General features: G+C 38.4%; 52 protein-coding genes, 1 pseudogene and 3 riboswitches (2 of these 56 cut by a window edge). Of the genes and pseudogenes, 45 read left to right on the forward strand and 8 right to left on the reverse strand.

Annotated features, from left to right (window positions below; all coding sequences use genetic code 11):
• On the reverse strand, nucleotides 1-634 hold the 5' end (the start) of the coding sequence (locus tag V179_RS0123510; protein ID WP_028393638.1) for a PQQ-dependent sugar dehydrogenase. It extends 797 nt beyond the left edge of the window; only the first 634 of its 1,431 coding nucleotides appear in the window; it begins with the start codon at nucleotides 632-634; the stop codon falls past the left edge of the window.
• Between the two features lie 365 nt (nucleotides 635-999).
• Here V179_RS0123510 and V179_RS30305 point away from each other — a divergent pair, with 365 nt between their 5' ends.
• The 4 genes from V179_RS30305 (at nucleotide 1,000) to V179_RS0123535 (ending at nucleotide 4,841) form a co-directional block, all read left to right on the forward strand.
• The gene (locus tag V179_RS30305; RefSeq protein ID WP_084552472.1) at nucleotides 1,000-1,155 is read left to right on the forward strand and encodes a DUF1540 domain-containing protein; all 156 of its coding nucleotides are present in this window, start codon (nucleotides 1,000-1,002) and stop codon (nucleotides 1,153-1,155) included.
• A gap of 1,108 nt (nucleotides 1,156-2,263) precedes the next feature.
• Nucleotides 2,264-3,007, forward strand: coding sequence for a metal ABC transporter ATP-binding protein (locus V179_RS0123525; RefSeq protein WP_028393639.1), 744 nt, complete (start codon nucleotides 2,264-2,266; stop codon nucleotides 3,005-3,007).
• Nucleotides 3,007-3,879, forward strand: coding sequence for a metal ABC transporter permease (locus tag V179_RS0123530; RefSeq protein WP_028393640.1), 873 nt, complete (start codon nucleotides 3,007-3,009; stop codon nucleotides 3,877-3,879). Before V179_RS0123525 ends, V179_RS0123530 begins: the two co-directional genes overlap by 1 nt.
• Before the next feature lie 35 nt (nucleotides 3,880-3,914).
• Entirely contained in the window at nucleotides 3,915-4,841 is a 927-nt protein-coding gene (locus tag V179_RS0123535) for a metal ABC transporter substrate-binding protein (RefSeq protein ID WP_028393641.1), read from the forward strand.
• Between the two features lie 83 nt (nucleotides 4,842-4,924).
• On the opposite strand, the gene V179_RS0123540 is transcribed toward V179_RS0123535, so the two are convergent.
• Nucleotides 4,925-5,935, reverse strand: a complete 1,011-nt coding sequence (locus V179_RS0123540) for a YpdA family putative bacillithiol disulfide reductase (protein WP_051405110.1) — start codon at nucleotides 5,933-5,935, stop codon at nucleotides 4,925-4,927.
• Nucleotides 5,936-6,506: 571 nt separating this feature from the next.
• Between V179_RS0123540 and V179_RS0123545 the strand changes: the two genes are divergently transcribed.
• The 21 genes and pseudogenes from V179_RS0123545 to trpB all read left to right on the forward strand — a co-directional run bounded on the left by V179_RS0123545 (nucleotide 6,507) and on the right by trpB (nucleotide 28,676).
• Nucleotides 6,507-7,475 (forward strand): ABC transporter permease, encoded by a 969-nt coding sequence (locus tag V179_RS0123545; RefSeq protein WP_028393643.1) that lies wholly within the window; start codon nucleotides 6,507-6,509, stop codon nucleotides 7,473-7,475.
• Nucleotides 7,472-8,305, forward strand: coding sequence for an ABC transporter permease (locus V179_RS0123550; protein WP_028393644.1), 834 nt, complete (start codon nucleotides 7,472-7,474; stop codon nucleotides 8,303-8,305). Before V179_RS0123545 ends, V179_RS0123550 begins: the two co-directional genes overlap by 4 nt.
• Nucleotides 8,302-9,024 (forward strand): annotated as a pseudogene (locus V179_RS32575) (ATP-binding cassette domain-containing protein); the annotation flags it as partial. The gene V179_RS0123550 and the pseudogene V179_RS32575, both read left to right, overlap by 4 nt.
• Entirely contained in the window at nucleotides 9,019-9,927 is a 909-nt protein-coding gene (locus V179_RS32580; RefSeq protein WP_407637274.1) for an ABC transporter ATP-binding protein, read from the forward strand. The pseudogene V179_RS32575 and the gene V179_RS32580, both read left to right, overlap by 6 nt.
• Complete coding sequence (locus tag V179_RS0123560) at nucleotides 9,908-11,497, forward strand: ABC transporter substrate-binding protein (RefSeq protein ID WP_028393645.1); 1,590 nt, start codon at nucleotides 9,908-9,910, stop codon at nucleotides 11,495-11,497. The genes V179_RS32580 and V179_RS0123560 overlap by 20 nt, the downstream gene beginning before the upstream one ends.
• Before the next feature lie 12 nt (nucleotides 11,498-11,509).
• Nucleotides 11,510-11,929, forward strand: coding sequence for a nickel-responsive transcriptional regulator NikR (gene nikR / locus V179_RS0123565; protein WP_028393646.1), 420 nt, complete (start codon nucleotides 11,510-11,512; stop codon nucleotides 11,927-11,929).
• Nucleotides 11,930-12,384: 455 nt separating this feature from the next.
• On the forward strand, nucleotides 12,385-13,404 hold the full coding sequence (locus V179_RS0123570) for a HoxN/HupN/NixA family nickel/cobalt transporter (protein WP_034302365.1): 1,020 nt from the start codon (nucleotides 12,385-12,387) through the stop codon (nucleotides 13,402-13,404).
• Nucleotides 13,405-14,291: 887 nt separating this feature from the next.
• Nucleotides 14,292-14,855, forward strand: coding sequence for a DeoR family transcriptional regulator (locus V179_RS0123575; protein ID WP_028393648.1), 564 nt, complete (start codon nucleotides 14,292-14,294; stop codon nucleotides 14,853-14,855).
• Between the two features lies 1 nt (nucleotide 14,856).
• Nucleotides 14,857-16,440, forward strand: a complete 1,584-nt coding sequence (locus V179_RS0123580) for a copper resistance CopC/CopD family protein (protein ID WP_028393649.1) — start codon at nucleotides 14,857-14,859, stop codon at nucleotides 16,438-16,440.
• A gap of 30 nt (nucleotides 16,441-16,470) precedes the next feature.
• Nucleotides 16,471-17,127: a YcnI family copper-binding membrane protein gene (locus tag V179_RS0123585; protein ID WP_028393650.1), complete on the forward strand. Its 657-nt coding sequence runs from the start codon at nucleotides 16,471-16,473 to the stop codon at nucleotides 17,125-17,127.
• A gap of 323 nt (nucleotides 17,128-17,450) precedes the next feature.
• Nucleotides 17,451-17,786 (forward strand): metal-sensitive transcriptional regulator, encoded by a 336-nt coding sequence (locus tag V179_RS0123590; protein ID WP_051405122.1) that lies wholly within the window; start codon nucleotides 17,451-17,453, stop codon nucleotides 17,784-17,786.
• 15 nt (nucleotides 17,787-17,801) lie between these two features.
• Nucleotides 17,802-18,008, forward strand: coding sequence for a copper chaperone CopZ (gene copZ, locus V179_RS0123595; RefSeq protein ID WP_028393652.1), 207 nt, complete (start codon nucleotides 17,802-17,804; stop codon nucleotides 18,006-18,008).
• A gap of 80 nt (nucleotides 18,009-18,088) precedes the next feature.
• Complete coding sequence (locus V179_RS0123600) at nucleotides 18,089-20,500, forward strand: heavy metal translocating P-type ATPase (RefSeq protein WP_028393653.1); 2,412 nt, start codon at nucleotides 18,089-18,091, stop codon at nucleotides 20,498-20,500.
• Nucleotides 20,501-20,842: 342 nt separating this feature from the next.
• Nucleotides 20,843-21,457, forward strand: coding sequence for a PH domain-containing protein (locus tag V179_RS0123605; protein WP_028393654.1), 615 nt, complete (start codon nucleotides 20,843-20,845; stop codon nucleotides 21,455-21,457).
• Nucleotides 21,458-21,968: 511 nt separating this feature from the next.
• Complete coding sequence (locus tag V179_RS0123610; protein ID WP_028393655.1) at nucleotides 21,969-23,003, forward strand: fatty acid desaturase; 1,035 nt, start codon at nucleotides 21,969-21,971, stop codon at nucleotides 23,001-23,003.
• A gap of 170 nt (nucleotides 23,004-23,173) precedes the next feature.
• Nucleotides 23,174-24,307, forward strand: coding sequence for a sensor histidine kinase (locus tag V179_RS0123615; protein WP_028393656.1), 1,134 nt, complete (start codon nucleotides 23,174-23,176; stop codon nucleotides 24,305-24,307).
• The gene (locus tag V179_RS0123620; RefSeq protein ID WP_028393657.1) at nucleotides 24,304-24,903 is read left to right on the forward strand and encodes a response regulator transcription factor; all 600 of its coding nucleotides are present in this window, start codon (nucleotides 24,304-24,306) and stop codon (nucleotides 24,901-24,903) included. The genes V179_RS0123615 and V179_RS0123620 overlap by 4 nt, the downstream gene beginning before the upstream one ends.
• Before the next feature lie 225 nt (nucleotides 24,904-25,128).
• Nucleotides 25,129-25,422 (forward strand): antibiotic biosynthesis monooxygenase family protein, encoded by a 294-nt coding sequence (locus V179_RS0123625; RefSeq protein ID WP_028393658.1) that lies wholly within the window; start codon nucleotides 25,129-25,131, stop codon nucleotides 25,420-25,422.
• 95 nt (nucleotides 25,423-25,517) lie between these two features.
• Nucleotides 25,518-26,039: a peptide-methionine (S)-S-oxide reductase MsrA gene (gene msrA, locus V179_RS0123630; RefSeq protein WP_028393659.1), complete on the forward strand. Its 522-nt coding sequence runs from the start codon at nucleotides 25,518-25,520 to the stop codon at nucleotides 26,037-26,039.
• Between the two features lie 299 nt (nucleotides 26,040-26,338).
• Entirely contained in the window at nucleotides 26,339-27,292 is a 954-nt protein-coding gene (locus V179_RS0123635; RefSeq protein ID WP_028393660.1) for an LCP family protein, read from the forward strand.
• Between the two features lie 205 nt (nucleotides 27,293-27,497).
• Nucleotides 27,498-28,676, forward strand: coding sequence for a tryptophan synthase subunit beta (gene trpB / locus V179_RS0123640; protein ID WP_034302367.1), 1,179 nt, complete (start codon nucleotides 27,498-27,500; stop codon nucleotides 28,674-28,676).
• Nucleotides 28,677-28,825: 149 nt separating this feature from the next.
• Here trpB and shc read toward each other — a convergent pair whose 3' ends face one another.
• Nucleotides 28,826-30,709, reverse strand: coding sequence for a squalene--hopene cyclase (gene shc / locus V179_RS0123645; RefSeq protein WP_028393662.1), 1,884 nt, complete (start codon nucleotides 30,707-30,709; stop codon nucleotides 28,826-28,828).
• A 382-nt stretch (nucleotides 30,710-31,091) separates the two neighbouring features.
• Nucleotides 31,092-31,361: a DUF1450 domain-containing protein gene (locus tag V179_RS0123650; protein ID WP_028393663.1), complete on the reverse strand. Its 270-nt coding sequence runs from the start codon at nucleotides 31,359-31,361 to the stop codon at nucleotides 31,092-31,094.
• A gap of 259 nt (nucleotides 31,362-31,620) precedes the next feature.
• Here V179_RS0123650 and V179_RS0123655 point away from each other — a divergent pair, with 259 nt between their 5' ends.
• From V179_RS0123655 to V179_RS0123685, 7 genes are all read left to right on the forward strand, one after another.
• Nucleotides 31,621-32,154, forward strand: coding sequence for an NADPH-dependent FMN reductase (locus V179_RS0123655; protein ID WP_028393664.1), 534 nt, complete (start codon nucleotides 31,621-31,623; stop codon nucleotides 32,152-32,154).
• A gap of 342 nt (nucleotides 32,155-32,496) precedes the next feature.
• A complete protein-coding gene (locus V179_RS0123660) occupies nucleotides 32,497-33,447 on the forward strand; it encodes an ABC transporter permease (RefSeq protein ID WP_028393665.1) in 951 nt (316 codons plus the stop codon).
• On the forward strand, nucleotides 33,440-34,393 hold the full coding sequence (locus V179_RS0123665; protein WP_028393666.1) for an iron chelate uptake ABC transporter family permease subunit: 954 nt from the start codon (nucleotides 33,440-33,442) through the stop codon (nucleotides 34,391-34,393). The genes V179_RS0123660 and V179_RS0123665 overlap by 8 nt, the downstream gene beginning before the upstream one ends.
• Nucleotides 34,387-35,145 carry an iron ABC transporter ATP-binding protein gene (locus V179_RS0123670; protein ID WP_028393667.1) on the forward strand — a complete coding sequence of 253 codons (759 nt, stop codon included), beginning with the start codon at nucleotides 34,387-34,389 and terminating at the stop codon, nucleotides 35,143-35,145. Before V179_RS0123665 ends, V179_RS0123670 begins: the two co-directional genes overlap by 7 nt.
• Before the next feature lie 220 nt (nucleotides 35,146-35,365).
• Nucleotides 35,366-36,334 (forward strand): siderophore ABC transporter substrate-binding protein, encoded by a 969-nt coding sequence (locus V179_RS0123675; protein ID WP_028393668.1) that lies wholly within the window; start codon nucleotides 35,366-35,368, stop codon nucleotides 36,332-36,334.
• 878 nt (nucleotides 36,335-37,212) lie between these two features.
• A complete protein-coding gene (locus tag V179_RS0123680) occupies nucleotides 37,213-39,204 on the forward strand; it encodes an LTA synthase family protein (RefSeq protein WP_028393669.1) in 1,992 nt (663 codons plus the stop codon).
• 237 nt (nucleotides 39,205-39,441) lie between these two features.
• Nucleotides 39,442-40,023 carry a YhcN/YlaJ family sporulation lipoprotein gene (locus tag V179_RS0123685; protein ID WP_051405112.1) on the forward strand — a complete coding sequence of 194 codons (582 nt, stop codon included), beginning with the start codon at nucleotides 39,442-39,444 and terminating at the stop codon, nucleotides 40,021-40,023.
• A gap of 322 nt (nucleotides 40,024-40,345) precedes the next feature.
• On the opposite strand, the gene V179_RS0123695 is transcribed toward V179_RS0123685, so the two are convergent.
• Entirely contained in the window at nucleotides 40,346-41,788 is a 1,443-nt protein-coding gene (locus V179_RS0123695) for an amino acid permease (protein ID WP_407637268.1), read from the reverse strand.
• A gap of 304 nt (nucleotides 41,789-42,092) precedes the next feature.
• A riboswitch (Lysine riboswitch) is annotated at nucleotides 42,093-42,271 on the reverse strand.
• 260 nt (nucleotides 42,272-42,531) lie between these two features.
• Between V179_RS0123695 and V179_RS0123700 the strand changes: the two genes are divergently transcribed.
• Complete coding sequence (locus tag V179_RS0123700; protein ID WP_028393672.1) at nucleotides 42,532-43,716, forward strand: FtsW/RodA/SpoVE family cell cycle protein; 1,185 nt, start codon at nucleotides 42,532-42,534, stop codon at nucleotides 43,714-43,716.
• A 60-nt stretch (nucleotides 43,717-43,776) separates the two neighbouring features.
• The gene (locus tag V179_RS0123705) at nucleotides 43,777-44,031 is read left to right on the forward strand and encodes a YusU family protein (RefSeq protein WP_028393673.1); all 255 of its coding nucleotides are present in this window, start codon (nucleotides 43,777-43,779) and stop codon (nucleotides 44,029-44,031) included.
• 313 nt (nucleotides 44,032-44,344) lie between these two features.
• Here V179_RS0123705 and V179_RS0123710 read toward each other — a convergent pair whose 3' ends face one another.
• The 3 genes from V179_RS0123710 to V179_RS30310 all read right to left on the reverse strand — a co-directional run bounded on the left by V179_RS0123710 (nucleotide 44,345) and on the right by V179_RS30310 (nucleotide 45,192).
• Entirely contained in the window at nucleotides 44,345-44,623 is a 279-nt protein-coding gene (locus V179_RS0123710; protein ID WP_051405123.1) for a spore coat protein, read from the reverse strand.
• Nucleotides 44,624-44,704: 81 nt separating this feature from the next.
• On the reverse strand, nucleotides 44,705-44,986 hold the full coding sequence (locus tag V179_RS0123715; protein WP_034302374.1) for a hypothetical protein: 282 nt from the start codon (nucleotides 44,984-44,986) through the stop codon (nucleotides 44,705-44,707).
• A gap of 74 nt (nucleotides 44,987-45,060) precedes the next feature.
• A complete protein-coding gene (locus tag V179_RS30310) occupies nucleotides 45,061-45,192 on the reverse strand; it encodes a YuzL family protein (protein ID WP_082191192.1) in 132 nt (43 codons plus the stop codon).
• A gap of 203 nt (nucleotides 45,193-45,395) precedes the next feature.
• On the opposite strand from V179_RS30310, the gene V179_RS0123725 reads away from it, so the two are divergent.
• From V179_RS0123725 to V179_RS0123775, 11 genes are all read left to right on the forward strand, one after another.
• A complete protein-coding gene (locus V179_RS0123725) occupies nucleotides 45,396-47,789 on the forward strand; it encodes a 3-hydroxyacyl-CoA dehydrogenase/enoyl-CoA hydratase family protein (protein ID WP_407637269.1) in 2,394 nt (797 codons plus the stop codon).
• A gap of 53 nt (nucleotides 47,790-47,842) precedes the next feature.
• Nucleotides 47,843-49,021: an acetyl-CoA C-acetyltransferase gene (locus tag V179_RS0123730; protein ID WP_028393677.1), complete on the forward strand. Its 1,179-nt coding sequence runs from the start codon at nucleotides 47,843-47,845 to the stop codon at nucleotides 49,019-49,021.
• Nucleotides 49,022-49,081: 60 nt separating this feature from the next.
• Nucleotides 49,082-50,866, forward strand: coding sequence for an acyl-CoA dehydrogenase family protein (locus tag V179_RS0123735; protein WP_028393678.1), 1,785 nt, complete (start codon nucleotides 49,082-49,084; stop codon nucleotides 50,864-50,866).
• Nucleotides 50,867-51,122: 256 nt separating this feature from the next.
• Nucleotides 51,123-51,479, forward strand: a complete 357-nt coding sequence (locus V179_RS0123740) for an arsenate reductase family protein (protein WP_028393679.1) — start codon at nucleotides 51,123-51,125, stop codon at nucleotides 51,477-51,479.
• Between the two features lie 71 nt (nucleotides 51,480-51,550).
• The gene (gene gcvH, locus V179_RS0123745; protein ID WP_028393680.1) at nucleotides 51,551-51,934 is read left to right on the forward strand and encodes a glycine cleavage system protein GcvH; all 384 of its coding nucleotides are present in this window, start codon (nucleotides 51,551-51,553) and stop codon (nucleotides 51,932-51,934) included.
• Between the two features lie 278 nt (nucleotides 51,935-52,212).
• On the forward strand, nucleotides 52,213-52,569 hold the full coding sequence (locus tag V179_RS0123750; RefSeq protein ID WP_028393681.1) for a toprim domain-containing protein: 357 nt from the start codon (nucleotides 52,213-52,215) through the stop codon (nucleotides 52,567-52,569).
• A 15-nt stretch (nucleotides 52,570-52,584) separates the two neighbouring features.
• On the forward strand, nucleotides 52,585-52,896 hold the full coding sequence (locus tag V179_RS0123755) for a thioredoxin family protein (protein ID WP_028393682.1): 312 nt from the start codon (nucleotides 52,585-52,587) through the stop codon (nucleotides 52,894-52,896).
• Between the two features lie 187 nt (nucleotides 52,897-53,083).
• A riboswitch (SAM riboswitch) is annotated at nucleotides 53,084-53,191 on the forward strand.
• 105 nt (nucleotides 53,192-53,296) lie between these two features.
• Complete coding sequence (locus V179_RS0123760) at nucleotides 53,297-54,610, forward strand: O-acetylhomoserine aminocarboxypropyltransferase/cysteine synthase family protein (RefSeq protein WP_028393683.1); 1,314 nt, start codon at nucleotides 53,297-53,299, stop codon at nucleotides 54,608-54,610.
• Nucleotides 54,611-55,085: 475 nt separating this feature from the next.
• A riboswitch (SAM riboswitch) is annotated at nucleotides 55,086-55,197 on the forward strand.
• 175 nt (nucleotides 55,198-55,372) lie between these two features.
• Nucleotides 55,373-56,410: a methionine ABC transporter ATP-binding protein gene (locus V179_RS0123765; protein WP_028393684.1), complete on the forward strand. Its 1,038-nt coding sequence runs from the start codon at nucleotides 55,373-55,375 to the stop codon at nucleotides 56,408-56,410.
• Nucleotides 56,400-57,068, forward strand: coding sequence for a methionine ABC transporter permease (locus V179_RS0123770; protein WP_028393685.1), 669 nt, complete (start codon nucleotides 56,400-56,402; stop codon nucleotides 57,066-57,068). Before V179_RS0123765 ends, V179_RS0123770 begins: the two co-directional genes overlap by 11 nt.
• Nucleotides 57,069-57,084: 16 nt before the next feature.
• A protein-coding gene (locus tag V179_RS0123775) for a MetQ/NlpA family ABC transporter substrate-binding protein (RefSeq protein ID WP_034302379.1) crosses the window boundary here: on the forward strand, nucleotides 57,085-57,671 show its 5' portion. It continues 271 nt past the right edge of the window; 587 of the gene's 858 nt are visible here — the first part of the coding sequence; its start codon is at nucleotides 57,085-57,087; the stop codon falls past the right edge of the window.

Below are 57,671 nucleotides of genomic sequence, written 5' to 3' on the forward strand. Positions count from 1 at the left end.
TTATTTTACCGGCGATTTCCATATCATTCTGGCTTAAATTGAATGGATCATAGCCTGATCCACCATCCCCGGTGGTTAAAACAAGTTTTCCCGTTTCAGGTGAAAAGTTTAGGCTATTAACACCATTATGATTAAAAAATGGTCTTCTTAAGTTTAGTAATGTCCGTCGTTTTTCAGGTTGACCATTCGATGGTAAAATCCATTCTTCAACTGTATCAATATGATCATATTGAGTTTCTCTATTTATCCATCTTAGATTTAAAGTTCTGGGATCACACGGGTTAGGCCTAAAAGGTTCAGAAAGAGCACCGGGACCTTGTGTTCCAGCTACTGAATAATGAAGATAAAACAGACCGTTATAATAAAATTCTGGATGAAACGCTAGCCCTAGCAATCCTCGTTCATCATATCCACCAGGAGAAACACCTGGTTCAGAATTACCAAGTTTTACAATTCGAGGGCGAATATCTAAAAAAGTCCGTATAACTCCTTCTCTTATGTAAAAAATCTCTCCTACCTGGGTTGCAATAAATAATGCTTCTTTTGAATCACCCGGAAGTATCGCTGTTTTCAAAACAGTTGGTAAATTTAGCTTACTTACAATGGGCCGTAAACTAACCTTCACTTTTATCAACAAGTTTACACTCCTTCTAAGTTTTCTTTTATAACAATATGATTAGAACTGTTTTATTAATACCAAATAGGTCCAGGGCGGTCATAAAAAAATACTATGAGTTCATAATCAGTTATCTATAGTTAAGTTGGATAACGGTGAATAGCATAAGGTTAGAATATTTGTTGGAGGTGGGGCTCATGAAGTTGTGGGTAGTCCAATTAACATTATTCTTGAATGATTTAGATGAATATGATGGAAATTCTGAGAATATGCAGGAGATATCTAACAGTATTAAAAAAAATGTAGAGTAACTTAATACGTAATAAATGTAGTATTAACCCATTCAAATTTGTTAATGATAATAAAGGAGGGGGTGTGATATCATGGCTCAAGATGTTTTATGTGAGGTAAATAACTGCAAGTATTGGGATTCTGGTAATCAATGTAAAGCCGAGTCCATTTATGTAGTAAGTCATAAGGGCAAAGAAGCATCCAATAGCGAAGAAACGGATTGCAAAACATTTGTTCCTGAAGTTTAAGTAAAATTTGCGAGGATGTCCGAATGGGTCTAGCCTAGCACACAACAAACAGTTTATCCACTTTAGTGTAAATTGTTTGTCGTAGCTGCGGGGGTGATCTATATAGGACATCCTTTTCCTATTTATCTCGCATTAACGGGCATTTAGACCCCCACCTCAAAGCTGAGAGGAATCGAAGGAGCGTAGGTGAAGGAACTCCCTGTAAAAGCCCGATTGGTGAGATACAGTAAAACTTACCTTAGTGGTTTTCAAAGGTATAGTTGAGACCCATAGGCTGTGGGTCTCACAGACGTTGCCGCAGGACGCGGCGCAATTAGTCTGTGATTCATTGAATCCGGGTTTGTACTGTCTCTTTATCGAAGGTTTAGCGACAGGAACGGGACTAACAATTAGTAATGAAGAAAATCCTTACTAATTGAAGTTTCTCTTTATAGTATTGATAATAACAATCATTTTCATTCAATCTTATGGAAATTAATTTTAAATGGACTTTATCGACTTTTCAAAAGGGAATAAGTATGGATACGTATGAAACGAAGGCCATAAAAAATTAATTTTTATCCCGCATTAACCGAAAGTAGCCCCCGCATTCTTCCACATTATGAATTCTTTTAGACCTTGAGTGGCTATCTCTTATCAATTTAGTGAATAAAGAACTCCCTTTTTTTGGAAGTATCCGTTTTTATAATGTGAACTAAACAATCCCTATTAATTTATCTAAAAAATAATCTAATCCCCTTCAAGCTGAACGAGGTTAGAACAATATGGTGATTAATTAAAATTATCAAAATTATTGTTTACAAAATGACTAGAGCATAATAAGATATTAAATATAAAAGTTTACTCGGTGCAACAAATTTGTCGGTGTGTTAAATATTTAAGCTCGGTCTAAAAACATAACTCTAACTATAATCTATGACATTAGGAAAGACCTTGTATCCTGCATTAACAGGTAGTAAGCCCCCTACTTTAAGACTTAGAAGAATCGAAGAAGCGTAGGTGAGGCTAACTGCCCGTAAAAGCCCGATTGGGTCAGCTAAAGAAGAAAGCCTTCACTGATTGAAGTTTCATTTAATAGAACATTATGAAGTAAGGAGTTGTCTAAAAAATGACGTATGCAATGTCTGTTCAAAATTTATTTGTTTCTTATCATGGCAATGAAGCTTTACGTAATATAAATTTCAACATTGAAAAAGGGAATTTGGTAGGTATTATTGGACCAAATGGAGCAGGGAAGTCTACACTCCTTAAATCTTTACTTGAACTGATTCCAAAAGATCAAGGTACAGTTGAAGTGTTTGGTAAATCAATCAATGAAATGCGTAAAAAAATTGCTTACGTTCCACAACGGAGTGATATGGATTGGACCTTCCCCATATCAGTGATTGATACAGTTCTTCTCGGAACTTATCCAAGTTTAGGCGTATTTCGCCGACCGAAAAAGAAACATAGAGAATGGTCCTACCACTGTTTAGAAAAGGTCGGAATGGAGAAATTTAGTCAGCGGCAAATTGGAGAGCTCTCCGGTGGACAGCAGCAGCGTGTTTTCCTTGCGAGAGCGCTAGCGCAGAAAGCAGATTTATTTTGCTTAGATGAGCCATTCGTTGGGATTGATATTACAAGTGAGGAAACGATCGTGAGAATTCTAAAAGAGTTACGTGACGAGGGAAAGTCCGTGTTTGTTGTTCATCATGATTTGAGTAAAGCAAATACTTATTTTGATGAACTTATATTATTAAATAAGGAGCTTATTGATGTAGGCCCTGTTAGTGAGGTATTTCGTCCTGAAATTATGATGAAAGCTTACGAATCACAACTTACATTTATGAAACAAAATGAGGTGACCGTCTAATGGAGTTTATCCATGCATTATTGGAATATACGTTTTTACAAAAGGCCTTATTAACCTCGGTAATGGTCGGGATTATATGTGGTGTGATTGGCTGCTTTATCATTCTAAGGGGAATGGCATTGATGGGAGATGCTATATCACATGCAGTGTTACCAGGGGTAGCCATATCCTACATGCTGGGTATAAACTTTTTCTTCGGAGCAGTGTTAACCGGGGTCCTAACTGCCGTTGGAATAGGATATGTTAGTCAAAATAGCCGGATCAAAAATGATGCTGCCATTGGGATTATTTTCACGGCATTTTTTGCCATTGGGATTATTCTTATTTCATTAGTCAAAAGCTCAACTGATCTATACCATATATTATTTGGCAATGTGCTGGCCGTCCGTACTTCAGATATGTGGATCACATTAGTTATTGGGATTATTATTCTCGCAGCAGTCTATTTCTTCTATAAAGAATTGCTTGTCAGTTCTTTCGATCCAACCATGTCAGCGGCATATGGATTACCTAATCGTTTAATTCACTACTTCTTAATGACATTATTAACGATGGTAACGGTCGCTTCGTTACAAACTGTTGGTGTCATTCTCGTTGTTGCAATGTTAATTACACCTGCTGCAACAGCCTATCTACTGACCAATCGTTTATCGGTCATGATTTTCATGTCTGCAGCATTTGGCGCAATATCAGCAATTTTCGGTTTGTTTTTAAGTCTTATTTACAATGTAGCCTCTGGAGCGGCAATCGTCTTGGTAAGCGCGTTTCTCTTTACTTTGGCATTTTTATTCTCACCTAAACAAGGTGTGCTTTTTAGAACAATTAGAGCAAGAAAGGTGAAATCTGCACTACGAGATAAGTCATACTCTTAAAGGATCATAAAAAGTTAAAAAAGGAGGGGAACGCAATGAAAAAAATCGGGTTATTATTTTTAGTTGCACTATTTGTAATCAGTGGATGCTCACCTAAAGCGAACACATCCACAAAAGAGAAGGATGATAAATTAAAAGTAGTCACCACTTACTCCATTCTTTACGATATTGTAAAAAATGTCGGTGGTGATAAAATTGACATTTACAGCATTGTACCTGTTGGAACGGATCCGCATGAGTATGATCCATTGCCAAGAGATCTTCAAAAAACAGCGGACGCTGACATCGTATTTCAGAATGGATTGAACTTAGAAACCGGAAACGGATGGTTTGATCGAATGCTTGAAACAACAGGAAAAAGCGGTAAAGATGCACCTGTATATGTATTAAGCAAGGGAGTTGAACCTAAATATTTAACTTCTAAAGGAAAAGAAACAGAACAAGATCCACATGCTTGGTTAAATATAGAAAATGGCATTAAATACGCAAAAAACGCGCGTGATGTGTTAATCGAGAAAGATCCTACGAATAAAGAAACTTATCAAAAAAATGCTGAAAAGTACATGAATGAGTTACAAAAGCTACATGACGATGCAGTTAATCGATTTGCCGATATTCCAGAACAGCGCCGCGTATTAGTCACCAGTGAAGGGGCGTTCAAGTATTTTTCAGCTGCTTATGGACTTGACGCTCAATATATTTGGGAAATTAATACGGAAAACCAAGGAACGCCAGATCAAATGAAACGGATCGTTGATATTGTGAAGGAGAAGAAAGTTCCTGCATTATTCGTAGAAACAAGTGTGGATCCGAGAAGCATGGAAAGTCTTTCAGGTGAAACCGGAGTTAAGATTAAAGGCAAAGTATTTACAGATTCAACAGGAAAACCAGGTCATGATGGCGATAGTTATCTTAAAATGATGAAATGGAATTTAGAGATGATTCATAGTGGATTACAATAAGAAAATCGCATTCACGAAAAAACTCCTCCTATGTGGCAGAATTTAGCACCTGGGGGAGTTTTCTTCGCTAAGTAGATAATAAATCAGCTGCTTTTCAATGCTTGTCTGTTACGACGTTGTTCAATTTCAGCTGCAATTTTCAATCCATGGAATCGTCCATCTTCAATATAAACACGATTGGTAATGCCACCTGTTACAACACCCGCAAGAAAAACATTTGTAACGTTTGTTTCATAAGTGTCTGGATTAAAGGTAGGTACTAATGTCTGAGAATCAATTGTAATCCCCATGTTTTGAAGCATTGTTGTATCTGGTTGATAGCCAATCAGTGAAAATACATAGTCATTTGGAATTGTGACTGGACCATCTGGAGTTTGTATGCAAGCGGTTGTTTCATTGATCTCCTCAACACTGGAATTAGGATAAAATTTTATTTTTTCCTTTTCGACAAAATTTCGGATATCCAACAGTAAAGATGGTTTAATTCCTTTATAAACAGTGTCCCCACGATGGACAAGTGTGACACGCGCCCCGTTTCGATACAGGTCAATCGCTGCTTCAACAGCGGAGTTCTTCCCGCCAACTACGGTTACGTCTTGGCCGTGGAAGGAATGTCCTTCTTTGTAATAGTGCATAACTTTATCGAGGTTTTCCCCTTCAACACCGATTCTTTTCGGATGATCAAAGATTCCGGTGGCGATGACGATCATTCGTGTCTGATAGGAACTATTTGTACCCTTTCGATCAACGGTATATACAGTATAAGAATCTTCATCTTTTGTAACATGTTCAACTTTTTGATGGCATTTAATATTGATAGCTTGTCGTTCTGTAACGAGTCGATAATATTTTAACAACTCTGTTCGTGTCGGTCGTACTTCTTGAGATAAGAATGGGATGTTTCCTATTTCCAAACGATTTGAAGTACTGTAGAAGCGCATATCCAATGGACAATTAACAATGGAATTCACAATCGCTTCTTTTTCAATAATGACATAACTGATCCTTTTTTCTTGTAAAGCAAGGCCAGTAGCTAAGCCGCATGGCCCGCCGCCGATAATGACAACATCATACATGTTCTGATAATCCTCCATTTATAATTTCTCCTAATTACTCCATTTTTACCCATGTAGAGGCTAAAGATACTTTCCCTGGGTCTTTTTTCGCAATAATCAATTGTGTTCATACGAAGATACTTGAAAAGTACTACTATTATTTGAGAATAAATAATATGTTGTACTGTCATAATTAAAGAATCCAATTTCCGCGTTCTGTTGCTTGATTTAATAATTTGAAAAATTTGTAACACTAGAATTAGCAATGATTTGATTTTTTAAGTTATATCCACTCCGATCAGATGATATTGTGAATTTTTTATAAAATGGACTGTCATAAAACTTGCATAATCGGTGTAAGGATAATAATATAAGCATTGATGTTTGTAAAATCCCATTCAATATGAATATCCGTGTTACAGATTGGGATAATCGTGTCACATGTATGATTACATAGGGGAATTTCTGAGAGAATAATTTGCCACTTAGGTACATTCGTGTTACGTATTTCAAAAAGTGTGTCACTTTTATGAGAATTTGGCAATGAATTTTATAAATGCAATACAAAGCAGTTCGTTCTTTGATTTGCATAAAGAAAAAAGGAGGGCATATGCTTAGATTTATTGTTTCAAGATTAAGTGAAGCGATTGTAGTACTTCTTATTGGAAGTATTCTCTGTTTTGCGTTTATTCGAATGCTGCCGGGTAGTCCTGCAGCAGCCATGTATGGTGATCAGCTTCAAAAAATGAGCAAGGCTGACCAGATCCGTATTGCTGAAAATCTAGGTTTGGATGAACCTATTTATACTCAGTATGCTAAGTGGTTCATGGGTGTGCTACAAGGAGATTGGGGACGGTCATACAACACGGGTGAAGAAGTAAAAATGATGATCGCTCATGCGGTTGAACCGACCATTATCCTTATGTTAGCGGCTGGAGTTATCACGATCGTCTTGTCTCTTTTTTTAGGAGTTATCACCGGTCTCCGGCGTTATTCGTTTTTTGACCATGCTGTCACCGTTGCTTCTTTTATCTTCATGTCGCTTCCATCATTTTGGTTTGCTTTAATGCTCATGCTATTCTTCTCCGTATATTTAGGAGTATTGCCAACATCTGGGATGGGACAAGGAGGAATAGGAGATTGGTTGAAACATCTTATTATGCCTGCTTTTATTCTGGGCTTGTCCCATATTGGTTATTATATCCGTATATTGCGCAACCACATCGCTGTCACACAGGAAAAAGAGTTTGTTTGGGCTCTTCAGGCACGCGGTATTTCTAAGAGAACGATTCTTTGGAAACATATCTTTCCAAATGCTTCAATTCCCTATCTTTCCTTTATGGGGATGTCGCTTTCACTTTCATTAGCTGGTTCAGTTGTGGTAGAAACATTGTTTTCATGGCCAGGTCTTGGGAGACTTTCATTAAAAGCAGCGCTTGCACATGATTATCCGGTTTTATTGGCAGCCATTTTACTGAGTATGAGTATCGTCATTATTGGTAGTTTCATGGTGGATCTCATTTGTGCCTGGATTGATCCGAGACTGCGGCGGCATCTGTTGAAGGAGGAAGGCAGATGAGTGAAAAAAGAAAATGGCTTGTAAATGGTCTTCTGTGTTATCTCTTGTTCTTGCTTTTGGCGACAATATTGGCGCCTGTATTAACATCTTATGATCCACTTTCGATAGGATTAGCGAAAACTTTGCAACCGCCAAGTGCTGCTCATTTATTTGGAACGGATGAACTGGGCCGTGATGTATTGACACGATTGTTGTACGGGGGGCGGATATCACTTACTGTTGGAGCGGCGGCTATGATCATTGCAATTGTGATTGGCGCAGGATTCGGGGTTATCAGTGGATTTTTAGGCGGAGTGGCCGACCGAATCATGATGAGAATACTTGATGCCCTCCTAAGCATTCCGAGCATCCTGCTAATGATCGGTATTCAAGTATTTATCCCATCCAGTTTGCTTTCAGTTGTTGTTATTATCGGCATGACAAGTTGGATGCCGATCGCCCGTTTAATCCGAACAGAAATAATGTCGTTGAAAGGAGAAACTTTCATTCAAGCTTCAGTTGTGGTTGGAGCTTCATCAACTCAACTACTCACTCGACATTTACTGCCACAGTGCTTACCTACAATTATCGTGATGTCCATTAGCGGAGTGAGCCATGCCATTTTATCAGAGGCCACTTTAAGCTTTTTAGGGATTGGCATACCTCCCCACGAACCGTCATGGGGAAATATGTTAATGGGGGCGCAAAGTTATTTATTATCTGGGGCATGGTGGATTGCATTGTTTCCAGGCCTATTAATTACCTGTACGGTTCTAGCGGTTACTTTTTTAGGTGATGTACTGCAAGACCGATTTGCACTACCACAAATAAAGAAAGGAGGGAGAAAATGAAGGAATATCTATTAATAGTTGAGGACCTTTCTATACAGCTTCAGAATGATCATGAGGAACAGCAGCTTTTGGATCATGTTTCATTTGTTGTACCGGCAGGAGAAATTGTTGCCATTATTGGTGAAAGTGGTTCTGGAAAAAGTATCACTGCAAAAGCCATGCTTAATTTACTGCCAAAAGGAATGGCCATCTCTTCCGGTAAGATTGAATTTAATCATAAAAACGTGCTTACTATGAACAAAAAGCAAAGGCAATTATATCGCGGAACGCAAGTGGGATTTGTGTTTCAAGATACATCTGCTACCTTTGATGCCTTGCGAACCATTGGGCAGCATTTTTTGGAGCTATTCTCCACTCATACGGAACTTTCCAAGAAAGAAGTAAAAGAGCGGGCGATTCGATTATTGGAGGATATGCAGTTGCAAAACGCAGAAAATGTGTATGAATCGTATCCGTTTGAACTTTCAGGGGGGATGCGGCAGCGTGTTCAGCTTGCACTTGCTTTGGCACTTAATCCTCTGTTGCTGATTGCAGATGAACCGACAACAGCACTAGACTCACGTATTCAGGCGGAAGTCCTTCATCTAATCAAGGATTGGAGCACTCGCACAGGAGGCAGCGTTCTTTTTATCACACATGACCTCGGAGTGGTCGCGGAGATGGCAGATTACGTTGTTGTTTTGAAAAATGGAACGGTTGTCGAGACTGCCCCCGTGGTTACATTATTTGATCACCCCGTTCACGAGCACACGAAGCAATTGCTACACTATCACCGGGAACTTACAAATATACGTGAGCAGCTAAATCAAGCCGTTGGTGAGCCACTCGTCACAGTAGAAAATGTAGGTAAAGCTTATTTTAAAAAGAAATGGTTTCGCAAGCAATCTATACAAGCAGTGAGAGATGTCAGCTTTCACATTCAAAAAGGGGAGATTGTTGGGTTGATTGGTGAGAGTGGTAGTGGAAAAAGCACCCTTTCCCGCTTACTATTGCAATTAGAGCCTTATGAGCAGGGGAAGATCACCTGGCATGGCGACCCTCCATTTCGAAAAGGTGTGCAATGGGTACATCAGGATCCACTAGCATCATTTGATCCTCGCTGGAATGTAGAGAAAATTGTTGGAGAAGGCCTGGATTATTGGAAAGAGAAAAGTGACAACAAACAGAAGAAAGTTAAGGAAGTATTACAGAAGGTCGGTCTGCATGAAAAAATCTGTTCCGTGTATCCTTATGAGCTTTCAGGAGGAATGAAGCAGCGAGTTGCGATTGCAAGGGCACTTCTATTGGAGCCGGAGCTTCTCATTTTAGATGAGCCGTTTGCCAGTTTAGATATGAGTTCTCAAGCAAGAATGTTGTCACTTTTGCAGGAGATTAACAAAAAGGGAAAAACAGCCATTCTCTTTATTTCTCATGATATTCGCGCAGCAATGGCACTCTGCCATCGTATTCTCGTTATGGATGATGGAAGAATTGTTGAAGAGGCAAATGCAAATGAGCTAAGTTCTTCAATAAATTTCTATACAAATTGTTTATTATCGTCGATGCTCACTTTGCATCCTAGTGATCGAATACATGAAAAAAACAAATTGGGGGGAAAAGAATATGCAATTCAAAAAAACTAAAACGGTACTTATATCAACATTTGTCTCAAGTATGTTGTTACTTTCAGGATGTGTTGGGGACAAAGCTGGAGAGGAACCTGGAGATAAATCCCAAACAGCCAAACAGCTTGTCTATGGAATAGAGGCGGAAATCGAACAGGTAAATCCAGTACTAGATGAAGAAGAGCATAGCGAGCTTGATAGCTTAATCTTCCGGGGCCTTACTAAACCGACAGCAAATAATGAAATTGTTGCGGACTTGGCTACAGATTGGGAAATTTCACCTGACCAGTTGACTTACACATTTACGCTGCGTGATGATGCAAAATGGCAGGATGGAGAGCCTGTCACAGCCGAGGATGTGAAATTCACATTAGATAAAATCACCGATCCAAAGACAAATTCACCGATTTCAGGTGACTTCAATGAAATAAAGGCAGTTAATGTCCTTAAAGAAAATCAAGTACAAATTATCTTAAGTAATCCATTTCCGGCTTTGCTTGACAAGCTGAAGGTCGGCATTGTTCCAAAACATATTTTACAAGATGAAGATATTAACACAACGGATTTTAACCAGAATCCAGTTGGAAATGGACCGTTTAAATTGAAAGAGTGGAGCAATGATCATACAATTACAGTCGAGCGCAGCGACACCTATTATGGCGTGAAACCAAAGCTTGATGAAGTCGTTTTTAAACCGGTGCCGGACGCTAATACACGTGCATTACAATTAAAGACAGGAGAGATTGATCTTGCTCTTATGGAACCTAATCAACTTGCAAGTGTAAAAGCAGCAGATGACTTTACTGTTAAGACGATTTCAACAGCAGATTACCGGGCCGTCATGTACAATTTCCGCAATCCTTTATTCAAGGATGCAAGAATTCGTCAAGCGATGAATTTAGGAATTGACCGCGAAGCAATTGTAAATGGCATGTTAGCGGGAAAAGGAGAGCCAGCCTACGGTCCGCTACAAAAATCATGGGCTAATGCACCGCAAAAAGACATGTATTCTTATCAGCCCGAAAAAGCAAATACATTACTAGAAGATGCAGGTTGGAAAAAAGGGAGCGATGGTGTACGTGTTAAAGATGGCAAACGCTTGGAGTTTGAACTAGTTTCACCAATAAGTGATCCTGTCAGAGTGGCGCTTGCCAATGTTGTAGCAGAACAATTGAAGCCGCTCGGGGTTTCAGTCATCTTAAAGCCATTGGATTGGTCGGCGATTAAAATTGAAGAAGCGGATGCCTTTATGATTGGTTGGGGCAGTCCATTTGATCCCGATGATCACACATACCGCATTTTCCACAGCAGCCAAATTGGTGACGGTCTTTATAATTTGAATGCATACCAAAATGCAAAAGTAGATCAGCTATTAACAGATGCGCGGATTAATACGGATAAAGAGAAGCGAACAAAAATTTATGAGCAGTTCCAAAAGGAGTTAGCATTAGATCCCGCTTTTAACTTTCTTGTATATATAGATGCTTTATATGGTGTAAATAAACAAGTGAGTGGCATTACTACTCGTACATTAGGGCATCATGGATCTGGAGTTTTATGGAATATTGAAGAATGGGATAAACAATAGGGGGACGATGCAATGGAAGATTCAGCATTAAAAAGATTTGGAGTTTCCATGGAGGGGCATTTACTTCGAAAATTTGATCACTTAGTCCAACAGAAAGGGTACGAAAATCGTTCTGAAGCCGTCCGTGATCTTGTACGTGACGCCCTTATTCAACAGACATGGGAAGAGGAAGAACAAATTGTGGCGGGAAGCATCCTATTATTTTACAACCATCACCAAAGAAATCTGCTAGATGAACTTACAAAAGTCCAACATGATATGCACGATTTTATCTTGGCCACTACACACTTCCATTTGGATCACGCCAGTTGTCTTGAACTTATCGTAGTAAAGGGAAAAGCGAAAGACATTCAGCAGCTCAGTAATAAATTGACAAGTTTAAAAGGTGTCGGTTATGGAAAATTTACAGTGGCACCAGTTGAGCAAGTATAATGAATGAATTTTTTCCATGCTTAACAGGTATAATTGCTTCACCTTAATTTGAGAGACAGCGAACCTTGCCGATGTATAAGCAGAAGATTATCGACAATAGAAGATAACTATCCATCCGTGGGAAATGATTAAATCACGGATGGAGGTTGCATTTGATTGTAATAATGAATATGAAAATTGGGATCACCCGGTTATAGAAAGTAAATTTTTAAAAATGGGATATAGGAAGAATTATACAATTGATTTTTAGAAGAAGTATGATGAGAAACGGACAAAATATTCTAAAGGAGACAAGTGAGAGAGACTGTATATTGCGGTATGTTAATCGATTGTTTATGTACTCATGATAACTATACGAAAACGGTATTTCGTTTATTATGTAGTTTGCTATTGATCCTTATTTCTGTAATTGGAATTCGAAAGTACATTATGCAAGGAAGGGAGTCGTTGATGAATTGAAGGGGAGAGACTGGAAAGACTTTATATGGAATCGGTATATTTTAGGTGTTTTAGTAATCCATGTCTTAGGAATCATAGCATTATTTACAGCCGTACCTACTCATCCTACGTTTATTGGCTTGGGGATCGCAGCGTATGTGTTTGGTATTCGTCATGCATTTGATATAGATCATATTGCTGCAGTTGACAACACCATTCGTAAATTAGTTGCACAAAAGAAAGATTCAAGAGGAGTCGGATTCTTCTTCTCATTAGGACATTCAACAGTCGTCTTTTTATTAGCTGTAATAACAGCTGTATCTGTTAAGTTTGTTGCTAAATACATGTCTAGCATGCAAGAAATAGGTGGCATTATCGGTGTTACAGTATCTGGCGTTTTTTTAGTATTTTTAGCGATATTAAATTTAATGTTATTTATTCAACTATGGAAAATTTTCCGCCGGTTGAAAGAAGAAAAAGTATCTGAATCAGAACTAGAGAAAATGTTTGAGGCGAAAGGTTTTTTTACACGTTATTTAAAGCCATTATTTAAAGTGGTGACAAAAAGCTGGCATATATATCCGATTGGGTTCTTATTTGGTTTAGGATTCGATACAGCAACAGAAATTTCATTATTGACGATGTCAGCTGGTGCAGCAAAAAGTAACTTACCTGTGCTCGGGATTATTTCACTTCCATTATTATTTGCAGCTGGTATGAGTTTATTTGATACGTTAGATGGCATAATGATGACGAAAAGTTATGCCTGGGCACATAATAAACCAGTTCGAAAAGTTTACTACAATTTAACAGTAACGGCGATTTCAGTTGTTGCGGCACTAGTGGTAGGGATTGTTGAACTTGCACAAATTACAACAGAAAAACTGCATTTATCAGGTGGATTGTGGAATGATATTTCAGCAATCGATTTTGGGAATTTAGGCTATTTTTTAGTGGCCGCCTTTTTAATTATTTGGGGTGTATCCGTATTTATCTGGAAATATTACAAGATCGAAGAGCGTTATACACTTAAATAATTCTTTATTGTAACTGAATGCCTGATTTTTCGCTCTGGGTGGCACGAGTCTAAACAGGAAAAAAGACGATTTTCCCTTAGGTAAAGGTAAAATGGTCTTTTTGTAGTGTTTATCCCGCATTAACGAGCAGTAAGCCCCCCACCTCAAGGTTTAGAAGAATCGGAGAAGTGTAGGTGGGAGTCAACTGGCCAATCTAGTTGCGGCTCCTAGCTTACTTAAGATCATAAGCTGTAATACTCTGTGGCAAACTACGCCACGCCGTATTCCATCTTATGCTTGTGGACTATCAGAGGATGTGTTGGCGTCTCTGTTGCTCACAGGACGTGAGCGATCTTAGGAGACGTTCCTACATTAGTCGCCTCGCTTTTTGAAGTAAATGCCCGATTGGTGAGATACAGTGAAACTTACCTTTGTAGTCTTCAAAGGTAAAGTTTGCGTCCATAGGATGTGGGTCACACAGACGAAAGACTAAAGGACGTGGCGTACTTAGTCTGTGATTCATTGAACCTTAGTTCGTACTGTCGATTGATTGAAGGGAAAGCGAAGATCTTAGCGACAGTCGAACGGGACTAACAATCAGTGGAACACTGATTGAAGTTTTACTTTATTTTATGTTGTGGGCACTTGAAAAAATGAACCGAGTCTGACCCATAAGGATTGAATTAGACCCTTTTTAAGACAACTTCATCTGATGAACCCAGCAGTGATGGTTCTTTAATGCGAGTAAGACATATAATTGTCATAAAAATAAGGTTTTCCTGATTGTTGAGTGTAATTCATATATGTATACTGGAAATATAAATGTTAGAGTTTGTTAATAATTGTTATGGTTTGTTTTAATTTGTATGTCAGAAGTAATAAGATAAAGGGAAGGGGGAAGTAATAGATTGTTAGCGAGTGAGAGGCAGAAACAGATTAAAGAACTTGTCGTAAGTCGCAAAACTCTAAAGATATCTGAGTTAAGCAAAAAGTTTAAGGTTTCAGATATGACCATCCATAGAGATATAAAAGCAATGGTTGAGTCAGGATTTGTTGTAAAAACATTCGGTGGCATCAGTTTGGCTAATCAAGCTACAAACGTATCGAATCGAAATGAATGTGTGGTTTGTTATAAAAGTATTAGTTTTCGACTCTCTTGTCGATTAATTTTAACAGAAAATAGAGTAGAAACCACGTGTTGTATGCATTGTAGCTTCATACGTAACCAAATGCTTGATCATGAGGTTCTTGAGATATTGTGTGACGATTTTTTTACAAGTACAACGATAAGTGCTAGGAACGCTTACTTTGTAATGGATACAATTCTTGATTTAGGTTGTTGCCAACCGCAACTTCTTCCCTTTAACCAAAAAGAACATGCAAAAAGATTTGTAAGAGGATTTGGCGGTACCGTTGTAACATTTTCGGAAGTGATGGAAATACAATGGGAAAAAAGTAAAGGTTGCTGTTAGTATGAATAAGACTTTGCTAAGAAATATTTTAATAGTAAGTTTGCTATTTTTTATCTTTGCGGTTCCACAAGGAGTTTTTGCTCATGCATTGCTAGAAAAAGCTACTCCCGCTGCAGATAGTCATTTAAAGTCTTCGCCCAAAGAAATTGTTCTTATGTTTAATGAAAGACTTGAAAAAGAACTTTATTCGATAAAGGTGTTTAATGAGGATGGCGATCTAGTTAGCAAAAGTAGAACAGAGATTGGTAAAGATCAAAAATACATAAAACAAAATTTGCCGCCTCTGCCTAACGGGAACTACGCCATATCATATAGTGTATTATCAGCAGATGGTCATCCAGTAAAAGGTTCCTATGTCATTTCAATAGGTGAGGGAACGGTTCTAAAAAGCAATATGAACCAACTTGATTTAGATAAAGCCGGTAACGAATCTGCTCTGTATAGCATCTATAATTCTATAGTAAGGGTTCTTTATTATATTGTATTGCTCCTTGCTACTGGTTGGATTATATGGGGCACTTTTAAAAAAATAGACATTCCAGAAATAAAGACCAGTTATCGACAGTGGGCTATCTATTTGCAAATTATGCTTTTGACTACAACCATTGGCATGGGTTTTATGCAATTTATAGAACTGCTAGATAGTTGGACGCCAAGTGAAATTTGGTCCGTATTAACCGGTACGACAATAGGGATATCTTGGTTTCTTTCCATGTTACTATCTCTCTCTGGTTTTATACTATTACTCCGTTTTAACTGGTTGGATAGATTGTGGGTATTAATGATTCTTGCAGTAAAGAGTATGAATGGACATGCCATGGCATTTGATCCACCGATTCGTACAATTTCGATAGATATCATCCATTTACTCGCAGCTGCGATATGGGCAGGGGGGCTATTTTATATTCTTGTCTTTTGGAACAAGCAACGAGAGCGTGTTTTCCGCTTTTTACCAATATTCTCTCAAGTAGCTTTAATAAGTATCCTTGTTCTATTCGTCACAGGAATTGCTTCAACCTTGATCTTTTTACCCCAAGTTCATTATCTGCTCTATACTACATGGGGGATTATGCTTTTAATCAAAGTCGCCTTAGTCTTGTTAGTCATTGTAACGGGCGTTATTTTACGATATACCATGAAAAAGGCTCAGGAAAATGCAATTGGAAAATTGTTGAAAATTGATTTCAGCCTGATGATCATCATTTTAATCATAGTGGGGATCTTCACTCACTTAAGTCCAATGCCAGAAAACAAACCACTAGTGTGGCACGAAAAAGAAAAGAATATCGAATTCACGACAACAATCACACCAAAGGTACCTGGTACGAATCATTTTATGGTTGAAGCAAGCTCTAATGAAGAGGGTGTAACAATTAAACGGGTTGAGCTATTTTTAAAATACCAAGACAATCCTGATGTCGCTCCGATTCAAGTACCATTTTCGGGGATAAAACAATCAATGGATGTTCAATACATGGTTGATGGTCAATATCTACCGTTTGCTGGGAATTGGCTCGTGGAGACGCGAATATTAGATTCAGAGGATAATGAGCATGTTTTCAGTCAGGATTTTATTGTGTACTAAAAGCTAATAAGAAGATTGGAGGAATGTATGATGAAAAAATTATTAACATTCACGATAGTAATGATTGTTGCATTTTCTTTATTTGCCGGTATGGCAAGCGCACATGTTACTGTTCAGCCAAAGGAAACTGCACAAGGGCAATATGAAGTGTTTACAGTTCGAGTTCCGTCTGAAAGCGAAGAGGTTCCAACAACTAAAATTGAAGTGAAATTCCCACAAGAGGTAAACATCACTCGTTTTGAACCAAAAGCAGGCTGGAAATATGAAGTTCAAAAAGATGAGTCTGATAAAATTACGAGTGTTACATGGACAGCAGAAGGAGAAGGCTTATTACCAACTGACTTCGGACAGTTTAATATGCAAGGAAAAGTAGCCGATGACGCGACAGAAATCGTTTGGAAAGCATATCAAACGTATAAAGATGGCAGTGTAGTTGAATGGATTGGAGCGCCGGATGCCCAATATCCTGCTTCTGTAACTGTAGTAAATCCGGGTGATGGATCTGGCCATGATCATGGACATGGAGAAGGATCAACGGATGCTACTAATAATGACCATGGAGCTAAAGAACAGGTGTCTGAAGAAACAACAACGTCAAGTTCAAGCAATGCGCCATTATATCTTTCTATTGCCGCTTTAATTGTAGGATTGTTATCATTGGGTCTTTCTTTTAAAAAAAGAAGCTAAAATGAAGAGTGTTTCTTAAGGGTCAGATCTCGCACACTAAATCAGTATGTCGTGTCATACACGTATCTTCTACTGTATTTAGTTGTTGCGGGGTGTGACCCTTTGTATTTAGGACCACCTCTTTTTAATTGACTAGTGCCTAAAACATGTAGGATCAATAATTTAGCGTAAATTTCTTGATTCATTTTGAATATATTAGTTTAAACAGGAAATCCTGTAAGTATTAAATAGTGTTTGCGTAAGTTACGAATCATTCAACTTTACATAGGGTAGGGGGGTATGGTATTATTTATTTTGAGGATGGTGAGAATATGGAAACTGAAATGAAGGAACATACTCATTCTAGTAACGATACATGCAGTGAAGACTCTCCCCATGTACGAAAGGGTCATCAATCTGAACTAGTCAAAAAGAATCTATCAACTCGATTAAATCGTATCGAAGGACAAATTCGCGGCATTAAAGGTCTGATTGAGAAAGATACTTATTGTGATGACGTTATCACACAGATTGCTGCTACTCAAAGCGCGCTTAATAGCGTAGCCAAGATTTTATTAGAAGGCCATCTGAAGAATTGTGTCGTAGACCGACTTAATGAGGGAGATACAGAAGTGATTGATGAAGTATTAGTGACGATCCATAAATTAATGAAAAAATAAAGGAGAATTGAATAGATGGAAAAGATAACATTGAATGTGAGCGGAATGTCATGCGGGCATTGTGTAAATGCCATTGAGGGCAATGTTGCAAAGCTAGCTGGTGTGAATGAAGTGAAAGTTCACCTAGAGACCGGAAAAGTGGATGTTGCTTTTGATCATGATATAATTACACTTGAAAAAATTAAGGATACGATTGATGATCAAGGCTATGATGTTAAATAAGTAGTTAGGGTGCTTATGAAGCACTCCCTTTTTTACAAAAAAATATACCCCTATGCGGTATATTGGAGAGGTGAAATAAAATGAGCAGCCAAATAAAAGAAACGAGTTTGCAAATTAGTGGCATGACGTGTGCGGCATGTGCAACAAGAATTGAAAAAGGGTTAAAAAAAATGGCTGGGGTAGAAGAGGCAAATGTAAATTTAGCACTTGAAAAATCTATAATTACCTATCATCCAGATATGGTAGATGATCAAGATTTTGAAAAGAAAATCCAGGACCTAGGCTATGAGGTTGTTAAAGAGAAAACAGAGTTTGCTATTAAAGGAATGACTTGCGCAGCATGTGCAACGAGAATTGAAAAAGGACTTAATAAAATGAACGGCGTTTCTATGGCAAATGTAAATTTGGCACTTGAACAGGCAACGGTTGAATATGAACCTTCCCAAGCTTCTCCTGCTGATATTATTCATCAAGTAGAAAAATTGGGATACAAGGCGATTATTAAAGCTGAGGAAAAGGACATGATTGATTACCGCCAAAAGGAGATCCAAAAGCAAAAGCGGAAATTTATCATCGCAGCCATTTTATCTTTCCCATTATTGTGGAGCATGGTGGGGCATTTTTCATTTACATCGTTTATTTATATGCCACCAATTCTCATGAATCCATGGCTGCAAATGATATTCGCGACACCCGTCCAATTTATCATTGGTAAACAGTTTTATATGAGTGCTTATAAAGCATTAAGAAATAAAAGTGCTAACATGGACGTACTCGTCGTAATGGGGACATCTGCTGCTTATTTTTACAGTGTTTATCAATCGATTATCAACATTGGCGAACATCATGCAGCACAATTGTACTTTGAAACAAGTTCCGTATTGATTACGCTCATTATCTTAGGGAAACTTTTCGAGGCGAGAGCAAAAGGACGTTCCTCTGAAGCGATAAAAAAATTAATGGGTCTGCAAGCAAAAACGGCCCTGGTCTTTAGGGATGGTGTTGAGCATGAGATTCCACTTGAGGAAGTGGTCGTTCTCGATACGCTTTTGGTGAAGCCGGGAGAAAAAATTCCAGTAGACGGAGAGGTTATTGAAGGAAACGCGGCTGTTGATGAATCCATGTTAACAGGAGAAAGTATTCCTGTAGATAAAAACATTGGAGATGCTCTATTTGGCTCTACTCTTAATAAAAATGGTTTTCTAAAAATGAAAGCCACCAAAATTGGTAAAGACACCGCTCTGTCGCAAATTATTAAAGTTGTGGAAGATGCACAAGGCAAAAAAGCACCGATACAACGTCTCGCTGATCAAATCTCAGGCATATTTGTCCCGATTGTCGTTGGAATTGCCCTCGTCACCTTTCTTGTTTGGATAATCTGGGTCAATCCCGGAGCGTTTGCCTCTGCTCTTGAAGCAATGATTGCAGTGCTTGTAATTGCTTGCCCATGTGCTTTAGGGCTTGCAACTCCTACCTCTATCATGGCTGGATCAGGACGTTCGGCGGAGTTTGGGATCTTATTTAAAGGTGGCGAACATCTTGAAACGACTCATCATATTGATACGGTTATTTTAGATAAAACAGGAACGGTCACAAATGGTAATCCAGAGTTAACGGATGTCATCGTAGAACCTTTTGTCAATGAGCAACAATTTCTTTCATTAATTGGAGCAGCTGAAAAACAATCTGAGCATCCACTTGCAGAGTCGATTGTCCGAGGAATTCAAGCAAAAGAGATTCCGCTCGGATCGGTTCAAGAGTTTGAAGCCATTCCAGGTTTCGGTGTAAAAGCTACGGTTGATCAGAAAATGGTACTAATAGGTACGCGCAAACTGATGAAACAGAATAGTGTGAAGTTTTCAAACGCATTATCGATCATGGAAGAGTTGGAAGGACAAGGGAAAACTGTGATGCTCGCTAGTATTGATGGACACCTTGCAGGTGTTATTGCAGTTGCTGACACGATAAAAGCCACTTCTCAAAAAGCGATAAAACGATTAAAAGCGATGAATATTGATGTCATCATGTTAACGGGTGATAACGAAAGAACAGCTGCGGCTATTGGCAGTCAGGTAGGTATTGAACAAGTCATTGCTGAGGTACTTCCTGAAGGAAAAGCGGAAGAGGTGAAGAAACTTCAAGCGGCTGGCAGGAAAGTGGCCATGGTTGGCGATGGAATTAATGATGCCCCTGCTCTTGCTCTTGCTGATATTGGCATGGCAATTGGAACTGGAACGGATATCGCGATGGAAGCTGCGGATATTACGCTTATCCGTGGAGATTTGAACAGCATAGCTGATGCCATCTTAATGAGCAAAAAAACGATGAGAAATATTAAACAAAACTTGTTCTGGGCATTTGCTTATAACATATTAGGCATTCCGATTGCAGCTATTGGTCTGCTGGCCCCATGGTTAGCAGGTGCTGCGATGGCCTTTAGTTCAGTATCGGTCGTATTAAACGCACTTCGTTTACAGAGAGTAAAGCTTTAATGTTAGTGAGTGGAATTGAATTTAATTGTCAAATTTGAAAAGAGCAGATACCAAGCTGAATGTTGGTATCTGCTCTTTGTGTGAAGGACATGGGGACTTCACGTACTTAATCATATAGCCAATCTACTTACAGGTATATTTATTTTATCGAGAACGCATCCAAAATTCCGGCTTCGCACCGCCACCATTGTGATTAGGTGGATGTAGCGTGATCTTTCATGGCAAATGGTGGCGTTATAAAGCCATACAGGTTTTGCATGATAGGCGGTTATGGGTCTAGAACTGCAGTCCGTATCCTGTTAATATTAAACGGAATACTGATTACTGAGAGGAGTTTGTACGATGTTTAAAAAAATTGCATCGGATGCATTAGGTTTATCAGATATCGGAACAATTATTCACCCTTCGGATTATGATAAAACAGATGCTGACGATTATATCATGCATGAAGATGATGAAAAGATCTATTTTTTAATCAAGACAAAGATGGATGAGTACTGTTTTACGAATTTGGCGATCGTTCATGTGGATGGAGAAAGTGCTATTTCCTCTAAAAGAACACTAAAACGATATCCGTATTCTCAATACATCATATCTGATGTGTTCCTAGAAACGGCAGGAAAAATTGATTTAGATGTTGAGATTAAATTTAAAGTGGGGAAAGAACAATTTGATATTGATGTGAAAAAAGATCAAATTGAACAATTAAAAGATTTATATAAGTCACTTTTGCGTATTTCTGAAATCACTCATGAAAATAAGATCTACATTGATATGGCATCGCAGAGCTTAGATAAAGCAGTCAGTATTCTACAAAATTCAAGAACAGATGATAATAAACTAGCAGATACATACAGAGACTTAACAGACTTCGGTTTTACGTGGTTAACTTCAGTTCGTGAGCAGTACCATACGAAAGACTTTGGTGAAATTTACGAAAAATATATTAACAACTAAATGCCGAATTACAAAATTATCGACCTCAGAAGCCTAGCTTCTGGGGTCTTATTCGTTTGCTCACTAATAATGGTGGGTTTATTAACTTATACGATAAAAGGTTCGTTTTGTATGTAGGACATGGGGGCGACTTCGCGACTTACTCATATAGCCTATCTATTTTTCAGGTATAATCCGCATCGCCACCATTGTGATTAGGTGAGTGTAGCGTGCTTAATGAAATATCCATCATAGTAGGTGGTGGCGTTTTAACGCTATATTAGTTTTCTATGAAACTTGGCGCTTGTGCATCGTGCACATGACATTTGTCATATAGGCTACTTGACGTTTATGTCTATCATTCCATGCTACTATATTCTACTATAAATATATAAGAAGTGGGTGGGTCAAGCAAAGGGGTAGCCCCAACAATTACTAAATACAGTGTATGAAACCACTACACACTGATTTAGAGCGCAAGGACAGACCCTTTATGGGACACTTCACTAACCGATATTTGTAGGGGGACGTCATGAGTAAACAAAAGACTGCTGAACTAAGAAAAAATGTAGCTCCATTTGAGAAGTCAGATATGATGAGAAGCGTAAAACAGCTTTTTAATACATTCCCGCCGTTTTTTTTACTTTGGTTTGCGGCTTATCAAAGCTTAGCGGTATCTTATTGGTTAACACTTGTGTTTGCCATCATAGCTTCCGGGTTTGTAGTTAGGATCTTTATTATTTTCCATGATTGTACCCACGGATCGTTTTTTAAGAGTAAAAAAGCAAATACAATCCTCGGAACGATTAGCGGAATTATCACGATGTTTCCATACGAACAATGGAAAAGAAGCCATTCCATTCACCATGCTACAAGTGGTAACTTGGACAAGCGTGGAATAGGTGATGTTTGGGTTATGACCGTAGAAGAATATGTTGCCGCTTCTTCCTGGGGCCGTTTGCAGTACAGACTTTATCGGAATCCAATCGTCATGTTTGGACTAGGTCCGATTTACCTATTTCTCGTATCTAATCGCTTTAATCGAAAAGATGCAAGACGCAAAGAGCGTTTGAATATGTACGTAACGAATGGTTCAATTTTAGCGATTTATGCACTTTTATGCTGGGCAATCGGTTGGCAGGCCTTTCTTCTGGTACAAGCTCCGGTGCTCTTCGTTTCAGGCTCGCTAGGGATTTGGTTATTCTATGTACAGCATCAATTTGAAGATTCTTATTTTGAAAGTGAATCTGAGTGGGATTATGTGAAAGCGGCAGTTGATGGAAGTTCTTATTATAAATTACCGAAAATCTTGCAATGGGTAACAGGTAATATTGGATTCCATCATGTTCATCACTTAGCTCCAAGAGTTCCGAACTATAACTTAGAAGAGGCACATGAATCGACACCGCCATTGCAAAAGGCAACGACGATTACATTGGGGACAAGTTTAAAGTCTCTTCGTTTTAGACTGTTTGATCAAAAGAATAAAGCGTTCGTTAGCTTTAAAGAAATTAAGCATTTGCTTGATACGCCTAAAACAAATCCGCAAAGCTTGCAAGAAAAATAAGATTCACACAATACATCTTAAAGTGTGTCACCTTATAAAGGTGGAGGTGCGGGGCTGATTTTGCGAAGCCTCGCTCCTTTTCCAAAGAAAAACCATTCCGTATGCCAAAGAATGGTTTTTTGTTAATTTAGTAGTATATACTAGAATTAAATGCCAGGTAGGAGGTCACTATGAAGAATTGGTATCATATTTTTCCAAAAAGTACTGGTCTTAGCCCGTATATTTGGATCATATGTTGTATCCTTCCTTTTTATTTTATTTTTAAATCTTCATCATTACTAGTTATCATTTTTGGGATTATCATGATTATCCTGTTTTTTGCTTCCTATCGGTTTGCATTTTTGTTAAAAGGATGGCCAGTGTACGTTTTTGTCGCTATTCAAATCGTTATAAGTGTGGCAATGACTGCACTATATGGGTATATTTATTTTTCATTATTTCTATCCTTTTTCATTGGCAATGTAAAAAGTAAAGCTGGATTTATCACACTATATATCATTCATATTGTTTCAACCATTGCCGCTGTTAGTTTAGGGTTTATTTTTCAAAAGCAAATCTTCGTATCGCAGTTTCCCTTTATCCTGATTAGTGTGATTGGTGTCATCCTGCTCCCGGTTAGTACTTATAGCAGGAACAATCTTGAAGAGCTAGAAGAGAAATTAGAAGATGCAAACAAACGAATTTCTGAGTTGGTGAAAATCGAAGAGCGTCAGCGAATTGCTCGTGATTTGCACGATACGTTGGGGCAAAAGCTTTCCCTTATTGGTTTAAAAAGCGATCTTGCTAGCAGGTTAATGGAGATTAATCCTGAGTCTGCCAAAAATGAAATTAACGATATTCGACAGACTGCTCGAACAGCACTGAATGAAGTAAGAGAAATGGTTTCCGAAATGCGAGGAACAAAGCTTGAAGATGAAGTTCTGAGGATCAAGCAAATTTTAAAAGCAGCTCAAATGAACTTTAGTATAGAAGGGGATACGAATCTAACCAATACCCCTTTGTTAGTAGAGAACGTGTTAAGCATGTGTTTGAAGGAAGCTGTAAATAATGTGGTGAAGCATAGCAAAGCAACTTGGTGCAAATTGTCTATTGAGAAACTGCGCACAGAGCTGCTTATAAAAGTACAAGATGATGGGGTTGGCATTCAAAAAACTGAGTTTTTTCATGGAAATGGCCTAAAAGGCATGAAGGAACGATTGGAATTCGTGAATGGCAGCTTAGAAATCCAATCTTCTGAGGGCACGACACTTTATATTCGCGTACCGTACGGAATTAAGAAGGCAGAACAGGAGGGGATGGTATGATACGAATCGTTATTGCAGAGGACCAGCGCATGTTACTTGGCGCATTAGGATCTCTACTTGATTTAGAGGAAGATATGGAAGTGGTTGGAAAAGCGAGCAATGGTGAAGAGGCACTGGCACTTGTTCATCGGCTTCAACCTGATATTTGCATTATGGATATTGAGATGCCTGTGAAAAGCGGGTTAGATGTAGCCGAAGAATTAAAGGGGCACTCTTGCAAAATCATCATTCTTACAACGTTTGCCCGAACTGGTTATTTCGAACGTGCGCGAAAGGCAGGAGTTGGCGGCTATTTATTAAAGGACAGTCCTAGTGAAGACTTAGCAAGTTCGATTCGGATTATTATGGATGGGCGTCGTATCTATGCACCAGAGCTTGTTGATATGGCCTTCGAAGAGGAAAATCCATTAACCGATCGGGAGAAGCAAGTGCTTAGTCTAGTTGCAGATGGGAAAAATACGAAAGAAATTGCCAATGAATTGTTTATAACAACGGGCACAGTTCGCAACTATATTTCCGTCATTCTGGATAAATTAGATGTAAGTAACCGGATTGAGGCAATTTCTCGATTTAAGGAAAAAGGCTGGTTTAAATAAGTTACGAAGAGCCTCTGGACTGTACTAGGCTTTTTAACAAGCGCTCAAAACGGCTTCCCATTCGGGCAAGTCTTTTTGTTTTTTAGCTCTAAAACATAATAGACCAAGATCTTTTCATAGGCTATACTTAGGGTGGTAATTATCTGATTTTTTTAACTTTGATAAATGGAATTAAATATATGGATGTGCTATGTATTGTTATAGCTTAAATAGGGAGCGATCATAATGATTTTAGAAGCGGCTTTTTTACAAGTTAAACAAGGACTAGAAGATGAATACGAAGAAACTTTTCATAAAGCTTCCAAGATTATTTCTTCGATGGATGGCTACGTTACTCACAGTTTGCAGCGTTGCCTGGAGGTAGAAGGGAAATATTTGTTGTTAGTGACTTGGAAAAGTTTAGAGGATCATACTGTAGGCTTTAGGGAATCCGCAGAATATCAGAAGTGGAAGAAGCTTTTGCATCATTATTATGATCCATTTCCTATTGTCGAGCATTTTGAAAAAGTCAGTCTCTAATTGTAGGAAGTAGGAATATATCGGACATTAGATTTCTTTCTAATGGAGCGAATAAGTTATGATATTATTTATGCAAGATTGAAAGGGGAAAAATTATGCAAAAAGCAACATTTGCAGGCGGCTGTTTTTGGTGTATGGTAACACCGTTTGAAGAATTACCTGGCATTGGAGGAATTGTTTCTGGCTATTCTGGTGGACACATTAAAAATCCTACATATGAGCAAGTAAAAACAGGTACAACCGGTCATTATGAAGTGGTTGAAATTACTTACGATCCAGAGCTTTTTCCTTATGAGCGTTTGTTGGAGTTGTTTTGGCAGCAAATTGATCCAACAGATCCAGATGGTCAGTTCCAAGATCGTGGCAGTCAATATCGAGCGGCTATCTTTTATCATGACGAGAAGCAATTGGAATTGGCTCAAAAGTCAAAAGAAGACATGGCGAGCAGTGGCAAATTTAAGAAGCCAATTGTAACGGAAATCCTTCCGGCGCGAACTTTTTATGAAGCGGAGGAATATCATCAAGACTTTCATAAAAAAAATCCGAAGCATTATAAGGAAGACCGGAAACAATCTGGACGAGATGAGTTTATTGACCAACATTGGAGTGACAAATAATAATTGAATCGAGAACTCCTCATTAGGGTCTGACCTCGCACGCTAAAACAGTATGTAGTGTTTCATACACTTATCTTACACTAATTTAGTTGTTGCGGGGTCTGACCCTTTTCTCTATAGGTTACCCATGTTGAGACTAAAAAAATGTAATATTAATGGGCGATTCGTGTGATAATACCCCTAATAGATGAAAAGTAAAGGTGTAAAATCAGCTACCTATTTTCTCTAGAGTTACTAACTTGGTTTGACCTCTACAATGAATGGTTCATCAGTGGATCAAACGAAAAGGGCGTACAAATATGACAAAACCGAGCAAAGGGACAAGATCAGGCAAGCATAGAAGAAAGAAAAAGAAGAAGGTTTTTTTATCGATTCTTCTATTGATTGTTCTTATAGGAATTGTGGGAGCAGGCTATTTATTTGTTGAATATAAGATGGCATTGCAGAAATCGCGAGCAGATATTGATCAAAATCTAAAGTCTGATATTGAATTCAAAGGCGTGGAAGATGAACTGGGTAGGGTTAATATCCTACTGCTTGGAGTAGATACAAGGGGGACAGAAAAGTCCCGCACAGATACGATTATGATTGCTCAATATAATCCAGAAACGAAAAAATCAAAGTTAGTATCACTTATGCGGGATATCTATGTAGATATTCCTGGACATCGAAAAAATAAACTGAATGCAGCATATGCATTTGGAGAAACCGAATTATTAAGAAAGACGATTAAGGAAAATTTTGATGTAGATCTACAATATTACGCCCTTATCGATTTCAAGGGATTTGCTAAAACGATTGATGTAGCCTTCCCTAAAGGAGTTGAAATCGATGTGGAACAGAAAATGTCAAAAGGAATAGGCATGACTCTTCAGCCAGGTGTTCAACAATTAAACGGAGAACAATTACTTGGATATGTCAGATGGCGCGGTGGTCCAGATAGTGACTTTGGCCGTGTCAATCGACAACAAAAGGTCATGCAAATACTGGCTGATAAACTAGCTAGCGTTCAAGGAGTGTTAAAGCTACCAAGAATGGTTGGAACGATTCAGCCGTACATCTCAACGAATCTTAGTTACGCCAATCTATTAGGAATGGGCACTTCGTTTTTAACAGATAGCAATCAAGATATTCAAAAGCTGACGATACCCATTGATGGTACAGCAAGAGATGCTAGGCATTCAGTAGGTTTAGTTCTGGAAATCGATATGGAAAAGAATAAAAAAGCCTTAAAAGCATTTTTAAATGAGTAATACGTTAAAGGATGATGAATAAGGATAACTCCTCAGTCATTAAACTGGGGAGTTATCTTATTCGTGATCCTTTTTTGTGAAACCAAGCTATAAAGATATCGATTGAACCCTTTCCTAAAGTCTGGGTAATAATAATTAAAATAATTTGAAAATTTAGTTATAATTATAGAATACAAATTAATATAGCAAAGGAGATTAGAAAAAAATGACGAGTGTGACGAGTATGAGCAGAGATAGCAAAGGGTACTTTGGAGAATTTGGAGGAAGTTTCATTCCTGAAGATTTACAACAAGTTATGAATGGTATTGAGGAACAATTTTTACACTATAAGAATGATCCAGAATTTCAAAAAGAATATGAGTTTTATTTAAAGGAATATGTAGGCCGGGAAAATCCATTAACCCATGCAGAAAATTTGTCCAAACAAATCGGTGGCGCCAAAATTTATTTAAAACGTGAAGATTTAAATCATACGGGTGCTCATAAAATTAATAATGTGATTGGTCAAATTTTATTAGCAAAAAAGATGGGTGCCAAAAGGATTATTGCTGAAACAGGAGCAGGGCAGCATGGAGTGGCTACGGCTACTGCTTGTGCGATGTTTGGTATGGAATGCGTAATCTATATGGGGAAAGTCGATACGGAACGACAAGCACTTAATGTTTTTAGAATGGAATTGTTAGGGGCAAAAGTCGTATCAGTCGAAAAAGGCAGAGGGAGACTGAAAGAAGCGGTAGATGAAGCGTTACAGGATTTAATTCAAAATTATAAAAACACTTTTTATCTGATTGGTTCAGCTGTTGGACCACATCCTTACCCGACAATGGTTAAACACTTCCAATCTATTATTAGTAAAGAATCTAAATCTCAGATTTTAGAAAAAGAAGGAAAACTCCCTACTGCCGTTGTTGCATGTACGGGTGGTGGAAGTAATGCGATCGGTGCATTTGCCCACTATTTGGATGAACCTAATGTTCGTTTAATTGGAGTGGAACCAAAAGAAGCCCCAACTTTATCAGAAGGTGTTCCAGCTGTTCTTCACGGTTTTAAAAGTTATACATTGTTAGATGAAGAAGGAAACCCAAAACCAACATTTTCGATTGCAGCTGGATTAGATTATCAGGGGATCGGGCCTGAACATAGTTATTTGAAAGAAAGTGGCAGAGCAGAATACGTGACAGCTAGTGGTGAGGAAGCATTAGAAGCTTTCCAAACCTTATCAAAGCTAGAGGGGATAATTCCAGCTTTAGAAAGCTCACATGCAATAGCGTATGCCATAAGATTAGCAAAAGAATTATCAAAAGATGATATTTTGATTGTGAATCTATCTGGACGTGGGGATAAAGATGTGGAGCAAGTGTTTAAGATGATTAAAGAGAAATAATCCATTTAAAATATGGAACTGGTGCCGTCCCAAAAGGGTCAGACCATGCACGATATACATAGTTCATAGTGGTCTTATGCTAAATTTGAACTGTAAGTCGTGGTTGTGTGGTCTGACCCTAACATTATAGGATATACGCCCTCTATTACTTACTTATGAAGATACTTCCTTTGATAATGACTTAGTGCAAGAAGCGGGAAAATATAGCGGTAGCTGTGGTAATGCATATACACATAACCTGGTAAGCCTTGGCCTACCGGATAGTCGTTTGTCCAGTTTGGTCTTTGCCCTTCATGTATAAGATAAGCTATGCCTTTGTCAATAGCAGGTGTTGGTGTAGGAGAAATGGAGATTAGTGCATCAACGGCCCAAGCAGTTTGGGTCAAATTGCTTGCACTTAGAGAATGATACTTCTTACGAAAATCACTTGTGCAAGATTCTCCCCACCCACCATCTTCGTTTTGAATACTCAATAGCCATTTTACCGCCTTCTGAATGGCTGGATGATTGCTCACTTCGCCAACCGCGCGAAGCCCCGTTAATGCTGCCCAAGTTCCGTAAATGTAACAAATTCCCCACCTACCATACCAAGATCCGTTCTTTTCTTGAGCTTGAAGTAGCCATTTTACAGCTCTTCTCGTAGAACCGGTCGTTTTATTTCTTTTGGAAAAATTGCCAATGAATTCGAGTGCTCTTCCAGTAAGATCGGGAGTGGAGGGATCGGTGAGCATATATTTAGCATTTTCAATCGGCAGTAATTGCAACCATTTACTATCTACGTTTTTTTCAAAAGCGGGAAACCCACCATCATCATTCTGCGTTGATAGTACATAAGACAACCCACGATGATAAGCACCTTTTACAGATGGTACTAACGAAGTGGCTGGATAGATTGATCTTAGTGCAGCCGTTGTGTCATCAATATCTGGGTTGATTGTGTTACCGTCCGAAAAGCCCCAGCCGCCAGGAAGAGTATTGGGGTTATGTAGACGCCAATCCCCGTATTTAACCTGTTGACGGGCGAGCAAATATTGATTTGCTTTTTGGACCGATGGATCATCTATTTCTAATCCAGCTTCTTGAAGGGCGTAAGTAATGAGAGCTGTATTCCAAATTTCAGGCCTTGTGAATTGAATATGTAGCTGTCCATCAATCGAAGTCGACATGGCTCTTAATCCTTCAACAGCTTTTAGAATGATGGGATCTTTCTTTGAATGACCTTGTGAGAGTAAAGCGAAAATCATAAAAAAAGTAGCGCTAAAAAAGTTGTAAAGGGTCCCGTCTTGCTCAGTACGTTCAAGCATATAATTTTTTATCCCACTGACAGCCATTTTATGCAGATGAGAAGGAAGGCCGATAAGGTTTTTGACACCAGAGCAAATCATAGAAACAAATGCCCGCCCTTCCTCACCGCGAAATTCCTGCCATGGATCGTCAAAACGGGAAGATAGCAAGTCTTTCAAATTAGGAGCGGAGTCGATGTTCATTTGGAATTTCCGATCAGAGCACAAAAGAAACGGCAGAATGTTGGACCTTGAATACATCGATAAATCATACATGCTGACAGGGAAGGATGGAGGCAACAATACAGCCTCAATGGGGATTGGAAAAATAAGCGGCCATTTCAATTGCCCAGTAAGCGTCAGCATCATTTTTGTAAACAAATTGGCCTCGCTTAACCCACCTTTCGTCATAATGAATTGTTGGGCTTTTTTCATATGCTCATCTTTTTCCTGATGTAGCCCAGATAAAAGTAAAGCATAATAGGCTTCTATCGTCAGTGAGACATTTCCGTCTTGCTCATCATGATATAGCTTCCATGCACCATTCTCATCTTGACGGCTTAGGATTCTTTCTGTTAAAGATTGAATAAACGCTTCATCTTGAATGTCAAGAGTCTTTAATAAGATAATCATAAATGCGTCAGGTGTTATGCCAATTTCAAATGGATAATGCCAGGAGCCATCTGTTTGTTGATCGAACCGTAGCTGCATAATCAGACGATCAATTTCATCTTTAATATATTGAACCATAACATCTCCTCCTCGTATAAACTGCACGAATACCACTATTCAACGATATGACCAACAATCACTCGTTATGAATAGGTAAATTGGCTAGTAAAAAGGTCAAAATGACGAGTAAAGAGAAGAATTGAAGAAAAGTAGTTCAAAGCGACAAAGTAAAAATCCTATTATCAACGGGGGAAAGTGTGTACCTGCAACGGAAATCAACCTAGGTTATTCGTGTACATATAATTGAAAAGCAACAAATTATGCGAAAATAGCCTTATAAAAAAGAGCAAATGCGAGAAGAACCAGGCATTTGCTCTATTACATATAATTCTATTGTTTTGGAACGTACCTGAGTATTTCCTATCATAATAGGTCCCGAATCCTCATTTGTACTAAAGTTTCACTTTGTTTTTTCTTTCAGCAGAGCCAATAAATCACCAGAATCATTCGCTGTAACTATCGTGCCATTCAGTTTCGCGTAAGCAGACTGCTTGCACAATTTACATTCACTTAAACATTCATACTCTTTGTAGGAAACGCGGGGATTTTTTAGAAAGTCACCATACTTTTCTGCTTGTTTTTCGTCTAGAAACCGATCTAAGTTTGTTTGGCAGAATTCAAGGTTGATTTTGGTTTTTTTCGTAAATAAATTACTGATAAATGCCAACATAAAATCTCTTCCTTTTATTTTTGCTTTTCCAGGGAACGGATATTGTAGCTTTATCCCATATTAACGGGGTAAGCCCCCACTTAATGAAGTTTTACTTTATTATATCACCCTAATTCTTAACGTGATACTTGAATGCTTTCCTAATTCTTCTCAAAAAGGCTAAATAGTTAAAAATTCACACTGTTTTGGGTTAATATAATAAGTGGAATAAAAAATATGACTAAATGAGAATAGAAAAAATAGAAGATGGGGGATCATCATGAAATTATTAGGAATTTCAGGGGCATTAATCGGTACAAAAACGGCTGTTGCCGTAAATGAAGTATTAACGCAAGCGAGTCAACATCCACATATAGAGACTGAGCTTCTTGATTTAAAAGACTATAAAGTGGAGTTTGTCGATGGTAGATCTTTCGATGCATACAATGAAGATACACGAACAGTAATTAATAAAATTTTACAAGCTGATTTTTTTGTCATTGCGACTCCTGTCTATCAGTCTTCTTTAACTGGCGCTTTAAAAAATCTGTTTGACCATTTGCCAACAACCGTTTTTGAAGGAAAGGTTGTCGGTTATGTTTCTACTGCAGGCTCTAATTTGCATATGCTTGTTGCAGAAAATCAATTGCGTCCGATACTTTCATATTTTAAGGCGCATGTTGCTACGAGAAATGTCTTTGTGAGCAATGAATGCTTCAATAAAGAAAATGTAATTGAGAACGATGATGTGAAACAGAGATTGGCTGACTTAGCTGAAGAATTAGTAGTGCTCCATACTAAACTTAACGGTTAATAATCGTTAAGTTTAGTTTAGGAAATAGCCAATGAATCGGCAATTTAGAACACCCAATTGAAATAATTGCTAACATATCCATAAAACTGGTTGACACTCGGTCAGATAATGATAGAATGATACTGTAACATTCTAATTGATAATGAAAATCATTATTACAAACTTATCTCTATTAAGGCTGTCTTATAAGCAAAGGGTCAGACCACGCAACAACAAAATACAGATAATGATAAGTTTATGAGAGACTACATACTGATTTTAGAGCGCGAGGTCATACCCATTAAGGACAACCGTATTTACTTCGAGACAAATTAAACAGACCAGGGAAAAGTAGGACGAAATATGAAGCTACGATATTTACTAGTATTATTGATTGTTTTATCTTTTACTTCCTTGTTCATTGGTGTAAAGGATATTAGCCCGATTGATTTATTAAATCTTGGAGATGACCAAGTACAAATTATGTTGCAAAGCAGATTACCACGGCTAGTTAGTATTATTGTCGCTGGAATTAGTATGAGTGTGACGGGTTTAATCATGCAGCAGCTGAGTAGAAACAAATTTGTTTCGCCAACCACTGCTGGAACGATGGACTCTGCTCGACTTGGCCTGATGGTTGCAATGATTATTTTTAGTTCAGCTAGTCTATTCGAAAAGATGCTTGTCGCGTTCGCATTTGCTTTAGCTGGAACCTTTATATTTATGAAGATTTTAGAAAAGGTCAAGTATAAAGATGCCATCTTCATTCCGTTAGTAGGATTAATGTTTGGAAATATAGTAGGCTCTGTTACGACTTTCTTTGCCTACGAATATGATTTGCTTCAAAGCTTGAATACATGGTTAAATGGAGACTTTTCAATGATCATGTCAGGTAGATATGAATTGATTTACATAAGTATTCCATTAATGGTGGTAGCTTATTTGTTTGCTAATAAGTTTACGCTAGCTGGGATGGGAGAAGATTTCGCGATCAATCTTGGGCTCAATTACAAGCTGATTGTGAACATCGGTCTTGTTATTGTAGCTTTAGCAGCAACTTCCGTTCTTCTAACAGTCGGTACGATTCCATTTCTAGGTTTAATTATTCCGAATATTGTTTCTATCTATTTAGGCGATAACTTGAAAAAAAGCCTTTCTCATACAGCAGCATTAGGCGCAGTATTTTTGCTTTTCTGCGACATATTGGGCCGACTGATTATCTATCCATTTGAAATTCCAATTGGCCTTGTAGTAGGGGTAATTGGCAGTGTGATATTTATTTATCTTCTAATGAGGAGAAAGGCATATGAATAATAAGTTTAAAATAATTATGCTCGCAGTAATTGCTACGTTACTGACGGCATTATTCCTTTTTTATAAACTAGGTCCTAACATCGCTTATGTTCTGCCACTTAGGACAGTGAAGGTATTGGCCATCATAATAACCGGAAGTGCTATTGCTTTTTCAACAGTCATTTTCCAAACCGTTACAAATAATAAGATACTAACACCAAGTATATTAGGCCTGGACAGCATGTATATGCTCATTCAGACAGGCGTTATATTTGTACTAGGTTCGACAAATATTGCGATTCTGAATAAAAACTTTAACTTTTTGCTATCTGTCGCTTTCATGCTTTTGTTTGCCAGTATTTTGTTTAGATTTATGTTTAAAAATGAAAAAGGCCGAAATATCTACTTCCTCTTACTAATAGGTATGATTTTCGGAACGCTATTCTCAAGCTTGTCTTCTTTCATGCAAGTATTGATAGATCCAAACGAATACCAAATTGTTCAAAACAAGATGTTCGCAAGCTTTAACAATATAAAAACTGATTTGCTTCTACTAGCAGCGATTTTAATGCTTATTACAACGCTTTATTTCCTACGGTTTGCAAAATATTTAGATGTGATGTCACTTGGGAGAGCCCAGGCAATAAATTTAGGAGTCGATTATGATTTCGTAATGAAACGAATATTAATGGTAGTGGCCATCTTAACTTCCATATCGACTGCACTTGTCGGCCCTATCACGTTTCTAGGGTTATTGGTAGCGAATGTCGCGTATCAATTTATAAAATCATATAAGCATAAACATCTGATCCCTGCATCCATGCTAATCAGTATTATTGCATTAGTTGGAGGTCAAATGTTGGTAGAAAGAGTCTTTACGTTTTCAACAACATTAAGTGTCATCATTAACTTTATCGGTGGCGTATATTTCATCTATCTTCTATTAAAGGAGAATAAAACATGGTAACGGTTAAAAAATTATTTAAAAAATATAATAATAAATCGGTTGTCGAAGATGTATCAATTGAAATTGCCAAAGGGAAGATTACTTCGTTTATCGGTCCGAATGGTGCTGGGAAAAGTACAGTACTAGCTATGATTAGCCGATTGATTGCTAAGGATGAAGGAGAAATTCTAATAGAAGGTCAAGAACTCAGTAAATGGAAGAGCAATGAGCTTGCGAAGAAAATCTCGATTCTTAAACAGGCGAACCATATTAATATTCGCCTGACAATTAAGGAACTTGTCGCTTTTGGTCGATTTCCCTATTCACAAGGGAAATTGACGAAAGAGGACTGGAGATTTGTTGATGAAGCAATCGCGTACATGGAATTAACGGATATGCAAGACAAATTCCTAGACCAATTAAGCGGCGGCCAGCAGCAAAGGGCTTATATTGCTATGGTCATTGCCCAAGATACTGAATATATTCTTTTAGATGAGCCACTTAATAATTTAGATATGAAGCATTCTGTGCAAATTATGAAAGTGTTAAGAAGATTGGCAGATGAAATGGGAAAAACGATTGTCATCGTCATCCATGATATTAATTTTGCTTCAGTCTACTCAGATAATATTGTTGCTTTAAAAGATGGTAAAGTTGTGCAACATGGACCAGCCCATCAAGTCATTGATACAGACGTATTAAAAGGTATTTATGATATGGATATCATGATCCAGAACGTGAATGAAAATAAAATTTGTATGTATTACGCTTGAAGTTTCCATTTGGTTATTCATCATTTCAACGAACAAAAAGGAAATCAGGCATCGTTGCAACGGTTATTTGATTTACCATCATAGAGCGTTAAGATAACGATGGGGCCCCATCAATCAATCTTGTCGAAGTTTTGGGTAAATTCAATAAACATGCAGTGAATTGTTGGTTTTTGTTTCTGAAGTGATTTGAAATAATAATAAAATTTTTCGGGGTGAAGAAATGAAGAAAATATATGTAGCACTATTGATCTCCATGTTAGCTATTTTTATGGTAGCATGCGGTTCAGATAAACAGGAAAAAAGTAATGCGAATGCGAAAGAAGAAGTTAAGAAAGAAGAAGTTCAATCAGAAAGTAAAGAGATCACGGTTAAGCATCTTCTCGGAGAAACAACTGTGCCAACCCTTCCTGAAAAAGTTGCAGTATTCGACATGGGTTCACTTGATACTCTAGATAAGTTAGGTGTTGAAAGTGTTGTAGCAGTTCCACATCAAGGACTTCCTAACTATTTAAATAAATATGAAGGTACTACAGAAAATGCTGGTGGATTGAAAGAACCGGATTTTGAAAAATTAGCAGAAGTTGCTCCAGACTTAATTATTATCTCAGGTCGTCAATCAGAGTCATATGAAGAATTGTCAAAAATTGCACCGACTATTTATATGGGTGTAGATACAAATAAATACATGGAATCATTTGAACAAAACGTTACAACACTCGGTGAAATCTTCGGTAAAGAAGACGAGGCCGCTAAAGAATTAGTAAATGTTGAAAAGAGCATTGACGAACTTAAAACAACTGTGAATCCTGAAAAAACTGGTCTTATCGTTCTTTCTAACGGTGGAAAAGTAAGTGCATATGGACCAAACTCACGTTTTGGAATTATTCATGATGTGTTTGGTGTTAAGGCAGTGGACGATCAATTAGAGGTTTCAACCCATGGACAAAGCATTAGCTTTGAATACATTGTAGAAAAAAATCCTGACTACTTATTTGTAGTCGATCGTGATGCAGTTGCCGGAGATGGTGCTGCTGCTAAAACAACGATAGAAAACGATTTAGTAAAAGGAACAAAAGCTTTCAAAGAAGGTAATATCGTCTATTTAGACCCTGCATACTGGTACCTATCAGGCGGTGGACTTGAATCGGTTCAGGAAATGGTTAATGAAATTTCCGAAGGGCTAAAATAATTCTAAAAAACAAAAACTAAGGAAGCCTTAAAAGGGTCGACCTTGTAGGCTACATACAGGATTGCGTAATTGTATTTATACGCACCTTATCCTGTATGTAGTATTGCAGGTTTGGCCCTTTGCTTTTAAGGCCGACTTAGTTTTTTTATTTTGGGTATGAATTGAGTTTTCTTAGTGCTTAGAATTTGTTTGTCTATCTCCTGAGCAGTCAACCTCAAACATTCCGATGGTGAAATGCCTCATGCTTGTCGAAACTGTACAAATTATGCTGACTAACTTCGACAAATGCCAGTTGTCATATCGGATCTTTGTCGAAGTGTTTAATAGAGGCCTGCGGTTTGCTTCTGTAATTTAGTGGAAAAAACAAGACGGTTATGATATAATGAAAGGATCAGCTTAAAGAATAATTGTGGATCCAACATTCCAAGTGATGGAAGTTTACCCTCTTTCTGTTGGAATATTGTAAAGGGAGTGTAAACGTTTTTGAATCACTATGGAATAAGGAGTGACTTGAATTTGGCTTTATACTTGGGAAATATGGAAATGAAAAAAAGTGATATTTAATGGAATGTCATGTGAAAGTCCGTTATAGTAATGGTTATGGTGTTGGCGATAAATAATAAGCTGTTATTATTTTTGAACAGAGTTCATATGATAATGAGTATTAAGCACCTTACAATGGATTTGCTTAATTGTTACAATTTCTTTACAATAGGCATCCGTGGTAATAAATGGATAATCACAGAGCTTATCTTGACTTATTGTTCGAAAATGATAGTATGTATTTTATGCTCAAAAGCAAATGATTTAACAGGACAAATAATCAGTATTTACTTCATAGTTCAAGGCTCAGATTACTAGATTAATAGAGGTGAAACATGAATAATTTTCTTAAAAAAAGTCGAAGTATTTTACAAACTAGGCTTCTTAGTTTCTTCATAATAGCAGTAGTACTATTTTGGATTAAAACATATATAGGCTATCAGGTAGAATTTAATTTAGGAATAGATAACAAACTTCAATCATTTTTGTTATTCATTAACCCGATTAGTTCAGCCGTTCTATTTTTTGGGATCGCATTGTTGGCAAAGGGGAAAAAAACATATAAATGGGTGATTCGGTTAAATTTCATTTTATCTGCCATTTTGTTCTCGAACATCGTTTATTATCGTTCTTTTACTGACTTCATTACTTTACCAACACTTACTCAAGCGTCAAACTTTGGAGACTTAGGTCCAAGTGTGTTAGCGTTATTCAAACCGTATGATATTTTGTATTTCTTGGATACAATCATATTAATTGCTTTGTATTATTCTAAAGCAATTAAGCCGAGTGAAATGAAAATAAAACGCCGTACGGTTGCTATGGTTTTCCTTGCTGGGATTGCTATTTTCTCGGTAAACCTTGCATTAGCGGAAAAAGACCGTCCGCAACTACTCACAAGAACATTTGACCGTAACTATATTGTTAAATATTTAGGTATGTATAATTACATGGTATATGATGCTGTACAGAATACGAAAACATATGCACAGCGAGCAACGGCAAACAGTACTGACATCGCTGAAATTGTTAATTTTACAAAAGCGATGTATGCTGAACCAAATCCGGAATATTTCGGTGCTGAAAAAGGCAAGAATGTGATCTATCTCCATTTGGAATCGATGCAGAATTTCCTTATTGATTACAAGCTTAATGGAGAAGAAGTTACACCATTCTTAAACTCATTAGCGCATAGCACAGACTTCATGTACTTTGATAATTTCTTCCATCAGGTTGGTCAAGGTAAAACATCTGATGCAGAGTTTATGCTTGAGAACTCATTGTACGGCTTGCCACAAGGTTCAGCATTTACGACACATGATCAAAATACGTATCAAGCTGCACCAGCTATTTTAGGGGAAAAAGGATATACGTCTGCTGTTTTTCATGGTAACTATAAGACATTCTGGAACCGCGATAAGATTTATAAAGCGCTTGGGTTTAATCGTTTTTACGATGCAAGCTATTATGATATGAATGTAGAAGATACAATGAGCTATGGCTTGATGGATAAGCCTTTCTATCAAGAATCAATCCCGATGCTTGATAAATTGCCACAGCCATTTTATTCGAAGTTTATCACAGTGTCTCACCATTTTCCGTATTCGATAAATCAAGACTTAACAACGATTGGACCTCATACAACAGGTGATAAATCAGTTGATAATTACTTCCAAACAGCCAGATATGCGGATGAAGCACTTAAGGAGTTCTTTACCTATTTAAAGGAATCCGGTTTATATGATAATTCCGTAATCGTCATGTACGGTGACCATTATGGAATCTCAGAAAACCATATGAGAGCTATGTCCAAAGTACTTGGAACTGAAGTTGGGGAATTCGAAAACGCACAATTACAACGTGTACCTTTATTGATTCATGCACCAGGTGTCAAGGGTGGAGTCAACCATACGTATGGAGGCCAAATTGATCTAATGCCTACTCTTATGCACTTATTAGGTGTTGATACGAAAGAGTTTGTTCAATTTGGGACAGATTTATTGTCTAAAGACCATCACGAATTGGTTCCATTCCGAAATGGAGATTTTGTTACACCAACTATCACTTCAATTAAAGGGAAATACTATGATACCAATACAGGGGAATTAATCGAAGAAACAGAAGAAATTGATGCAACAAAACAGCTTGCGCAAAAATTACTTCAGTACTCCGATAAGGTTGTGAATGGAGATTTATTGCGTTTCTATACGCCTAAGGGTTTCACACCAATTAAACCTTCTGACTATAATTATAATAACGAAGAAAGTAAAGAAGCTCCGGTGGATAATACGGTGGAAGCACCTACTCAAGAACCATCTGGAGAATAAGGGAACAGGCAGGAAGATGATTCTTCTTGCCTGTTTTTTTGTCTATGCAGATGATTTTACTGCAAAATAAACGAAAATTTGGTTTCGACGCGTAAATTTAAAAAGAAGGTCGATGTAGGTAACAAGACCAGTGTTTTACATGGAAGTATTTGTTTCAGGTTATTTATTTCGTTTATTACATATTTCATCTTCTCTTACAAACACTAAATTTGTAATAACTAAAAAGGAGTGATGGATATGAAGAACGCAATCATTGCGGGCGGAATAATAGCAACACTATTTGTTGGAGGGTGTACAGCCAACAATGCCAATCAGGGGACTAAAAAACAAGGTGTGGATAACCCAACAAATGTAAGTTATAACCCAAACATGAATCCTAACCGGAATTATGACGGGAACTATGACGGGAACTATAATGTAAACTACAATGAGAACAATGGAAACTACAACCGGAACTATAATGTAAGAAACAACACTAATAATAATAACATCCGTGAAGGAAACGACCTTGCTATGGAAGTCAATAAATTGCGAGAAGTGAATAGTTCTTCAGTGATGGTAATGGGAAACAGTGCCTATGTTGCTGCTGAGCTATCGGATAAAGGAAGCAATGAGTTAGCGCGGAATGTAGAGGAGAAAATAGCAGATAAAGTGAGAGCAGCTGATCCATCAATTGAAAATGTGTACGTGTCCTCGAATCCTGACTTTATTGATCGGATGCAAGGCTATTCGAATGATGTAAGAAATGGCCATCCTATTTCTGGTTTTGCCAATGAATTCACTGAAACAGTGAAACGAGTTTTTCCGTCTGCACATTAACTGTAGGGGGATAGCTTTGATCTCCGGATTACGTGAGGAAAGCATATTAGATTCCTTACCATAATTTATTGGCTATGTTAAAGCTCATTGTTGATTTTGACATTATGTTGATTGGAGCAGAAGGTGTGGACTCCAACGGGAAAAGTGAATCAAAGGGAGACCTCACAGTCGCGCAGCGCTGAGAAGGCTCCCGGACCCGCCCGCGGAAAGCGAACGCCTCTCGTTGCAATCAACAGGCAAGTTTATCAGAGCCAATTTATTAGAACAGGCTATCCTAAAAAAAGGTCAGACTCTCATGTGGAGTCTGACCTTGCTTTTTTATTTATTCCCTTTCAAAATCACAGTCTTTTAAAGGAATTAATTTTGTTTTGTATTTAACTTTATAGACAAGCCAAACGATTAAGAAAAGAGGTAAACCGATATAAGAAACAAATACTCCATTCCAATCGATCCCGCCTCCTGTAAAGGCTTGATAGTTTTGCCCTAATATAATGAAAATACATAGAAATAGTGCTAATAATGGTCCTAATGGGAACCATTTTGCCCGATAAGGAAGATTTTTAACGTCATTTCCTTGAGCAATATAAGCTTTACGGAATCGGTAATGACTAATGGCAATACCGAGCCATGTAACGAAACCAGCCATACCGGAAGCATTTAATAACCACATATAAACTGCACCATCTCCGAAGAAAGTGGTTAAGAAGGCAAGCGATCCAACTAAAGTAGTTGCAATTAAGGCATTGACTGGCACGCCTCTTTTATCCAATTTACCTAAGAATTTCGGTGCTTTACCATCGCGTGCTAAATCCCAAAGCATACGAGTAGAGGCATACATGCCTGAGTTACCTGCGGATAATACAGATGTTAAGATAATGGCATTCATGACAGATGCAGCAAAGGCAAATCCTGCCCGTTCAAATACAAGTGTAAATGGACTTACGGAAACCGCATCACTTAATAATCGTTCATCTGTATAAGGAAGAATCATCCCGATGACAAAAATAGATAAAATGTAAAACAGAAGGATCCGCCAAAATACAGTGCTAATGGCTTTTGGAATATTTTTTTCTGGCTCTTCACTTTCTCCTGCAGCTACTCCGAGTAATTCTGTACCTTGAAAAGAAAAACCAGCTGCCATGAAGATACCGAGAATAGCGAAGAATCCGCCATTAAACGGTGCGTCCTCGATTGTGAAGTTAGTAAAGCCAACAGATTCTCCACCCATAATACCGAAAATCATTAAAAATCCAGTAATAATAAAGATAATGACCGTTACAACTTTAATAAGGGCAAACCAAAACTCTGCTTCACCAAAGCCTTTAACAGACAGGTAGTTGAAGCCAAACATAATCACAAGTGCAAGTGCGCTCCACATAATTGAAGGGCTTTCTGGGAACCAAAATTTCATAATCAATACAACGGCAGCAAGCTCTGCTGCAATCGTAATTGCCCAGTTATACCAATAGTTCCAGCCGATGGCAAAACCAAATGCTGGGTCAACAAAATTCGTTGCATACACTTTGAATGACCCAGCTACTGGCATGTAAGCCGCCATTTCGGCAAGACTGGTCATTAAGAAATAAACCATGATCCCTACAGCTGCATAGGCGAGCAGTGCTCCTCCTGGTCCTGCTGTATGAATAGCGCCGCCACTTGCTAAAAATATCCCTGTACCGATCGATCCTCCAAGAGAAATCATCATCAGGTGGCGTGCTTTAAGACTCCTTTTTAATTGAGTTGGGTTAGCTGGTGAATTCGCCAATATTTTATACACTCCTTTTGTATGAAGGACACGGGGATAGTGTTCCGCAACCTTCTAATATAGCCAAACTGCTTAGCGCATATACTAATTTTAGTATAGAAAGTACCTCGAAATCCGGCTCCGCACCGCCACCATTTAGGATTAGATGAATGTAGCGTGGAATATGATTAATCCTAAATGGTAAATGATGGCATTTTGTTATCATGTCATACAGGTTTTGTTTGGAAGGTTAAATAGTTTTAAAGAGCAAATAAAAAAACAGCAGTCGAAAAAGATCGACGGCTGTTTAAGTCCGTTAAATCCTTCCGAAGATAGCTCTCCACGTTGATAAACGTGACAGTGATGTTCCTATTCGGAAACATCGCCAGCCTGGATAGTCAATGATCTATCTAAACTTCGGCAACTTATCCTTTCAAACGGAGTCATGAATTTCATTGAATCTCGTCCGCTTTACTATTATAAGCTGCAGCCTCTACCCCATCGGTGAATGGGAATATTTAATTAAATATGATAGTAGTATAATGTATTTCTAGAGTATAAGCAATGTTTAATTTTGAAAAGTAAGTTATCATTTAACAAAATAGGATAGGTGCCCATTTTTGATTATATGGTGATGATATCCAACAAACGATATAGTTGTGATTTTGTAGGTATACAGTATAATGGATAGATGTAAGAAAGGGATTATTTTCGCAAAATGCAACTGAACATAGTTCCCTTAATCCTTCTTAGGGGAGAGTAATATGGAATCAAAAAATAAACTTTCATCCAGAATTGATTATACATTAGCATTTATACTATTTCTGCTATTTATTACGAGCTGTATTGCGATATACAGTGCACAGACATCTGGACAATATGTAAATAACTTTTTGATACAACAAGTATTTTGGTACGCGGTTGGTGTAGGTATTGTTGCAGCTATTATTACCATTGATTCAGATCAATTAAAGAAAATAACTTGGTATTTATATGGATTTGGACTTTTTTTACTTTTTTTGCTAGTGATAGCCCCAGATACGTTAGCTCCTAACATAAATGGGGCCAAGAGTTGGTTCGTCATTAAACATGTAGGTTCGATTCAGCCTTCCGAATTCATGAAGACGTTTTTGATCATAGCGCTTGCCAATGTAGCGTCCGCTCATCATGAAAGAAATCCAATTAAGACGCTTTCAACGGATTTCTGGCTGTTGTTGAAATTAGGTCTAGTAACGATGGCACCAATTATGCTAGTTATGTTGCAGCCTGACTTAGGAACTTCTCTTGTATTAATTGCAATTTTAGTTGGAGTGATTTTTGTTTCAGGTGTTTCGTGGAAGATATTAACACCTATTTTTGCAGGCGGTACAGTAGTCGCTGGAACAATATTATATTTTGTTCTCTGGCATCCTGATATTTTAGAAAAATATTTAGGGGTCAAGCAATATCAATTTGGACGGATTTATTCCTGGTTAGACCCTTATAATTACGCCAGTTCAACAGGATATCAATTAACGAAATCACTGCTTGCTATTGGATCAGGGCAAACGACAGGAAAAGCATTAGAAGGTGGCATCGGTGCCAGAGAAGTGTACTTGCCAGAAAGCCATTCTGATTTCATCTTTAGTGTGATTGGGGAAGAATTCGGATTCTTTGGGTCAAGTATTGTTGTTAGTTTGTTCTTCTTGCTGATTTATCATATTACGAAATCAGGGATGGACACGAAGAATAACTTCTATACGTATATTTGTGTAGGGGTAATTAGTATGATTACGTTCCACGTATTTCAAAACATTGGCATGACTATTGGTGTTTTGCCGATTACTGGTATTCCGCTTCCCTTCATTAGTTATGGTGGGAGTTCACTGATGGGAAATATGATGGCGATGGGTCTAATTTTTAGTATTAGATATCATTATAAGAAATATATGTTTTCTACGGATAAATAAGTAAAGCACAAATGCTAACTTGTAGGTTCTTAAAAAAATCACTTGCAAAGGAGTGTTGATATGAACAATCAATTTACTGAGCAATTTGATGGTTTAATTGAGAAATATACGGAACTTCTTACTGGTGAAAATGATCCTGAACTTCAGGAAAAAGTACGATACTGGGCACTTTATTCGTATATTGCTAAATCGATGCCTGCTCTTGCTAAACATTGGAATGCCACCTATCCAGAAGCAAAACAAGATATGATTAAGCTGATTCAAGAAATAAAAAAACTTAACGATGATTATCGAGAACAAAAGGAGAAGGCTTAGCCTTCTCCTTTTATATTAAGGGGCAGCACCAGCACCTACAAGGTTTAGGCGGAGGATAACTGCCTAATCTAGTTGAAGATGCTAACCCGTCTGTCATAAGCTGTAATACTCTGTGGCAATCTACGCCACGCCATATTCCATCCTAAGCTTGTCGGATTATCACAGGATGGAATGGCGCCCATTGCTCACAAAATGTGAGCAATCTTAGGAGACGTTCCTACATCAGTCGCCTCGCTTTAACGAAACGCAAGCATATGATTTGACGACACAATCAGTGGGCGATGAACAAACCCTCTACTGATTGAGATTCACTTTATTGTATTCCAGGGCCATAAGGAAATTGCGTTTTATAGCCGCTAAATTGTTGAAAGGCTTGGCCGATTTTTTGCGTGTCTTCTTGTTCCAGGGCATACCAGCCTTTTTCAAACATTAAGTAATAAAGTTCCCTTTGAGCTGTTTCCACTTCGGTATAGATGGATTGAATATCCTGGTACATAGTTTGATTGCTCAATTCATTTAATGCTACTCCATAAGAACTTTTTAAATATTTTTCTGTACTCAGCATATCATTTACGAAGTCACGTTCATTCATTTGTGGTGTTTTTGGAATAGGTGATTCAGGGTTTTGCACTTTACTTTGATTGGGCAAATTGTATATCTCCTTTCATCATGATTATTGGAACTGTTGATTTTGCTGAGCAGGATTAAGATGTGCAAGTACGGTGTTATAATGGCGCTGATGCATTTGGCCATATTTATTCAAGGCTTGCACGACTTGTTGATCTTGGCATTGAGCGGCGAAGAAATGAGCTTTCTTCATAGCAAGTAAATTCCAAGAAAGCATATCTTTTAAATAAAGGCTATCTTTCGTTGAAACCATTTGGGGTGGCTGTTTCATAACCCCGATAGGAGTTTGGCTCTGTGGCTGGTTGCCTTGCATATTTTGTTGCATCATATTTCCTCCCACCTCATCGTTCTTCTAAAGAACACCACTATTAAAAGGAATACATACTATAGTGAGGAACAACTTCATTTTTTAAATTGATTATTTGTACTGTTCACTTTGTTTTGTCCATGTCCTTCTACTCCAGGACCTGCGTTGCCTTTTACGCTCGCTGCACTTACTGCAGCCTTTGATGGGTTATCTTTACGCTTAACCATTTACGAATCACCTCCTACCTCGTTAGTCTTTGTGGTTAGAGAAATAATATGTCACCATTTGTTGAATGAAAAAGTGGCGTTTTTAGCCAATAATGATTGCGGAATTTTCTGAAATCAACTATATTTAAGATAGAAAAAGGTCGCGTATTTTTTTAATGAAAAAATGAATGAGTATTCATTCAAAACAATTAAGTAAGGGGGATATGAACTTGGTTCGACAAATCAGAAAGGCCGCTGTTTTAGGGTCAGGGGTTATGGGCTCAGGGATTGCTGCACACCTTGCTAACTTAGGAATTCCAACTTATATATTTGATATCGTCCCCAGAGAGCTTTCTGAGGATGAAAAGAAACAAGGATTGTCACTAGAAGATAAAGCGGTTAGAAACCGATTAAGCCGTACATCTATTCAAAACCTCTTGAAACAAAAGCCTGCCCCACTTACTTCAAAAAGTAATCTCGCACTAATTGAGGCAGGTAACTTTGAAGATGACATAGAAAAACTTGGCTCTGTGGATTGGATTATTGAGGTCGTCGTTGAAAATTTACATGTGAAAAAAGAAATTTTTGCAAAAGTTGATCAGTATAGGAAGCAAGGGAGCATCATCAGTTCCAATACATCTGGAATCTCGGTTGAGGCTATGGCAAAAGGGCGTTCGTTAGACTTTCAAAGGAATTTTTTAGGAACTCATTTCTTCAACCCTCCTCGTTATTTAAAGCTGCTTGAAATCATTCCAACAAAAATGACGGATCCAGAAGTGCTTTTATTTATGAAACAGTTTGGTGAAGATGTCCTTGGAAAAGGGGTTGTCGAAGCGAAGGATACACCCAATTTCATAGCTAATAGAATTGGAACATATGGTTTGCTTGTAACTGTACAAGAAATGTTAAAAGAAGGTTTAAGTATCGGTGAAGTAGACTCCATCACAGGACCAATGATTGGTAGACCGAAAAGTGCAACGTTTCGTACACTCGATGTTGTTGGGTTAGACACATTTGCTCATGTAGCAAGAAATGTATATGAACAGGTAGCTGGTAAAGAAAAGGAAGTTTTTCAGATTCCTGATTTCGTAAACAATATGGTTGAAAGAGAGTGGCTGGGAAGTAAAAGCGGCCAAGGTTTTTATTTGAAAAAAGGAAAGGAAATTCTCGAACTTAATCCAAAAACTTTGGAATATATTCCGAGAAAGAAACTAAAAACGCCCTCGACTGAAATGAGCAAGCAGGCAAAAGGTTTTTCTAATAAAATGAAGGCGCTCGTATATGCGGATGATCGTGCCGGACAGCTTTTGTGGAAGATAATAACCCCGGTGCTCACTTACTCTGCTGTACTGCTTGGTGAAATCGCAGACGATATAGTAGCAATTGATCAAGCAATGAAATGGGGATTCGGTTGGACACATGGTCCGTTTGAAACATGGGATGCGATTGGTCTAGAGAAGTCCGTAACGAAATTAGAGCAAGAAGGCGTTCACGTACCAGAATGGATAAAAGAAATGCTAAGAAATGGGTTCACTCACTTTTACAAAGAAAATGAACAAGGTGAAATGCTGTACTTCCATCATGGTGAATATAAGTTAGTTATCGAAAACCCTAAAGTAATCGATTTAAAAAAGATGAAAAAACAAAAAGGGGTCATTAAAAAGAATAGTGGTGCAGCCTTAATTGATATCGGTGATGATGTGGCATTACTTGAATTTACTTCACCAAACAATGCAATCGGACTTGATATCATTCAAATGATCAACTATTCGATTGAGGAAGTAGAAGCGAATTATAAAGGTCTGGTTATTGGTAACCAAGGGAAGAATTTCTGTGTCGGAGCGAATATTGCTTTAATGCTAATGGAAGCGCAGGATGACAATATTTTCGAATTAGATATGGTCATCACTCAGTTCCAAAAAGCGATGTTAAAGATAAAATACAGTTCGAAACCAGTTGTTGCAGCCCCGTTTAATATGGCTTTAGGCGGAGGTGCTGAAGTGTGTCTTCCGGCAGCTCGTATTCAAGCATCTTTAGAAACATATATGGGCCTTGTTGAAGCGGGAGTTGGTTTAATTCCTGGCGGTGGAGGAGCGAAGGAGCTTTATTATAAGACGTTGACAAGCTTGCCAAAAGGTGTGGAAGTTGATTTGCAGAAAGTCGTAAACAAAGTATTTGAAATGGTTGCTACGGCAAAGGTTTCCTCATCGGGAGAAGAAGCACGTGAAAATAATTTCTTGAATCTGGTGGATGGAATCAGCGTAAATCCAGATCACTTAATATATGATGCGAAGCAAGTGGTTCTGGCTTTGCATGATCAAGGCTATAGGGCTCCAGTAAAGGAAAAAATTCCAGTAGTTGGCGAATCGGGGTATGCAACTCTGTTACTAGGAGCAGAGTCGATGCGCCTAACAGGATATCTCTCTGAACACGACATGGTCATTGCGAAAAAGCTTGCCTTTGTTCTAGCTGGCGGTAAAGTTCCATTTGGTACAGAGGTGGATGAGCAATACTTATTAAACTTAGAAAAAGAAGCATTCTTAAGCTTAATTTCTATGACAAAATCACAGCAGAGAATGCAACATATGCTTCTTAAAGGAAAGCCGCTGCGCAACTAATCATGATATATGCATTTAGGTAGATTCTTACATTTAAAATAAGGAGGATCCTTATGAGAGAAGCGGTAATAGTAGCTGGAGCAAGAACGCCAGTTGGGAAAGCGAAACGAGGTTCTCTTGCCAAAGTGCGGCCGGATGACCTAGGTGCTCTTGTCGTGAAAGAGACATTGAAGCGTGCTGGCAATTACGAAGGAAGCATTGATGATTTAATCATTGGATGTGCCATGCCAGAAGCAGAACAAGGCTTAAATATGGCAAGAAACATCGGCGCACTTGCCGGTTTGCCCAATTCTGTACCTGCCATTACCATCAATCGCTATTGTTCAAGCGGTTTGAACAGTATTGCCTATGGTGCCGAAAGAATTATGCTTGGATTTAGCGATACAGTCATTGCTGGCGGAGTAGAATCCATGAGTATGGTACCAATGATGGGGCATGTGACTCGTCCGAATACAAAGCTTGCGGAAACGTCACCTGAATATTATATGGGAATGGGGCATACAGCAGAAGAAGTAGCAAAGAAGTTTGGCATCTCGCGTGAAGACCAAGATGCTTTTGCGGTTCGGAGCCATCAAAAAGCAACAAAGGCAATTGCGGCTGGAAAATTTGTTGATGAGATTGTGCCCGTTGATGTAACCATTCATTCTGTTGGTGCGGATTTAAAGCCTGATTTAAGAAGCTATCAATTTACGACAGACGAAGGTGCACGTGAAGGAACCACAATAGATATTCTTAGCAAGTTACGACCAGCTTTTTCACTAACAGGTTCAGTAACCGCTGGTAACGCCTCACAAACAAGTGACGGGGCGGCGGCTGTTATGGTCATGGATCGTGAGAAGGCGACTTCACTTGGCTTCGTTCCACTGGGGAAATTTCGTTCATTTGCAGTAGCTGGCGTACCTCCTGAAATTATGGGGATTGGTCCGGTAGCGGCAATTCCTAAAGCATTAAAACTAGCGGGGTTGGACCTCTCAGATATTGGTTTATTTGAATTGAATGAAGCGTTTGCCTCACAATCGATCCAAATCATCCGAGAACTTGGTTTAAATGAGGAAATTGTGAATGTAAACGGCGGTGCAATTGCCCTCGGTCATCCACTAGGGTGCACCGGTACAAAATTAACGCTAAGCTTGCTTCATGAATTGAAACGCAGAAATCAGCAATTTGGCATCGTAACGATGTGTATTGGCGGCGGCATGGGAGCTGCTGGAGTATTTGAGTTAATTGGATAATGATTTTCTTGGCTGACAAGGAAGGGCCTGACCCTTGAATTCGATTAGGAGGTACGGTAGATGGCTAAGCAAACTGAAACGTTGATTAAAGGCGGCGGTTTTTTTATTGAAGACATTACGTATGATCGAATATTCACTCCAGAGGATTACACGGATGAGCAAAAAATGATTGCAAAAACAACGGAGGACTTTGTCATTAATAAAGTATTACCAGAGGTTGAATATTTAGAGAGCCACGAATTCGATCGCTCAGTGAAATTGCTGAAACAAGCCGGTGAACTCGGCTTGTTAGGGGCAGATGTTCCAGAAGAATACGGAGGACTCGGTCTTGATAAAGTCAGTTCCGCACTAATTGGTGAGAAAATGTCTCGTGCAGGCGGATTTGGAATTACACATGGTGCTCATGTTGGAATTGGTTCTCTGCCAATCGTTCTTTTCGGGAACGAAGATCAAAAACAAAAATACTTGCCACTGCTTGCAACAGGTGAAAAAATTGCCGCTTACGCTTTGACAGAGCCAAGTTCAGGATCGGATGCTCTAGGAGCAAAAACTGTAGCAAGACTGAATGAAAAAGGTACTCACTACGTATTAAACGGCGAAAAACAATGGATAACCAATTCGGCATTTGCTGATGTATTCATTGTATACGCAAAAATCGATGGAGAAAAATTCTCAGCCTTCATCATAGAGCGTGAATTTTCAGGTGTATCTGTCGGCGCTGAAGAGAAGAAAATGGGAATCAAAAGTTCGTCTACACGTACGTTGATCCTTGAAGACGCTCAAGTGCCAGTTGAGAATCTCCTTGGTGAAGCTGGTCGCGGGCACGTTATTGCTTTCAATATATTAAATGTCGGACGTTATAAATTAGGTGTAGGTGTAGTAGGAGGGGCGAAGCGTGCCTTCGACCTTACTGTAAGCTACACGAACCAACGTCAACAATTCAAAACAGCCATTTCATCATTTAACTTAACAAAAGAAAAATTGGCGACGATGGCTTCGAAAATCTTTGCAGCCGAAAGTTCAGTCTACCGTACAGTTGGACTTTTTGAACAAAGAATGAGCCAGCTGTCAGATGAAGAAGTGAAAGATGGCAAAGCGGTTGCAGCATCCATTGCTGAGTATGCGATTGAATGTTCATTGAATAAATTCTTTGCTACAGAAGTGTTGGATTATGTTGTAGATGAAGGCGTCCAGCTACATGGCGGTTATGGTTTTATGCAAGAGTACGAAATTGAACGAGCATACCGCGATTCACGAATCAATCGCATTTTTGAAGGGACGAATGAAATCAATCGCTTATTGGTACCGGGAACATTCTTGAAAAAAGCGTTAAAAGGCGAGTTACCCCTTCTACAAAAAGCTCAAACTCTCCAAGAAGAATTAATGATGATGATGCCTGAGGAACCAAGCGATGAGCCATTGGCACAAGAAAAAATGCTAATGAGAAATGCAAAGAAAATCGGCTTGCTTGCGGCAGGACTTGTTGCACAAAAATTTGGACCTAAGCTTGAGGAAGAGCAAGAAATTCTGGTAAACATTGCGGATATCGTCTCACTTGCATATGCGGCTGAATCTGTTATTCTGCGTACAGAAAAGGCAATAGCTACAAATGGATTACTAAAGAACAAACAAAAGGTTCTTTACACAGAAATCTTCGTTCAAGAAGCATTTAATGAAATCGAGCAGCATGCAAAGGAAACTTTAATTGCTATAGAAACGGGCGATCCATTGCGTATTATGCTTTCTTCTCTTCGCAAGTTAACTAGACATACACCCATCAATGTTATTGCCAAAAAGCGTGAAGCCTCTGTTAAATTAATTGAAGCAGGAAAATTTGTGTTATAGATTAAAAAATGAAATAAAGACTCTGAGAACTTGAGCGTCTTCACTGTTCAGGTATTCTGGGAGTCTTTTTGAATGAAGCGCATGGGGGTGGGGCGTGGGGCTTCGCAAAATTAACTTCGCACCTCCACCATTGTGATTAGGCGAATGTAGCATACTATATTATTTATCCTCCGTGGAAAATGATGGTGTTTTTTACGTCATGTTTATTTTGTATTACGACTAAAAAACGGGTATTCTATCAATAGGTGGTGAGAAAATGGCCTTAACATTTTATTGGTATCCAAAATGCGGAACTTGCCGTAAAGCTAAAAATTGGCTTGATGCACATGAACTTACATACAAAGACATCCATATCGCGGAAAATCCGCCTTCAAGTTCTGAATTGAAAGAGTTGTTCCGTAACAGTGGTCTGGAATTAAAGAAATTTTTTAACACAAGTGGTCAAAAGTATCGTGAAATGGGATTGAAGGATCGTTTGAAAGATGCTTCTGAACAAGAGATGCTAGAGTTATTAGCTTCAGACGGAATGTTAATAAAGCGTCCGATTGTTACAGACGGGAAAACGGTAACAGTCGGTTTTAAAGAAGAAGAATTTGAGAAGAATTGGATTTAAACACTTCCAAATTGGAAAATCTACTTTATACTATAAGAGTGATAGTACTACATACTTGGAGGGATTTACTAATGACAACACCAAAAGAACTACGTTACTCGGAAGAACATGAATGGGTTAAAACTGAAGGTGAAACGGTTCGTATCGGAATTACACACTTTGCGCAATCAGAGCTTGGTGATATCGTGTTTGTTGAGCTTCCAGAAGTAGGCGATGAAATTAAAGCGGACGAGCCATTCGGCAGCGTGGAATCTGTTAAAACAGTTTCTGAATTATATGCACCGATCAGCGGTAAAATCGTTGCAGTGAATGAAGATCTGAATGATAGCCCTGAGTTTGTCAACGAATCCCCTTATGAGAAGGCTTGGATGATCGTAGTCGAACCGTCTGACAACAGTGAAATTGAGAAATTAATGACAGCAGAGTCTTACGAAGCAATGATTAACGAAGGATAACGTGTTAAATGAGGAAGACTGCTGCGACGGTCTTCCTTGTTTTATCGGTCAATTATTGAAATTTCCTGTATGAAGGACATGGGGACGGGTCTTCGCAACCTTCTAATATAACCTACCTACTTAGCAGGTATACTTATTTAATTATAGAAAGTCCCGAAAATCCGTCTCCGCACCGCCGCCATTAGGATTAGGCGAGTAGCGTGCTACAGGATTGATCCTTCATGGTAATGGATGGCGCTTAACTTTTGTACATTGAATGAACTAAAAGATGGGTGATGATGTTGTTCGTGAAGCCTGAGGTTGAAAAAATTCTTATTGTCGAAGGTACTTCTGATAAGCGTCAAGTAAAAAAGATCTTGAATGAAGATATTGAGATTATCTGTACAAACGGGACAATCTCTTTAGTTCGATTGGATGAACTTGTGGAAGAGTTGGAAGACAAAGATGTTTATATCCTCGTAGACGCAGATGATTCTGGAGAAAAACTTAGGAAACAGCTGATGCGTGAATTGCCCAATGCATCCCATATTTATATAGATAAAATGTATCGTCAAGTGGCGGATGCCCCGCTAAAACATCTTTCAACTATGCTACTTTCAGCTAAAATAGATGTGAAAATGAAATTTTTAGAATAGAGGATAGGTATTACCATGCAAGAATGGAATGAAAGAGAATTAAATGACGCGATTCAACAAAAGGATACTTTTTGCTTATATTTGTATACCCCGATGTGTGGAACTTGTCAGGTCGCTTCAAAAATGCTAACTGTAGTGTTAGAGATGTATCCTAAATTAAAAAGCGGCAAGATGAATATGAACTATATTCCAGCCATCTCAATACAATATAAGATAGAAAGTGTCCCTTGTTTGTTGCTTATTAAAGAAGGACAATTGTTGGAGAAAATTTACGCATTCCAATCTGTCCCTTATTTGTATACTCTCTTAAAAAAGCTGGAATTGTAAAGAAGGCCCAACAACACTTCGTATCAATGACACGGTAAAAGTCGATGCGTGTGAGGTATGGGTCTTCTTAAGTTCCCATTTATCCGGCAGCAATATTTGACGTAGGGCAAAATAAAAATAAAGTTGACGAGCACTATAGGCCGTGATATATTAGTCCTAAGATTAATTTACCGAAAATTAAAATAATTTCTTATCAAGAGTGGTGGAGGAACTGGTCCTACGAAGCCCGGCAACCGGTATGTAATATCATACACGGTGCTAATTCCAGCAGAGTATTAGCTCTGGAAGATAAGAAGAGTTGATAAAAACCTCTTCTTAAAGAGGTTTTTTTTGATTCTCATCCACTTAGTTTGCCAGGGCGAAAAATAAGGAATAAATGACGAAAAGGGAGTGGATTTGCATGGGAGAAGAAAAAAACAATTATCGATTTGAGACATTAAGTGTACACGGTGGGCTTGAGGCTGACCCGACTACTGGAGCTAGATCATTACCAATTTATCAAAGTAATGCTTTTGCTTTTAAAAGCACAGAGCATGCAGCTAATTTGTTCGGTTTGAAAGAGAGTGGTTATATTTATTCAAGAATTCATAACCCAACCGTAACGACGTTCGAGGAGAGAGTAGCGTTATTAGAGGGGGGCATTGGTGCATTAGCAGTATCTAGTGGTATGGCTGCAATCACGTTAGCGATTATGAATATCGCAGGTGCGGGGGATGAAATTGTAGCTGCATCCACTTTGTATGGCGGTACATATAATTTATTTGCCAACACACTTCCGAAATATGGGATAAAGGTCCATTTTGTATCACCTGATAGTCCTGAAAACTTTAGAGAAGCGATTACTTCACGAACAAGAGCGGTATTTGCGGAAGTGATCGGGAATCCAAGTTTGCGTGTTTTTGATATTGAAGCAGTAGCAGATATTGCACATGAAGCAGGTGTTCCGCTCATTATCGATAGTACGTTTGCGACACCATATCTATGCAGACCGATTGATTTTGGCGCTGATATTATCGTTCATTCCGCAACAAAATGGTTACTGGGGAATGGCACGACAATGGGCGGAATCATTGTAGATGCAGGAAAGTTTAATTATAATTCACCGAATTTCCCAGGATTTACTGAACCAGATCCAAGCTATGACGGAATGGTGTATAGTGAAGCATGTGGCCCAGCTGCATTTATTACAAAAGCTCGTGTTCAACTGCTTAGAGATTTAGGGCCACAATTAAGCCCGCAGAGCGCATTTCAATTTGCGGTAGGATTGGAAACATTACATGTGAGAATGAAGGAACATATTTCGAATACGAAAATTATCATCGATTATCTACAAAATCATCCTGCGGTTTCTTGGGTCAACTATCCGGGTAATGAAGATCATCCTGATAAGAAATTGGCTGATAAATATTTACCAAAAGGAGCAGGATCCATTGTCACATTTGGCATTAAAGGTGGCAGAGAAGCGGGAGCAAAACTGATCGACTCTATTCGCCTTTGGTCTCATGTTGCGAACGTTGGGGATGCAAAAAGTTTAATCATCCATCCAGCAAGTACGACACACCAACAGCTTACTGCGAAAGAAATTGAGAAAGCTGGCGTAAGCGAAGATTTGGTACGTTTATCAGTGGGGATTGAGAACGCCCAAGACTTAATCGATGATCTTGAACAAGCAATCGAAAAAGCTACTGGCATCCATTCACTTACGGTAAAATAATTTTTTCCACTCTTAACGGGCAGTAAGATCCCAACCTTAAGATTCTAAGCATGCTAAAAGAAGATAGGTGGGATCAACTGCCTGTAAGGGTCCGATTGGATAGATACAATGAATCTTACCGATGCATGAGCGGAGATAAAGTTTGTGCCCATGATGTGTGTCACAAAGACGAAGACATGAGGACGCGGCGTACTGTCTCTGATTCATTGAATAGAGTTTGTACTGTCGAATGATCGAAGCAAGAGCGAAAATCTAAGCGACAGTAGAATAAGACTAACAATCATTGAGGGATGAAGAAAACCCTCAATGATTGAAGTTTCACTTTATATAAAAACGATTGTTGGCAAGTTTTTTTAACAGACTTTCATAAAATAGAAATATAATACATTGACACTCTATCTTTTTGCATGGTATTATTCCAACGAAAACAAAATGAACTTTAATTGATGATTCATCAATTTCTTATACTTGTTTGCTCTTATCAAGAGAGGTGGAGGGATGTGCCCGATGAAGCCCGGCAACCGGCAAAGCTATTGCTTTGAAAAGGTGCCAATTCACGCAAAGCTAATTGCTTTGGGAGATGAGAGAAAGGTCTTTTTTTCATAATGCCTTTCTGCTCTCTGCAGAAAGGCATTTTTTATTTCCAATGATGCAAATAAACAGTGCATGAATGGAGAGGTTCGTGAAATCTTATTTAGTAGAAGGTTTTTACAAACAACATGAGTAGGTTCATAGGTTTTATTGCATAAAGAGGTGAGTTCAATGATAACACTGTCGAAAGTTAGTAAGGTATTCAGTACCAAATCTTTGCAATCCCAGCCGATTAAGGCTGTTGATGAAGTCAATTTAACAATTAACAAAGGTGAAATATTTGGAATTATTGGATATAGTGGTGCAGGAAAAAGTACCCTCATCCGAATGCTAAATGGTTTAGAAACCCCATCAACGGGTTCTGTCGTTGTTGCAGGAAATACGATTTCGAGCATTAAAGGTCGTAACTTGCGTAAGGCGCGTCAAGAGATTAGCATGATTTTTCAACATTTTAATTTATTGTGGTCTCGTACTGTTCACGATAATATCGCGTTTCCGCTTGAAATTGCCGGTGTAAAGAAAAGTGAACGCCAAAAACGAGTCAATGAATTAATTAAGTTGGTCGGTTTAGAGGGCAGAGAAAATGCCTACCCTTCCCAATTAAGCGGTGGACAGAAGCAAAGGGTTGGAATAGCACGAGCATTAGCGAACAACCCAAAGGTACTCCTTTGTGATGAGGCGACATCTGCACTTGATCCGCAAACAACCGACTCGATACTAGAGCTTTTGGTGGATATTAATAATCGATTAGGATTGACAATTGTTCTAATAACTCATGAAATGCATGTAATTCGTAAAATTTGTCATCGGGTTGCTGTCATGGAAGGCGGTAGAATTGTTGAGCAAGGGCCAGTTCTAGACGTATTTCAGAACCCAGCTGCACAAATAACAAAGCGGTTTGTTCAACAAGTAACTGAGCCTGCGGAAACGAAAGACACTGTGGACCATTTACTCGAGAACTATCCACAAGGCAAGGTTGTTCAATTAACTTTTGTAGGAGAGAATACGGAAAGTCCGCTGATTACAAAGCTTATCCGTAATTTTCAATTGGACGTTAATATCGTACAAGGGAAAATTTCACAAACTCAAAGTGGATCGTATGGCACATTGTTTATTCATATGGATGGCAGCGATGAGGAAATCTCCCGTGCAATCACATACATCAAAGAACAGCAGGTTGGCGTGGAGGTGATCTCAAATGCTGAGTAATTGGTTTCCGAATGTAATTTGGGAAAATCTATGGTTAGCAACGAAGGAAACATTATATATGACAGGGATTGCTTTAGTTGCGACTTTTGTAATAGGAATCCTGCTAGGGTTATTATTATTTTTAACATCCAAAGGACAGATGTGGGAAAATAAAATGATTAACATCATTATCTCAGCTGTTGTCAATATATTCCGCTCGATCCCATTTATTATTCTTATTATCTTATTAATTCCGTTTACGATTATTGTTGTAGGTTCAATGCTAGGTGCAAAGGCTGCTCTCCCTGCCCTAATTATCGGGGCTGCTCCCTTTTATGCGAGGATGGTCGAGATTGGCCTCAGAGAAGTGGATAAAGGTGTCATTGAAGCGGCGAGATCGATGGGCGCTAAAACGAGTACCATTATTTTTAAAGTATTATTACCAGAATCTATGCCTGCTCTTGTTTCCGGAATAACCGTTACAGCTATCGCGTTAGTTGGTTATACGGCGATGGCTGGTGCTATTGGTGCAGGGGGACTTGGAGATCTTGCTTATAAAGAAGGTTTCCAGAGAACGAAAAATGATGTAACGCTGTTGGCAACAATTGTTATATTACTAATTGTGTTCGTCATCCAATTTATTGGTGATTTAATAACTTCAAAATTAGACAAACGATGAGATGGGGGTAAAGGAAATGAAAAAGAAAAAATGGTTTCAAACTTTAGCAATTGCATCGACATTATTATTAGGTTTGACAGCATGTGGAACAAGTGCTGATAAGAAAGAAAGTGACAATGGTTCGGCGGATGAGAAGGGCTTAACAAAGCTAGTTATTGGGGCTTCCAATGTTCCGCACGCTGAAATTCTTGAGAAAGCAAAACCAGCATTAAAAGAAAAAGGAGTCGATCTTGAGATTAAAGTTTTCTCAGATTTTATTTTGCCAAATAAAGCATTGGCTGCAAAAGAAATTGATGCCAATTACTTTCAGCATCTTCCGTACTTAGAGGAAGAGATTGCAGATAAGGGCTATGATTTCGTTAATGCTGGCGCTGTGCACATTGAGCCGATTGGGATTTACTCTAAAAAGTATAAAAGTTTAGATGAAATCCCTGAAGGCGGAAAAATTATTATGCGTGATGCTGTATCAGATGAAGGAAGGATTCTTTCTATTTTCCAAGAGCATGGTTTGATTAAATTAAAAGAAGGCATAAATAAAACTAAAGCAACGATCAATGATATTGTTGAAAATCCGAAGAAACTTGTATTCCAACCTAATATTGA

The sequence above is a fragment of the Bacillus cihuensis genome (genome assembly GCF_000504145.1).
GTDB classification, from domain to species: Bacteria; Bacillota; Bacilli; order Bacillales; family DSM-1321; genus Peribacillus; species Peribacillus huizhouensis.

Coding starts and splice junctions, on each gene's coding strand:
- trpB (WP_034302367.1), top strand. CDS start 27,498: ATGACGAGTGTGACGAGTATGAGCAGAGATAGCAAAGGGTACTTTGGA.
- V179_RS30310 (WP_082191192.1), bottom strand. CDS start 45,192: ATGGTTAAGCGTAAAGATAACCCATCAAAGGCTGCAGTAAGTGCAGCG.
- V179_RS0123740 (WP_028393679.1), top strand. CDS start 51,123: ATGGCCTTAACATTTTATTGGTATCCAAAATGCGGAACTTGCCGTAAA.
- V179_RS0123635 (WP_028393660.1), top strand. CDS start 26,339: ATGACAAAACCGAGCAAAGGGACAAGATCAGGCAAGCATAGAAGAAAG.
- V179_RS0123675 (WP_028393668.1), top strand. CDS start 35,366: ATGAAGAAAATATATGTAGCACTATTGATCTCCATGTTAGCTATTTTT.
- V179_RS0123550 (WP_028393644.1), top strand. CDS start 7,472: ATGAGTGAAAAAAGAAAATGGCTTGTAAATGGTCTTCTGTGTTATCTC.
- V179_RS0123585 (WP_028393650.1), top strand. CDS start 16,471: ATGAAAAAATTATTAACATTCACGATAGTAATGATTGTTGCATTTTCT.
- V179_RS0123620 (WP_028393657.1), top strand. CDS start 24,304: ATGATACGAATCGTTATTGCAGAGGACCAGCGCATGTTACTTGGCGCA.
- V179_RS0123670 (WP_028393667.1), top strand. CDS start 34,387: ATGGTAACGGTTAAAAAATTATTTAAAAAATATAATAATAAATCGGTT.
- V179_RS0123750 (WP_028393681.1), top strand. CDS start 52,213: ATGTTGTTCGTGAAGCCTGAGGTTGAAAAAATTCTTATTGTCGAAGGT.
- V179_RS0123755 (WP_028393682.1), top strand. CDS start 52,585: ATGCAAGAATGGAATGAAAGAGAATTAAATGACGCGATTCAACAAAAG.
- V179_RS0123665 (WP_028393666.1), top strand. CDS start 33,440: ATGAATAATAAGTTTAAAATAATTATGCTCGCAGTAATTGCTACGTTA.
- V179_RS0123730 (WP_028393677.1), top strand. CDS start 47,843: ATGAGAGAAGCGGTAATAGTAGCTGGAGCAAGAACGCCAGTTGGGAAA.
- V179_RS0123760 (WP_028393683.1), top strand. CDS start 53,297: ATGGGAGAAGAAAAAAACAATTATCGATTTGAGACATTAAGTGTACAC.
- V179_RS0123600 (WP_028393653.1), top strand. CDS start 18,089: ATGAGCAGCCAAATAAAAGAAACGAGTTTGCAAATTAGTGGCATGACG.
- V179_RS0123650 (WP_028393663.1), bottom strand. CDS start 31,361: ATGTTGGCATTTATCAGTAATTTATTTACGAAAAAAACCAAAATCAAC.
- V179_RS0123770 (WP_028393685.1), top strand. CDS start 56,400: ATGCTGAGTAATTGGTTTCCGAATGTAATTTGGGAAAATCTATGGTTA.
- V179_RS0123605 (WP_028393654.1), top strand. CDS start 20,843: ATGTTTAAAAAAATTGCATCGGATGCATTAGGTTTATCAGATATCGGA.
- copZ (WP_028393652.1), top strand. CDS start 17,802: ATGGAAAAGATAACATTGAATGTGAGCGGAATGTCATGCGGGCATTGT.
- V179_RS0123615 (WP_028393656.1), top strand. CDS start 23,174: ATGAAGAATTGGTATCATATTTTTCCAAAAAGTACTGGTCTTAGCCCG.
- V179_RS0123660 (WP_028393665.1), top strand. CDS start 32,497: ATGAAGCTACGATATTTACTAGTATTATTGATTGTTTTATCTTTTACT.
- shc (WP_028393662.1), bottom strand. CDS start 30,709: ATGGTTCAATATATTAAAGATGAAATTGATCGTCTGATTATGCAGCTA.
- msrA (WP_028393659.1), top strand. CDS start 25,518: ATGCAAAAAGCAACATTTGCAGGCGGCTGTTTTTGGTGTATGGTAACA.
- V179_RS0123680 (WP_028393669.1), top strand. CDS start 37,213: ATGAATAATTTTCTTAAAAAAAGTCGAAGTATTTTACAAACTAGGCTT.
- V179_RS0123705 (WP_028393673.1), top strand. CDS start 43,777: ATGAACAATCAATTTACTGAGCAATTTGATGGTTTAATTGAGAAATAT.
- V179_RS0123525 (WP_028393639.1), top strand. CDS start 2,264: ATGACGTATGCAATGTCTGTTCAAAATTTATTTGTTTCTTATCATGGC.
- V179_RS0123715 (WP_034302374.1), bottom strand. CDS start 44,986: ATGATGCAACAAAATATGCAAGGCAACCAGCCACAGAGCCAAACTCCT.
- V179_RS0123735 (WP_028393678.1), top strand. CDS start 49,082: ATGGCTAAGCAAACTGAAACGTTGATTAAAGGCGGCGGTTTTTTTATT.
- V179_RS0123625 (WP_028393658.1), top strand. CDS start 25,129: ATGATTTTAGAAGCGGCTTTTTTACAAGTTAAACAAGGACTAGAAGAT.
- V179_RS0123710 (WP_051405123.1), bottom strand. CDS start 44,623: ATGAATGAACGTGACTTCGTAAATGATATGCTGAGTACAGAAAAATAT.
- V179_RS0123655 (WP_028393664.1), top strand. CDS start 31,621: ATGAAATTATTAGGAATTTCAGGGGCATTAATCGGTACAAAAACGGCT.
- V179_RS0123700 (WP_028393672.1), top strand. CDS start 42,532: ATGGAATCAAAAAATAAACTTTCATCCAGAATTGATTATACATTAGCA.
- V179_RS0123580 (WP_028393649.1), top strand. CDS start 14,857: ATGAATAAGACTTTGCTAAGAAATATTTTAATAGTAAGTTTGCTATTT.
- V179_RS0123535 (WP_028393641.1), top strand. CDS start 3,915: ATGAAAAAAATCGGGTTATTATTTTTAGTTGCACTATTTGTAATCAGT.
- V179_RS30305 (WP_084552472.1), top strand. CDS start 1,000: ATGGCTCAAGATGTTTTATGTGAGGTAAATAACTGCAAGTATTGGGAT.
- V179_RS0123540 (WP_051405110.1), bottom strand. CDS start 5,935: ATGGAGGATTATCAGAACATGTATGATGTTGTCATTATCGGCGGCGGG.
- V179_RS0123685 (WP_051405112.1), top strand. CDS start 39,442: ATGAAGAACGCAATCATTGCGGGCGGAATAATAGCAACACTATTTGTT.
- V179_RS0123590 (WP_051405122.1), top strand. CDS start 17,451: ATGAAGGAACATACTCATTCTAGTAACGATACATGCAGTGAAGACTCT.
- V179_RS0123560 (WP_028393645.1), top strand. CDS start 9,908: ATGCAATTCAAAAAAACTAAAACGGTACTTATATCAACATTTGTCTCA.
- V179_RS0123530 (WP_028393640.1), top strand. CDS start 3,007: ATGGAGTTTATCCATGCATTATTGGAATATACGTTTTTACAAAAGGCC.
- nikR (WP_028393646.1), top strand. CDS start 11,510: ATGGAAGATTCAGCATTAAAAAGATTTGGAGTTTCCATGGAGGGGCAT.
- V179_RS0123545 (WP_028393643.1), top strand. CDS start 6,507: ATGCTTAGATTTATTGTTTCAAGATTAAGTGAAGCGATTGTAGTACTT.
- V179_RS0123610 (WP_028393655.1), top strand. CDS start 21,969: ATGAGTAAACAAAAGACTGCTGAACTAAGAAAAAATGTAGCTCCATTT.
- V179_RS0123725 (WP_407637269.1), top strand. CDS start 45,396: ATGAACTTGGTTCGACAAATCAGAAAGGCCGCTGTTTTAGGGTCAGGG.
- gcvH (WP_028393680.1), top strand. CDS start 51,551: ATGACAACACCAAAAGAACTACGTTACTCGGAAGAACATGAATGGGTT.
- V179_RS0123765 (WP_028393684.1), top strand. CDS start 55,373: ATGATAACACTGTCGAAAGTTAGTAAGGTATTCAGTACCAAATCTTTG.